The organism is Dyadobacter diqingensis (assembly GCF_024220585.1).
In the GTDB taxonomy this organism is placed as follows: Bacteria; Bacteroidota; Bacteroidia; order Cytophagales; family Spirosomataceae; genus Dyadobacter; species Dyadobacter diqingensis.
In genome coordinates this window covers 57,672-115,342 of sequence record NZ_JAMXKF010000003.1, presented here as the reverse complement: position 1 = coordinate 115,342, position 57,671 = coordinate 57,672, and the positions used below count along the sequence as shown (strand labels likewise).

The window sequence follows — 57,671 nt, the reverse complement described above, 5'->3', positions numbered from 1 at the left end:
TCAATAGAAGAAAATCCCTTCTGTTCTTCCAAAAGCCGACCGGATCGCAACAGCAAAAAATGCTGGCCCGGGTTTTGAAAAGATTCTTTTAGAGGCAAAATAATGGCGCGTACCATTACAAACGGCAATAACCTTCTGATCGTAATCAAATCAAAATCCGGTATTGCCTGCAATTCATAAAGTGAAAGAAATGGGCCCAGTTTCTTTCGGTAGTCGATAAAAGATTTTATCTGCGTGTCAGAAAGTATTAAGGTCGCAGTCAATTCATCAGCCGTAGCTACATTCAGGTCAAGCGGGTTGGTGTATAATTGAAATAACAGCTCATACAAACCCGAATTGCTGTTATCATCCGAAGCGATGGGTATAAAATCCTGGATAAACTGATTGAGGTCAATTTCCTGATGTGGCGGTTCCTGAGCAAACAGGTTTTGACAGCCAATAAATATGCCTAAAAGTGGTAAAAAAAAGTAACGAAAAATCGCACATGTTGCTTTGTTGTTAACAAACACGTCCGATTTCCCGTTACTATTCATCGTCAACGGATTATGTTAGGAAAGTCAAAAGGCTTTCAGGCTTAAATCCAGACTTTGTATCTGGTGTGTCAAAGCGCCGCTGGAAATCAAATCCACTCCGGTTTCTGCTACGGAGCGTAAGGTTTTCTCCGTAATATTTCCCGAAGCCTCCGTTTCGAAACGTCCGTTAATACGTTTCACTGCTTCACGCATATTGTCCAGTGAAAAATTATCCAGCATGATAATATCCACCTGCCCAACCCGCAACACTTCATCAACCTCTGCCAGACTGCGTGTTTCTATTTCTATTTTCAAATTCTTACCATTCTCTTTCAGGTAAGCGCGCGCATTGGTTATCGCCGCTTCAATCCCGCCGGCATAGTCCACATGATTATCTTTCAGCATAATCATGTCATAAAGCCCCATTCTATGATTAACTGCACCACCAATCTTCGTTGCCATTTTTTCAAACAGACGGAAATTGGGTGTCGTTTTACGAGTATCCAGCAATTTCACAGGCAGTTCTCCAATGATATCCACCATTTCACGCGCGTACGTAGCGATTCCACTCATACGCTGCATAATGTTCAGCAGCAGTCTTTCAGCCTTCAAAATTAGCTGTGCACTTGCCTCGATCGTCAGTACAATATCCCCTACTTTGATCCGGGAACCATCGTGAATGAGCACCTCGACTTTGGCTGCGGGATGATTGTACAACGCCGCCGTTTCTTCCAGAATAACAAGCGCCACTTCAACACCAGCCAGAATTCCCTCCTGCTTTACCAGCAACCGGGCTTTTTTCATCGCACTGGCCGGTACACTTGAAAGCGAAGAATGATCTCCGTCCCCAATATCTTCGAGCAAAGCCAAATGAATTAAATCGCGTAGTTCGTGTGGGTTGGTTTCCATAATTTTAGAATGATGGGCAATCAGAAACTGCTTGTTTTCCTGATTACTTTATGAATACGAAGTTTTTATAATGAAGTCACATCATCAGAAAGTCTGATTTCTGTAAGCCATGTTGTAACGGATAGCGAATGAGAAAACGTCGGTTTTTTGAGCCACTTTCACGTCAACAGATTTGGTATTACGGTGTAAATATCGCGCATCCAGAAACAAATTATGAGCCAGTGAATAGGTCAGGCGCAGGTCCGTAAATGAGGTTTTTGCGACGATCCCCTGCCCGATCTTATGTCCGTAATCGTTATCTTTTGGATCTACCCCTGTGCGGGTATCATAGTCCAGAAGAATGTTGCTTCCGTAATTCGTCCAGGCGCCGGTTGGATCAAGCCCTTGTTTCGCAAAGGTTTGTGTACCATAAATCGATAACCGCGGTGTGACCTTATATCTCAAAATTCCGATGTATTCTTTAAAATTGGCCCCTAGCGGATGCGCAAGTGCCTGATTGTAATGTACATAATTTCGTCCCCCATCCTTATGTGCGTAGGTATAAGGCCTCACGATATTGGTTTCCAGCTGCAAATCCAGGTTAGGAACTCCGAAAGCATCCACATATTTTCCACCAAGCTGGAAACTGTATTTGTTGGTCCAGGAGCCGTCACCGTTAAACATGTGTTTTGTCAAAAATTCATCCAGAACGAACTGGCTGTAAATTGATCCCTTTTTACCTACAAGCCATTTAAAATCAAATCCTAACAAGGCATTGTCCTGGCTTCCGATATACGACTCGACGTAACGGTAAAAAATAATAGGGTTAAGATAATTAAGATCATAACCGCCGCTGGTGGAATCCCGACTGAAAACTTCTGCTTCAAAAACACCGATGTTAATGCGGTCTGTAAGATTGATACTTAAATGGTGAATGGCTGAGAATTTTTTCGATCGCAAAAGATCTTTGCTCTGTTGCTCATTAACCATGCTCGTCCACAAGTTGGTATACTTAAAACGACCAAGCTGGGTGTCAATTCTCAGGAATAAATAGGGACTGCTGTTATCCGACAACAATAATGAACGGTATCCACTCCCAAACACATTGACATCGTGACCAAATTTTACGTTTATACTTTTCAACGGACGGAAAGTGATATATCCCCTCGCAGAAAGAAAATCCACCCCCTTGTCATTTTGTATCTTTTTGGCAAGCCCCTCGCCCGGAAAGTTATATCTACCTGCGTAGTCTGTCACATATTTTGGAAAAACACCCTGATTGTCAGACACAAAAGTATAAAACCCGAGTTTTTCATTAATCATACCCCGGATTTCAATACCACGGCCAGTCAGCCACAACGGAGAACTTATATTGTTATCTTTTCCGATGAAATCATTGGTGGTGAAGTTTAAGTGCAGGTCAAAATCCTTGTCATGGAAACTGTAAAAATCAGCGGCGTGCTGCCAGAACTTCCGTTGTCCGTTACGTTTTCTGCCTTTAAACAAGCCAAATTTATTACCCGGATCCAGTCTCGACAATCTTGCATATCTGGCGGAGTCGGTTGCTGCAAAACCTTTGGTCCATTCCCAGCTGTCTTCCCGCAAATAGTCAATTGTCTGCCAATCGCGGTCCGTTAGCGAAACATTTCCTTCTTTTAATATAGAATCCGTCAGTGCAACGATTGCCTTTCTCTCAAATGGTTTTACATTTGAATGAAATCCTTCGGAGAACTTTCCGCGTTTAATTTCTAACCGGTCGATCAGATGATAATAATCGTCGTTTATCGGAACAAAAGCGCTTTGGGCTTGTGCATATGATGAAGTAATTAGTATAAAACAAACATATATTAAGAACTTGTCGAAGCGTTGATTCATAGATAATAGATTCTATTATGCAGATTATAATGGTATTAATACCAGGCTATGTTATCGAAAGTTTCAAATTTCGTCAATCAAATTGTAATATCTTCTATCGAATAGGTTAAAATAAGATCAAAGTTATGTTTTTACTGTCCCAGAAACCTTCCATTGTTGATCATTTCATCGCTGAGTTACGTGATATCAACGGTCAGAAAGATCGTATGAGATTCCGCCGCAACATTGAGCGCGTGGGAGAAGTGCTTGCTTACGAAATTTCAAAATCGCTGACTTATCGAACAGAATCGGTAGAAACTCCCCTCGGAAAGGCTCCTTCAAGGTCGCTGTTACAGCCAGTCGTTCTGGCGACAATCCTGCGTGCGGGTCTTCCGCTGCATCAGGGGTTTCTGAACATATTTGATCAGGCCGATAACGCGTTTGTAGGTGCATATCGCGGCCACAATCTCAAAGACGATGAATTTGAAGTGGAAATGGATTACATAACCAGTCCTGACCTTAGCGGAAAAACCTTAATCCTGATCGATCCGATGCTGGCCACGGGACGCTCTCTTGAAAAAGTTTACCATGCCCTTTTGCGCTTCGGCATACCGGCACAAACGCATATTGCCTCCGTCATTGCCAGTCCGGAAGGCGTTGATTTTCTGCAAAAAAGAGTTCCGCAATGCAGGTTATGGGTTGGTGCTTTGGATGAACGTCTAAACGAACAATATTATATCGTCCCGGGTTTGGGCGATGCGGGAGATCTTGCCTACGGATCAAAATAAAAATTTACTTCGGCTATCGGCTTTCAGAATGCCGGATTTAAATAAATAGTCAGCTATCGACACCCTTCGCCGAGTGCCGATAGCTGACTGCCGACTGCAATCAATTCAACAGCTGATCGAAAGTTATCGATACATAATACATCGCTCCCACGGATGGATTTGCCCAGCCTGTTGTATAAAGTTTCCCGGTCAGGTTTGTTCCGCCAACCTTGATGATCGATTTAATTGAAGAAACTTTCCGACTGATTTGCGCATCCAGTGTTGAATAAGCAGGAATAACGGTTTTACGCTGAATATTTGCTGCAATACTCGCCACAGTGGCCTGCCACACCATGCTTGTCTGGTGACGGAATGTAACGCCAAATCCCCAGCCGCTTCTGTTGATATCCCGGTTTGCAAAACCAAAATTATAGCGGTATTTCGGAGAATTAAAGAATGTAACAAACGATGGATTTTCCCGCTCCATCTTAGCCGCATTAAGCAGAATATTCTGGGTAACGTTTCCGCTCAGCGTATAACCTCTTCCTATGACATAATCCAGGCCAACACCCCATCCCGAATTTTTTACCGTCTGTGTCGCATTGACAGGCATACTGTATGTATTTCGTTTTGAAGCGTCCAGCAAATCGGTGATCGGACCATTCGGATCTTTCTTTTGCAAAAGCACCGTGATACCATCAAAAGTGATAAACCTGTTGTAATAGTAAAATGCATCGATGTATAACTTGTTTGCCACAACGCCCTTATAACCCACTTCGTAAGTCTCAACACGTTCTGGCTGCCATTCACGGAATTTATAGGGTTTTAAGCTTCCATCCGTTAACGATTGCTGTGTGATCGCCGTTTGTTCATACACCGCGTTTGTTTCCATATTATATTTTTGACGGAACAAAGGCAGACCACCTATCAAACGAACACTGGGTGTCAACAGATTGATATACTGGTTTTGAGTAGTCGGGATCCTGAATCCTCGCTGAAAAGATGCCCGGAAATTATGCTCCTTAGCGACTGTATAAACACCCGAAATCCTCGGACTAAACTGTCCCTTAAAATTTTCATTCTTATCATAACGAACCGATGCTGTCAGTTTAAAAACATCCTTGAATGTTTTGGAAGCCTGCGCATAAGCACCGTATTCCCGTATATTAAATTCTTCTCCCGTCGGCGTGCCATCCTGCGTTTCAAATAAGGTACCTTCCGAATTCAGGTCATAAACACGGTAGTTTGCTCCTGCGATCAGCTCTACCAGTTTCGGATTGATCAGCTTGTTGAAATTATACATGAACTCGCCATGATATAAATTCGACTTATCCAAAAACTTGGCTCCGTTTGGAATAGGCTTGGTTTTGAGGTCTGCCATGGTGGATTCAAACTGCGTACCGCCCGGTAAAAATTTCCCGTTCGCGTCAGCAATACCCGGAGCCAGCGCATTTCCCAGCCATGTTTTGTTATTTGCGGTAGCATAGTTATTCGCCAAAGAATAGGCAGCCTGCATGGCCTCAGCCTGCGACAAACCTGACTGAAGCCCAGCGGTGTAAGCCTGTAAAAGCGCACCTGCATAAGTAGTAACAGCCGTTTGAACATATCCCGGCAGAGCACCCGGCAAAGTGCCTGCAACAGATTCAAGATAACCTTTCCCCATCAGACTCCCCAATACGCCTAATGCGTGCGCATCGCCCGAGTTTTCACGGGTAGTGTAAAGCCTCACAAAGAAATTACTTCCCCGAAGCTCTGCTTTATATTGTCCGATCGTAAAATTTTGAATATTGTACCGGTCAGCGGCAGTATAAACGGCCGAGCCTTTCCCCCAGTTTGCCTGAAGAATTGCCTCAACATTGTCGTTGATACGGTAATGCAGCGAAGCATTTAACTTTAAGCTTTTGGCAGGATAATTAGTCAGTTGATTTTCAGCATATCCGGGAGCACCCACATAATAGGATTTCGGGATAATCTGATTAAAAATCGACTGAGATATAGCTATTTGCTGTGCCGGCGTCTGTCCGCCCAATAGTTGCGGTAGTGTTGCGCCACCGGCCTGCGGAATCGGCGTCGAGAAAATAGATCCAATTACTGCGGAGGTTCCATTTGAGCCATTTCCCGGCATTCCATTTCCATACAATGTTGAATAAACGCCAGCTCCAAAATCTGCACCGACTTCGCCATCACCATACCAGTTGACACCATCATATTTTGGATTTTTAAGGACGTTACCGTTATTGTTTTCTAAGGTTGTGCCATTAATCAGACTCTGATCACGATAATCCGTTGCCTGCCAGTCTTTTGCAGTCAGATAAGAAGCGTTAACCTTGAAAGCCAGCCGATTGTTGAAAGCCTTGGCATAACGAATCCCGAAGTCATAAAATGGTGTATTTTCTTTTGTCCGGTTGGAAGCACTCATAATCCCCGTTTTTCCATAAGCACTCAACCCCTGGAAAGTAAAAGGAGATTTGCTGTTCATGAGAATAATCCCGTTGATCGCATTCGGTCCGTAGAGCGCGGTAGCCGCTCCGGGAAGCACCTCAACGCTTTCGACATCCAGCTCCGGTATCCCCGCCACATTACCCACGGCGAAATTAAGTCCGGGAGCCTGGTTGTCCATACCGTCAATCAGCTGAACAACACGGGTATTTCCGTTGGCACCAAATCCCCGCGTACTTACTGATTTAAAGGTCAGCGACTGTGTACTCATTTCAATGCCCTTCAAATTTTGCAGGGCATCATAAAACGATGACTGGGGAGTTTCCCGGATCGTCCGTATATCGATTTTTTCAATGGATACAGGCGATTTCATAACGCTCTCCTCAACACGTGAGGCCGATACGACGAGTTCTTTTCCGAGAACTGCCTGTTCTTTTAATTTTACATCAACATTGGATAAACCTCCGGTAATGTCTACTTCCTGTGTTTCAAAACCAACGGAAGAAATGACCAGCGTAAAGGGCGGAACCGACGTTGTGACCAGGCTAAAAGCGCCATTGGCATCGGTTATCGTGCCAATCACTTTTCCCTTAACCTGAATACTTACGCCTATCAATGGGTTGTTCGTCGATGCTTCCACTATTTTCCCGCCAATGGTGGTTTGGGAAAAAACCTGTGTATAGCAAAGCAGCCACATCATGACCATCCATGATGATTTTTTGGTAGATAATGAGTGCATAATTCTTTACAAAAGTTAATAGTTCGTTGTTATAGCAAGTTATACTAATAAAACGCAATACAATACTTTTATTCTATTTATTCTTTATATTTTATAAAAAATTTCTGATTTGTTTATTACAGGAACTTTGTCAGGTTATTTATGGAAGAAAACGTCATTTAAGACACGACGTAGCTATTACCGGCGATTCTATCCCCGAAAACAGCTGGCACAATAGTTTCCTACTGAAAGTAGGAAAGAGCATATTGAAAGTCTGACAGTTTTGCGGGGTGATATAATAACCTTACGGTTGGTAACATCAATTCTTTATTCTTAGCTTTACCGCTCATTGCATACTATATTAACTTTACACTTCTACAATGCAGAATACATATGTTATCATCATGGCAGGAGGAGTTGGAACACGTTTCTGGCCTTTTAGCCGTACTGATTTTCCAAAGCAATTTCATGATGTACTGGGCACCGGCAGAACTTTGCTTCAACAGACCGTTGATCGTTTTGATGGCGTTTGCCCTACCGAAAATATATATATCGTAAGCAGTCTGGAATACAAGGATATCATCAAGGAACAAGTCCCGGCTTTATCCGACGATCAGATCCTACTGGAACCGCACCGCCGAAATACCGCGCCCTGTATCGCTTACGCCTGCTACAAAATCGCGTCGCGGGATCCGGACGCAAATATTGTGGTTGCTCCTGCTGACCATATTATTTTAAAAGAGGAAGTTTTTAAGGACACGATCCGGATTGCACTCGGAGCAACAAGAAATGAAGATATCCTGGTAACGCTTGGTATTCAGCCGACACGGCCGGATACCGGATATGGTTATATCCAGTATATTCCTGACAAACTGACGGTAAAAAAAGTTAAGTCATTTACTGAGAAACCTCATCTCGAACTGGCAGAACAGTTTCTTGACAGCGGCGACTTTGTCTGGAATGCCGGGATTTTTGTCTGGAATATCCGTGCTTTCAAACGTGCACTCCGTGAATTCCAGCCCAATATCGCAGAGATTTTTGAAAGTGGAGAAACGCATTATTACGAAGAATCGGAAGACTCCTTTATTCAGGTCGCCTACTCGCAATGCCGCAGCATTTCGATCGATAACGGCATTATGGAAAAGGCTGATAATGTCCATGTGGTGTTGAGCAGCTTCGGCTGGTCAGACTTGGGCACGTGGAAATCGCTTTATGAAGTTTCGAAAAAAGACGAATTTCAAAATGTTACCGAGGGAAATCTTATTCTGCATAACACCACCGACTGTATCATTAAAACCCCTCAGGAGAAGCTCGTGGTAATAAACGGCCTCGAAGGATTTATCGTAGCAGAATACGACGGCGTATTATTAATCTGCAAAAAAGACGAAGAACAAAAAGTAAAGGAATTCGTAGCCCAGGCAAAAGAGCTGCACGCAAAATATGTTTAAACGCGGAGTTTCGCTGCTTATGTTTTAATTAAACACAGCGTAAAAGAGTTGAGCGCAGAGTTTCGCTGTTTATTTTGATAAACCGGAATTGGCGCTCAACTCTTTTATATTTTATTGCAAAAGCCAAAAAAACTCCCAAAACTCAGCGCAAAACACCCCTTACCTCTGCGTTTAAAAACTCATCGCTGAATTTCAAAAAAGCGCACATCTGCCTTTACATTTTCCAGAATTTTTTGTGAGCGTTCGGGGCGGGCATCGGTGATGAAAACTTGTCCAAGAAATCCATCGTCGATTAACTCGATCAGTTTGTTAATTCTCCGGTCATCTAGTTTATCGAAAATATCATCCAGCAAGAGAATGGGTGTTTTTTCCTTTTCAATTTTTAAAAGTTCAAACTGGGCAAGTTTTAGTGCGATGACGAACGATTTCTGTTGTCCCTGAGAGCCGAATTTTTTCAGTGTTATCCCGTCAATTTCGAAAACATATTCATCCTTATGCACACCCTTTCCGGTGCGTTGCGCATGCAGGTCGCGTGATCGGTTTTTTCTGAATTCCGCAGCAAAATCTTCCGAAGCCACTTCACTTTCATAAGATACATCCACCTGCTCTTTTCCGCTGCTCAAAAAAGCATAGTATTTCCTGAACAAGGGCAAAAAACGGTCCATAAAAGTACGTCGATGCTGATAAATCCGGATTGCCAGCACAATTAACGGTTCATTATAAGTATCCAGCAGGTCTTCATCCAGGTAATTCCGTTCGGCAAAAAGTTTTAACAATCCGTTCCGCTGGGTCAGGATTTTGTTGTATTGTAAAAAATCCGTCAGATATTCAGGGGTTGCCTGCGCCAGCACGCCATCGAAGAATCTTCTTCGCTCCTCGCTCCCGTCACGGATCAGATCCGTATCATTTGGCGCGATCAGTACCAACGGGAAAAGTCCGATATGATCACTTAATCTGTCGTAATTTTTTTTGTCAGCCATAAAAACCTTCCGCTGACCACGCTGAAAACTGCATGTGATCTGAATATTTTTATCAGAATCATGAAAAATCCCGTCCAGCAAAAAAAAATCCTGGGTATGACGGATACCCAGTGCATCCTGGTTATGAAAGGCACTTTTCGTAAGTGTCAGGAAGTAAATAGCGTCTAAAAGGTTTGTTTTACCACTTCCGTTTTCTCCGACAAGGCAATTTACACGCTCTCCAAACGTAAAACCTCTCTCTTCATAGCTCTTAAAGTACGTAAGATGGAGCTTTTCTAACCACATGAACTTCTTTGTTATATAGTTTATGCTTATTTTCGCAAATCATTTGCGTCGTTACCGGCAAAAACAGATCTTGTTCAAACCACTAACTTTAAGACAAAGTTCTGTCTTTATAAACGAGAACCAAATACATGGCCACCGTTACTGAAAAAAAGAAAGCATCAGCCCCCAAATTAAAGCATTCGAAAGAACGCTATATGTTCTGGTTCGAGAACATGTTATTACAACGCCGGTTTGAAGAGAAAGCTGGCCAACTTTACGGACAGCAGAAAATCCGTGGTTTTTGCCACCTTTATATTGGCCAGGAAGCATGCTCTTCGGGAGCTGCCACTGCGTTGACAAAAGGAGACAAATACATCACTGCTTATCGTGACCATGGTATCCCTTTGGCTCTGGGAACAGATCCAAAAGCGATTATGGCTGAACTTTACGGAAAGAAAACAGGAACAACCAAAGGAAAAGGTGGTTCTATGCACATTTTCGATAAGGAGAATGGCTTTGTTGGAGGACATGGTATTGTTGGTGCCCAAATTCCTTTGGGAGCGGGTATTGCGTTTGCTGAAAAGTATAACAAAACAGGCAAACTTTGCATCTGTTACTTTGGGGACGGAGCGATTCGCCAGGGTGCGTTCCACGAAGCGCTGAACATGGCGATGACCTGGAAATTACCTGTTATTTTCGTTGTTGAAAACAATGGTTATGCGATGGGAACTTCCGTAGCGCGTTCATCCAACGTTACAGAATTGTACACATTGGGAGAAGCTTACGATATTCCTTCGGAACCAGTTGACGGAATGAGCGTGGAAGCCATTCATGAAGCCGTTTCCCGCGCAGCAGAACGTGCACGTAAAGGCGACGGACCAACTTTCCTTGAATTCCGTACGTATCGTTACCGTGGACACTCAATGTCTGATCCTCAAAAATATCGTTCGAAAGAAGAAGTTGAGGAATACAAACACCGCGATCCGATCGAGCAAATCAGAGCTGTAATTTTGGATAACAATCTTGCAACGGCAGAAGATCTTGAAGCGATCGACAAAAAAGTAAAGGAGATCGTAGCTGAATCTGTACAGTTTGCAGAAGATTCGGATTTCCCGGATGCATCGGAAGCTTACACAGATGTTTACGCTGAAAATGACTATCCATTCATTATGGATTAATTTTTGATTATAACGTTATTAAAAGAAACCCGTCGAAATGATCCGACGGGTTTTTTGAGTAATTTCGAGTTTTCGCTAATAAAAAAGATCGCAATCTTACTTTTCCCCGTATATAGTGATCAATACCTAAATATAGTATGCCCTTAGATCAAGAATTTGAGCACGAAGAAGAAGATGGAGCCGGCCAGGAGATGTCATTTATCGGACACCTTGAAGAATTAAGATGGCATGTTATCCGTGCAATCGGATCTATTTTAGTTTTTGCTATTCTAGCTTTTATTTACATTAAGGAGATTTATCATTACGTAATTATTGCCCCTTCACAGCCAAACTTCTGGACTTACAGAATGTTGTGTTTGCTGTCGGAAAAGGTGGGATACGACGAACTCTGTGTTAAGGAACTCAATTTTAAACTGCAAACCATCGGAATGGGTGACCAGTTTACCATGAGTATGACGTCGTCGGTTATTGCGGGATTAATATTTGCATTCCCTTACGCATTTTGGGAAATATGGCGTTTTATAAAACCCGGACTTAAAGCTTCTGAACGTAAATCGGCTCAGGGAGCTGTTTTCTATGTAACATTCCTGTTCTTTTCCGGCGTTATTTTTGGGTATTTCATCGTATCGCCCCTGGCCATCAACTTCCTTGCAAACTACACGCTGGATGAGGCCATTATCAATGAATTCAGTCTTGCGTCTTATATCTCGCTGGTTTCCACACTGACATTAGCCTGCGGTATTGCATTTCAATTGCCTATCGTGGTATATGTTCTTTCGAAAGTAGGCGTTTTAACGCCAAGTTTCATGCGTGAATATCGCAAACATGCCATGATCGTTATTCTGATCGTTGCAGCGATTATTACTCCATCACCGGATATTTACAGCCAGATTCTGGTAGCGATTCCGCTATTGCTCCTGTACGAAGTGAGTATTCTGGTTTCGAGAAAAGTAGAAAGAGAAAAACTACGCGAAGAAAAAGCGATGCAGGGACCATTATAAATGGTTAATGACATCAGTTTAAAAGAAGAAATTTAAAATTTCATACAGACCTCGGCCAATCGGTCGAGGTCTTCTTTTTGATGTATCGCACCGATCACCAGCCTGGTAACGGGCAAATCTGTTGGCTGAGGATATGAAAAACATGATGTCAGAATACCATTTTCTTCCAGAAAACTAAACAAACTGCCATCCAAACTACAAAATACCGGGTAATCCTCTTTATGAACAAAGAGGTTTGTTTTGGACAAAGTTGTCGCTATCTCGCCAATATTATTCATTAACCGCTCGTGGGACATAGGATAAGCATTCGTTTCCAGCAGTTTTTTGAGCGCATAGATGTAGGCAGGTACTGTCGGTGACGCTCCTGCAAAAAACGGACTTTTACGTATCGTAGCAACGATATTTTCATCCGCTAAAATTACACCTCCCGGAATACCCAAAGCCTTGTTTAATGAAGAAACAACCACCAGTTTAACCTGTTGGATTGCCGATAGCGCCTGATAAACGCCGTTCCCATTTTTTCCCAGAACCCCAAAACCGTGAGAGTCATCCGCCACAAGAAATATCTGCCTGTAAAAAGGAAGTTTTTTGAAGATCGAAAAGTCAAAACTTTCTACAAAAGGCGAGCCTACCGAATCTGACAGTATCACGTGCACGTCGTCATGCCTGCTTTCCTGAATTTTGGAAATGGTTTTTTCCGCCCAGCTTTCCCAATTTGTTTGAGTTGATTTATAAGATGGTCCCCATAACGCCGGATGAACGCCGGGCGCATAGTGGTAGTGGATTTTAGGAAGACTAAAATCATCCGTTTGTAAAACCGAAGATATAATCTGAGGTAACTCTTTTACCAACAACTGCCCCGCCCACATGCCTGACGAAGTTGTGAGCGCCATGGGAGCACCGGCGTAATCCGCCAACGCAATTTCCGCTTCCTCATAAATTGTCAGCCTCAGGCTATTGTTTCGGGAACTCCCGTAATGTGTGCCATACTGCGCAATTCCTTCTTCAAGATAAGAGCGAAATTCTTTGTGGTGGCCCATGCCGAGATAATCCGTCCCGCTAAACCACAGATATTCCTTTCCGTTGTTTATAAAAACCTTGCGGTCGGGAAGATGGTTGCTCGGGTAGATGTTCATTTTAAGAGGGCTCCGGTGCCATTTTCTGAGGCATAGATAACTTTGCCATAGTCAAAAGTTACGCCCATTGCAGGATCATTTCTGATCAGCAAAGAACCGTCCATATCCACGTAATCAAGTAAAGGAAGTAAATGGGCAATGGCTGAAATACCCACACTGGATTCGGTCATGCAGCCCACCATGGTTTTCATTCCGAGGTTTCTCGCTTCGGCGATCATACGCCTGGCCGACGTCAATCCGCCGCATTTTGTAAGTTTTATGTTTACTCCGTGAAAAAGGCCGTAACATTTTACCACGTCACTTTCCAGGATACAGCTTTCATCGGCGATAACAGGCAATTCACTTTGTGCAAAAACCTTCTGCATACCTTCTACATCTTCAGCGGGCAAAGGCTGTTCGATAAATTCAACGCCCAGTGCTTTCAGTTCACCTGAGAATTTAACAGTCTGATCGGCCGTCCATGCACAATTTGCGTCCACACGGAACGCAGCATCGGTATGCGACCGCAATTCCCTCACAATCCGAAGATCGTCGTCTGTACCCAGTTTTATTTTATAAATCGGCCAGGGAAGTTCCTGCATTTTTGACACCATTTTTTCAACGGTATCAATGCCAATGGTGAAGTTCGTCAGCGGGTTCTCGTCAACGGACAAACCCCAGCTTTCATAAAGTTTCTGTCCCTTTTTCTTGGCGAAGAGGTCGTTCGCCGCTTCGTCCAGAGCACATTGTGCAAAGGAATTTGTGGCCAGATAAGGATTTACTTTCGCCCAAAGCGCTTCCGGAGATGTCAGCGGGTCCTCTTCAATGATTGAACGGATACTTTCCAGCGAGGCAATCATTTTTTCTATCGTCACCCCATAATACGGGTTGGAAGTAGCCTCGCCATATCCGCTGAATGCTCCATCCCTTAGTTCCACAATCAGTGTGGGCTGCACATCGCGGGAATCGTGAGCGATGGTAAACGTGTGTTTCAGTTCAAGGTCATAGGGATGGAATAGGATCTGCATGCTGTATGTGTAAGGTATAGGTTTATCTAATTTCTCATATCAAGCCCCCACGACAGTTTGCTGCGCAGCGTATCCAGGAAACTGTCATCTCTCATTTTGATCAATCGTGCGGTAAAATCAGCTTTGCTTACCGTGAGTTCCGTCACTTCATCCACCACCCTCGAACGGGAATCCATCGATACCAGAAAGTTATTACTGCGACTTTTCACTTCCAGCCTTATTACAGAAGAATCTTCAACGACAAGCGGACGGACATTCAGGTTATGCGGGCTAACCGGAGTGATAATGAAATTCTGCGAATGCGGCACAAGTACCGGTCCGCCACAGCTTAATGAATATCCTGTTGAGCCCGTCGGTGTGGAAATAATCAGTCCGTCTGCCCAGTACGAATTCAGAAATTCGTCATTGAGATAAGTATGAACTGTGATCATGGAAGCGGTATCCGTTTTGGTGATCGTGAAATCATTCAGCCCAAAATTTCTTCCTTCAAATAAATCTATATTGGACTCGACTTTTACAAGCGTCCGTTCGTCAATTTTATACTGATTATTTTCCAGCGCTTCAATCATGTCTGAAATACGCTCAGGAGAGACCGTTGCAAGAAAACCCAAACGGCCAACATTGATTCCGATCACGGGAATTCTTCTTTTGCCAACGTGCGAAATGGTCTCAAGAAGCGTACCATCTCCACCCATGCTCACCACCAGCCGTGCGTCACAAAGTTCGTCCGGGTTGCCGTAAACCAAATGTGAATAATGCCGGATACCCTGGGTATCCAAAAAGGACCGAAACGATTCAGAAAGCTGCACCTCAATATGGCGACGCGTCAACTCACTGAACATAGATTCTATATACGGGCGGGCAGACTCATTAAAGTTGCGTCCGTGAATGGCTATTTTCATGAAAGAAAAAGTATGTGATCCTTTTTGCCCGAAAGATACGGGACAAAACGCCGATTGGCAATGTACTATTCCGGGAAAATTATGTTGCTAAATAACGAAGTAGCATGTCCAGCCGCTCCTGATCCACACTTTCGATCGGATCATTGGCATGGGCTTCTTCAATATCATACCCAAAACGCTCCAATGTGGCGATTACCGGCGTGATATTCGTACGGTTTAGCTTCAAAGTCAGCAACGATTGATCGGCAGGATGTAATGTTTCGCTGGAAGAATAATAGCTGCTCAGCACTTTTGTGCCATTGGATTCGATCAAACGACTGATTTCCGATAAAGAATAATCCCGTTCCGCTATTTTCAAAACAATCACAGCTCCTTTTTCCTGAATTCCCAGCTCGCTTACAAACTTTTCGATCAGATCTCTGACAAGGATACAGCCTGTTATCGATTTATTTTCATGCACCACCGGAATTACATCCAAAGCAAATTCATTCACAAGCCGCAGCAATTCATAAGGATGGTTGTCTTCGGTCGCAAAAACATCTTCATGCTGGATAATAATCCGGGCAATCGGCTGGGTAGTGTCCGCGATATCAAAAAGAATATCCTCCGACACAATTCCTCTGTATATCCCGGAATCAGCTACAACGAGCTGCCTTGTCCGAAATTCATCCATCCAATCCAAGGCTGTACCTACCGTATCGGTAAGTTTCAGTATGGGTATCATGGGATTAATTAACGATGCAGCTAGCATAACTGAAAAAGAGTGTTTTTATCGAATCTATGAAAAAACTGAATACCTGTCAACTTTCACGTAAAAAGAATATTTTGTATAACAAAAAAGAGCCGTTAAAGGCTCTTTAAAAAATGACTATTCCACCGGAACCGAGGCATGTTTTTCTAAAAAGCGTTCTACTATGACATTAAACTTATCGGGATGCTCCATCATGGGTGCATGACAACACTTATCTATAAAGTGCAATTCCGAACCTGCGATGAGACGGTTAAATTCATAACCCACATGCGGTGGTGTAATCGTATCATTCAGTCCCCACACCAATAACGTTGGAACCTTGATTTTATATAGATCTTTTGCAAGATTATGACGTTGTGCCGACTTAGCGATGCCCACAATGCTCATGCATTTCGGAATGCTTGAAGTCGTTTCAAAAACTTCGTCAATAAGTTCTTTTGTCGCAACTTCAGGGTCATAGAAAGTGTAGGCCACACGTTCTCTGATGTATTCATAACTTCCTCTTTTCGGGAAAGACCCGCCCATGGAGTTCTCGAAAAGACCGGAACTTCCTGTCAATACAAGACGCTGGACATTTTCCTGATTCTTTAAAGTATAAAGCAGACCGATATGTCCGCCCAGGGAATTACCCAGAACCGTCACATTTGTCAGATTTTTAAACGCAACAAAATCTTCCAGAAAGGCCAATAGCGCATCCAGGCCAGCCTCGCGCGGAGGCAGCTCATAAATTGGTAATAAAGGAATGATCACCCGATATCGATCAGAGAAACATTCTATAATCCCGTCCCAGTTACTCAAAGCGCCGAAAAGCCCATGCAACAGCAATAATGTTTCGCCCTTTCCTTCGTCGATGAATTGAAACTTGCCTTCTGCATGTACCGTATATTTCATTCTGTTACCAGGGGTTATTTTTTATTCAGAATTTCTTTAAAAGCGAAAGAGTTCAATTATTTCCACTAAAAATATAGAAAAAAAACAAATGCACTTTTCCGATAGTATACAAAACTAGTTCTTTTTTTTAGATTGTCCGTAGGTAGCAGACAATTAATATCATTTTATTTTCTTGTAAATATTATATTAATATATCGTTATTAATAAGATTTACATAGAAAGGTGCAATTTGTGATATTAGTTCCCGTGAACCGTGCTGTAATTAAATTGATCTTAATTTCTGTGGGTAAATTTTACTGCAAATTGTCTTCGTTTACTTGTGACTGGCTGAGTAAAAGAAAACTATCATGCGTGAAGATGGTACAAGAGGCGATCCTGCCTCAATTTACCATTAACCTGTTGAAAGCCGAAATTTAATAATAAGTAATTTGTATCTGAATTAGAAAAAAATTAGAACAATCAAAAATATGGATCTGGAACTTAGGGACAAGGTTATTATTGTAACAGGCGGCGCGAAGGGTATCGGAAAAGGGATTGCCAACGTGTTGGCCCGGGAAGGTGCAATTCCCGTTATCATCGGCAGAAATGAAGCTGACAACCTGGAAGCTGTCGCAGAAATAGAACAGGAAGGTGGCAGAGCATTTCAGGTTGCCGCAGAATTATCGAAGCCGGAAGAATGTGAAAGAGCCGTCAAAGTAATCCTCGACACTTTTGGCCGGATAGAGGGCGTTGTCAATAATGCTGGCGTAAACGATGGCGTCGGGCTGGAAAACGGGAGTTATGAAAAGTTTATCCAAAGCCTGCACAGCAATCTGATCCACTATTATCTGATTGTTCATCATGCCCTGCCTGCATTGAAAAAATCAAAAGGCGCCATTTTAAATATCGGATCAAAAACGGCAGAAACCGGACAAGGCGGTACCTCTGCCTACGCAGCAGCCAATGGAGGCCGGAGTGCATTAACCCGCGAATGGGCGGTAGAGTTATTGCCTTATGGAATCCGTGTCAACGCCATCATCGTGGCCGAATGTTACACGCCTTTGTACGAAAAGTGGATCAGGACATTGCCAAATCCTGACGAAAAACTCGCTTCCATTATCAGTAAAATTCCATTGGAAAACCGGATGACAACCGCAGAAGAAATTGCCAATATGACTGCATTCCTGCTTTCCGCACGTTCAAGCCATACGACTGGTCAGCTTATTCATGTCGACGGCGGTTATGTTCATCTGGATCGCGCCATCAGCGAATAACTCAAATCTACCTGCCCTAAAAACCGCTTGTTATGAAATTTTACAGTTCTTCTCTGCTGCTGATCATATGGATGAGCGCTTCCATATCCTGTTTTGGCCAAAAGGAAATTCCTTTATACCCCGGCAAAATTCCCAACGCCAGATCAGCTGCCAATGACGAAACGACAGTGAAAGGTGTGGTAAGAAACGTTTCGCAGCCCACGCTCTCTGTTTTTCTGCCCAAAGAAGGTACGTCAAACGGGGCTTCTGTAATTATCTGTCCGGGTGGTGGCTACGGTGTTCTGGTGATCGAAAGGGAAGGATTTGAAGTAGCCCGGGCATTTAACAAGGTGGGCATCACTGCTTTTGTTTTAAAATACCGTCTTCCGAGTGACAAGACGCTTGAAGATAAATCCATCGGGCCATTACAGGATGCCCAGCAAGCCATGAAAACGGTTCGTGAAGGAGCAAAGGAATGGAACCTTGATACCGGTAAAATCGGCATTATGGGATTTTCTGCAGGCGGCCATCTTGCGTCAACCGCCGGAACACATTTTGACAATCCCCTCGTTGAAAATAAGTCAGGTACGAGCCTGAGACCCGATTTTATGATTCTTGTTTACCCGGTTATCAGTTTTCTGGAAGCTCAGGGACATAAGGGGTCGCGGGCAAATCTCATTGGGCAAGCCCCAACCGAAGAAAAGGTCAACTATTTTTCGAGCGAATTGCAGGTTAAGCAATCAACACCGCCAACGTTCCTGACACATGCCGGCGATGATACGGTCGTACCTGTTTCGAACAGTTTAATGTTTTATGAGGCGTTAAATAAAAACAAGGTCCCGGCCGATCTGCACCTCTATTCCAAAGGCGAGCACGGTTATCTTAAAACTCCGGCTTTTGATGTCTGGTTTGATCAATGCCTTAACTGGATGAAAACAAATCAGTTTATTCCCTGAGGACTAGACCCGAATATTCTCTTTTTTTATCAAATCAAGTTTTTCAAACCGGGAGTTATTGCTGATATATTCAGGAACAAGGTCTTTCAAAACCGAGACCATTTTGTCATCATCACCGGTTTCCATGGCTTGCTCCAAAAGCAGCAACATCCCGTTTATAGTATGACTGCAAACCGGTTTCAGGTATGCGATCGTTATTTTTGCGTGGTGTGTAGCACTGTTCTCTTCGTCGTTTTTTAAGCGTTCTTCCAAAAGTTTTTCTCCCGGACGAAGACCAATGTATATCAATTTTATATCCGTTCCGGTTTCCAGTCCCGCCAACCCGATGAGCTTTTCGGCCATGCTTTTAATCACAACCGGTTCGCCCATATCAAAAACAAAAACCTCCCCTGCCCGGCCAATGGTTCCGGCCTCCAATACCAGCAGACAAGCTTCCTGAACCGTAATAAAATAACGTGTCATTTCAGGATGTGTTAAGGTTAAGGCCGACCGGTCGTTGATCTGCTTAACAAAAAGCGGTAACACGGAGCCTTGGGTCCCCAGAACATTTCCAAAACGAATTGTAACGAACTTGGTCGTAACACCGGGCTTGTTGTTCAGACTTTGCAAATACATCTCACAAACACGTTTACTGGCCCCCATGACACCCGACGGATTAACCGCCTTGTCCGTAGAGATAAAAATAAATTTTTCAACCTTGTGCTGAGCCGATAGATCTGCGAGTAATACCGTCCCAAAAATGTTGTTTTTGATCGCCTCATACGGATGTTTTTCCATCATCGGTACGTGCTTGTTTGCGGCAGCATGGAAGACAATCTGCGGATGATATCGCTTAAAAAGATGCATCATCCGGTGGCTATCTGTGATATTGGCCGGTATGGTCTGAACATCTGTTTCACCCGGTGCTATTTCACCAAGCAATGTATCAAGTTCATATATCCCCGATTCATGTGAATCGATAAGCAGCAATTGCTTAGGTTTAAATGAAATAATCTGCTTCAGAAGCTCCTTCCCGATGGATCCGGCAGCTCCTGTGATCATGATTTTCCTGTCTTTTATAAATTCACTGATATTCTCCTTATTCAAATCAATAATTTCACGATCGAGAAGGTCTGCAATGTTGAATTTGAGAAGTTGATTTCCTTGGAAGGAATTTTCTGACGGGTGTGTGTTTCTGAGTAAAAAATCTGTCATAGCAACTATAATTAAAGGTTTAATTACGGACTATTGAAGATTTTTCTTAACGTTATGACGTGACTTAATACTTACGTCGATTTTACAAAAAGTAACAAAAAGAGAGCTACATCAAGGATGTAACTCTTTCTACGATATATTGTAATGTAAAATTTTTGATCTAAATAAGTCCTTCCAGTAAGCCCGGTGCCAAGCCAAACAGGATCGTAAGTACCGTCGCCAGGATCAAAACGATCTTGTAAAACGGTGCAACCCGGATTTCTGCAATATCCCCTTCTTTCAGGTAAGAAGCGATAATGACGCGGAAGTAATAATAAATACCGACAGTCGACATTAAAACCGCAACAGCCGGAACCCAGATAATACCTCTGTCTGCCGCACTGCTGAATACAAAGAATTTCCCCCAGAAACCTGCTGTTAATGGAATTCCTGCCAACGATAACATCGCAACAGTCATGACAAAAGCGAGGAAAGGATTTTGTTTTGCCAAGCCATTGAACGCGTCATAACGCTCGTCCGGCTGCCCTTCCAACGTTTTTTCTTTCGAAACAAGCATTAAAACTCCAAATGCCGCAATCGTCGACAAAGAGTAAGCCATGGAATAAAACACAATGGCGTTCTGCGTTGGCTTCGACAATGCCGTAAGTGCTATCAGCAAATAACCGGCATGAGAAATCCCGGAATAAGCCATCATACGCTTAAAGCTGTTCTGCGTTACAGCACCGATATTTCCAACCATAAGGGTCAGGATGGCGATGACTGCGATAACAATCCACCAGAAACCGTAAATGCCGGTAAATGAGTGGGACAACAATCTGTAAAGTGCAGCAAAACCGGCTGTTTTTACAATTGTTGACATATATGTCGTAAAAATCGTTGGGGCACCTTCATAAACGTCTGGAGTCCAGAAGTGAAAAGGAGCAGCAGAAACTTTAAACAGCATACCAATCATCAGCAGCAGTAAACCTGCATACAAAAGGTAAGAAGGAACCGCCTGTTGTGTGGTAGAAACAAATGCCTGAATCGTGGTAAGGTCGAAAGAACCGGTTGCACCATAAAGCAATGTTATCCCGAAAAGCATGATACCGGTTGCAAATGCCCCCATCAGGAAGTATTTCAACGCAGCTTCGTTCGAACGTAAATTACGCTTGTTGCTACCTGTAAGAACATACATAGCAACGGAAAGAATTTCAACACCGATGAAAAGCATAATCAGGTGCTCAAACCCGATCATCATGATGGCTCCCACAAGCGAGAACAACATCAGAGAATAATATTCGGCAGGTTCTGCTTCTGCATTATCCTGAAAACCTCCAGAGATCGCAACGATCATAAAAGCGGAAGCGAGTACGATTCCATTAAATGCCAGTGTAAGGTTATCAACCCGGAACATGTCATAGAAATACAACAATGGCCCCTGATTCCATTCTAAGAAATTACCTGCCAGAGCAACGGCAAGAAAAAGCAGCGTGGAAGGCAATAAGATATTCTTCGATTTCGAGAACCCTAGGAAGAGTGTTACGATTCCAAGAACTGACAACAAAACAATGGGATACATAATTATTTATTATCGTTTGTCATTAATAGAAGCTTTCGGCGGTTGGCTTTCGGCTATCAGACTATATTAATTAATTCTTTTCCAGACAATTATTTTCCAACCAGTTGCAACAGATTTTTTACGGCTGGTTCGGAAATACTCAAAAACGTACCCGGATAAATCCCTATCCATAAAACCATGATCACCAACGGCAATAACACGGCACGTTCGCTCAATGTCAGATCTTTGAAACCCTCTGCCCATTTGGATTTTGGACCAAACATAGACATCTGGAACAAGCGAAGCATATAAACCGATCCAAGGATAATCGTCACACCGGCGATTGCCCCCAACCAACTATTGAATGCAAAAACGCTTGATAGTAAAAGGAATTCGCCAACGAAACCATTGGTCAAAGGCAAGGCAACGCTTCCCAAAAGCAAGATCATAAAATAAACGCTCAGCTGAGGTGCCATTTGTGTGATACCTCCCAATTGGTCAAGATTACGCGTTTTTGTACGATCCAGAATAATATCGATCACAAAGAATAAACCTACCACGTTAATCCCGTGTGCAAGCATTTGAATGATTGCTCCCTGCAAACCCGTAATGGAGAATGCAAAAACACCTGCTGCCATCAACCCAACGTGGGCGAAAGACGAATAAGCTATAAGACGTTTCATATCACGCTGCTGAATCGCGATGATTGAGCCGTAAATAATTCCGATCACGGACAAGATCACGGCCAATAACCCCCATGTTTCCAAACCAAGCGGAACGATAGGAAGTAACAGGCGGATCAGACCATAAACCCCCATTTTAAGCATGATGCCGGATAGAAGCATCGTTGCCGGCGTTGGTGATTCGGTATATGTATCCGGCTGCCAGGTGTGGAAAGGAAACAAAGGCATTTTGATAGCAAAAGCAACAAAGAAAGCCCAGAATACAAATCCCTGCGATTTGGCAGATAACTGTAACTGATAGAATGCGGTAATATCGGAAGTATGCGTACCCGGTGTTTGGTAATAAAGGTAGATCAACGCAACCAGCATGAACAAACTACCGAACATCGTGTAAATAAAGAATTTGAAAGTGACTTTCAGACGATTTTCCCCACCCCAGACAGCTGCAAGGAAATAGACAGGAATAAGCGCCGCTTCGAAGAAAAGATAAAACAGGAAAGCATCCGTTGCCGAAAATACGCCAACCAGTGCAGCAGACATGAAAAGGATCAGCGAATAAAAAGCAGATCCATTCTTGTACGTGTGTCCAAATGTTGAAAGTATGATAAGCGGCGTTAGAAATGCGGTCAATAATACCAGCACCAAACTGATTCCGTCCAGTCCCGCACCAAAAGAAATACCTGCTGATGCAAGCCAGTTGTATTTGAAAGCAAACTGAACACCGGCAGCCGGGTCAAATTGAGACCATACAAAAAGGGCAAGTCCCAACTCTGCAAGAGCGCCAATGAGCGCTACCTGTTTTGCCGAATTAGCACCAACAGTAAGGGTAATAACGCCAGCCACAATGGGCAAAAGTATTAAAAGAAGAGTAAGCATATTTTCAAGTCAACGGTCAGCAATAAATGGTGAACGGTATAAATATTTAATATGTCAGTTTCAACAAATGCTTATAACAACAGCTTCCAGAATAGAATAACCACAATGCCCAGGACCATGGCAAACACATAATCTCCGGTCGAACCTGTCTGTGTTTTACGCAATAATCCACCAAGGAATCTGACAAGCCTTGCTGCGCCGTCAACAAACAGATCAATGAAGAATTCTCCGAAACTGTATAATGCCGTTGACAACAGCTTTATTGGCTTTACAAAAACAGCATTGTATAGTTCGTCTACATAATATTTATTGTAAACAAGATTCTGTATCGCTGATTTTTCCTCCGAATCAGGTGCCGGTACACTTTCCTTCTGAACATACATGACGTAAGCCACAATTAAAGAAAGCAAGGCCACACCCACCGAAACGGCCATTAAAATGTACTCTTCTGAATGTGTAAGTGTTGTTGGCAGGAATGCCTCGGGATTAACCTGACGGGAGCCTTCATACAAAGGGCTCATAAATTCGGCCAGGTGATGCGTGCCATGCAATGCTTCCGGAACACCGATAAACCCACCCAAAGCAGAAAGAACCGCAAGGATCATCAAAGGTACAGTCATTGATGCAGGTGATTCATGCAAATGGTGCTCCTGATCGTGTGTACCGCGGAATTTTCCAAAAAAAGTAAGGAAAAGCAGACGGAACATATAGAAAGAAGTCATCAGCGAGCCAAGTACACCAACTACCCAAAGCAATTTGTTGTGCTCAAATACATGCGCCAGAATTTCATCTTTTGAGAAGAAACCTGCAAACGGCGGAATACCGGAAATTGCAATCGTCGCAATAAGGAATGTCAGGAAAGTAACAGGAAGTTTTTTACGCAAACCACCCATCGAACGGATATCCTGTTCGTCGGACATGGCGTGAATAACGCTACCGGCACCAAGGAATAAAAGTGCTTTGAAGAATGCGTGGGTGATTACGTGGAACATCGAGGCCGAATAAGCCATCGCTCCCAAGCCCATGAACATATAACCCAGCTGACTAACCGTAGAATATGCCAGTACTTTTTTGATATCGTTTTGTAAAAGACCGATGGATGCAGCAAAAAGCGCAGTTGCACCACCAATAATGCCTACCAGTTCCAGTGTTGAAGGAGCCAGCGAATAGAGGACGTTTGAGCGGATCACCATGTAGATACCCGCCGTAACCATCGTTGCCGCGTGGATCAGGGCAGAAACAGGCGTCGGGCCCGCCATCGCATCCGGCAACCAGGTATACAATGGAATCTGTGCCGATTTTCCCATAGCGCCGATAAACAGGAACAATGTAATCGTGATAATTATCGGATCACCAACCTGAAAGCCAGTCGCCTTGCTGAAAACTTCAAGATATTCAACTGAACCGAAAGTGGCGATGATGGTGAAAATCCCTAAAAGGAATCCTAAATCACCCACACGGTTCATAATGAATGCCTTACGGGCAGCATTGTTGTAATTTGTATTTTTATTCCAAAATCCGATCAGCAGATATGAACAAAGTCCTACACCTTCCCAACCGATGAACATGATCACATAATTGGAACCAAGCACAAGCAGCAACATGAAGAAAAGGAAAAGATTCAGATAAGCGAAAAACTTACCGAAACCTTCATCGTGCTTCATGTAACCAATTGAGTAAATATGTATTAACGACCCAACTCCCGTAATGATCATCAGCATTAACAGCGAAAGCTGATCGATTTGGAAAGAAAACGGAATGTTAAGATCGCCTACTGTGATCCAGTTGAAAAGCGGTAAAACAAAAGGAGTGCTTCCAGCGGAAACGAATGCATTGAAAGCATTCAAAGAAAGAGCAAAACTACCGATAACAGCTAATGACCCGATTATTCCAACTGCACCTTTGGGTATTGAACGGAATCCGATACCATTGATCAGAAAACCCAGTAGCGGTAATAATGGAATCAGAACTAGTAATGAAGCAGACATATTCTATATTTTGTATATTAACCAATAAGGCTTACCATTTCAATTTATTGAGGAAACCGATGTCCGTATTACGCGTATTCCGGTAAATCATTACGATAATCGCCAAACCAACAGCTACTTCCGCTGCGGCCACGGCCATGATGAAAAACACAAAAACCTGACCGGAAGGGTCTGACCGGAAAGATGAAAACGCGATCAATAACAGGTTGGCTGCATTTAACATCAACTCCACAGACATAAAAATAATGATAGCGTTACGGCGTGTAAGAACACCGATGATACCAATTACAAAAAGTAATGTGCTGAGGATTAAATAATATTGAAGCGGGACATTCTGAATAACCTCTGGTATATTCGGGTTCGGGATCATAGCAGATTTACCTTAATGGGTATTCGATTAAAAATAGTCAATAATTTAAAATTTTCAGGACCAGGAGATTTTTCTCCCGCCACTGAACCAATTTTTATATACTGGCAAAAATAGACATAAATACCGCTTACTCAAGTGCAAAGCGAATCTATTATGTTATCTCTGCGTTAAAGCACGCAATTTTATTTCTGTCAGCTTGCGTTTTGTATCCAGCGGGAATTCCGCTTTCATGAGCCAATCGTAAAAAGAAGGTTCATTTTTCAAAACATCTGTCACACGCTTGCCGTTATGTTTTCCAAAGTTAAAAACTTCCTCGCCTTTCTCGTTGTAAACCATCCGGCCTGCAAAATCGATTAGTTTCGAAGCAGTAAGTTCATGCAGGGCAGCCACATCATTTTTAACTTCCCCAACTTCCTTTCCGTGCGAGTCGATTACCTTCATTCCCTCATAACGAGCAATTTGCCCCTGGAGAACTTCAAAGGTTGCAATCGTATCCGCTTCCGCACTGTGCGCGTCGTCAAGGGATTTGTTGCAATAAAATTTATAAGCTGCTGAAAGATTTCTCGGCTCCATCATATGATAAATCCGCTGAGCATCTACGGTACGGCGGTTTTTGATATCAAACTCAACACCAACCCGTAAAAACTCCTCAACCAGCATCGGAATGTCAAAACGATTGCTGTTAAATCCGGCCAGGTCACAACCTTCCAGAAACGTTGCAAGATTTTTTGCAAACATTTTAAAGGTCGGAGCATCTTTCACATCTTCATCATAGATGCCATGTATCAGACTGCTTTCCAACGGGATAGGCATCTCCGGATTAACCCTTCGCGTACGAATTTCGGTCTCCCCATTTGGCAAAGCCTTCACCACCGATATTTCTACGATCCGATCCCGGGCAATGTTGACACCGGTAGTTTCAAGATCAAAAAAAGCAAGCGGCTTTTTAAGATGGAGGGTATGCATAAGGCTACTTTAATTTGGTTTTCGCGCCGCGAAGTTACGCTTTAAAGGGACACAGGCCAAAAAAGAATTTAGTTTATACAGATTATAAAATAGTACATTTTAACGTTTCCTAAATAATTAATCCATCCAGGCGTACGATTTTGTAACCGCTTTTTTCCATCCTTTGTATAATGCCTCTCTTTTAGATACTTCCATATCCGGATTCCAGGTGTGCGCGATGGCCCAGTTGCTTTTTAATTCATCGGTGTTTTTCCAATAACCCACTGCCAACCCGGCTGCATAAGCCGCGCCCAGTGCTGTTGTTTCCGCAACAGCCGGCGAAACAACCTGCGTATCCAGCATATCAGCCTGAAATTTCATCAGCAGCTGATTGAGCACCATACCCCCATCCACCCGAAGCGATGACAATTTAATACCGGAATCCTGCTCCATGGCATTGACCACATCCAGTGTCTGATAGGCCGTTGCTTCCAAAACAGCGCGTGCAATATGGCCCTTGTTGACATACCGGGTTAAGCCAGCGATAACGCCACGGGCATCATTCCGCCAATATGGCGCATACAAACCTGAAAATGCGGGAACAAAGTAAGCGCCACCGTTGTCTTCCACCGTTTCCGCCAGACTTTCGATATCACTGCTTTTTTCAATCAATCCCATATTGTCACGAACCCATTGTACCAATGCACCCGTCACGGCAACACTACCTTCCAAAGCATATTGGACCGGCTCATTACCAAACTGATAAGCAATGGTGGTAAGCAATCCGTTGTCAGACATTTTGATTTCGTTCCCGGTATTCATCACAAGGAAACAGCCTGTGCCGTAAGTATTTTTGGCCATACCAGGCTCGAAACAGGTTTGTCCCACCAGCGCAGCGTGCTGATCGCCCAAATCACCGGCAACTGGAACTCCCGGCAAAACTTCGTTGGTTACATTCCCGTAAACTTCACTGCTGCTTTTGATTGCGGGTAACATCACCGCCGGAATGTTGTAGGCTTCGAGCATATCTTCATCCCACTGCAAAGTGTGCAGGTTCATAAGCTGCGTTCGGCTTGCGTTCGTAACATCCGTGACGTGAATACCGCCATGCCCGCCGCCCGTAAGATTCCAGATCAAAAAAGTATCAATATTTCCAAAAAGCGCGTCACCCTTTTCCGCATCAGCACGCAGGCCTTCAACGTTTTCCAAAAGCCATTTTAATTTCAATCCGCTGAAATAAGTCGAGACCGGCAATCCCGTTTTATCGCGAAACTGGTTTAAACCGCCTTCCTTCTCATATTTAGCAACCAGATCGGTGGTGCGGGTATCCTGCCAAACCAGCGCATTGTAATAAGGTTTTCCCGTCCGTCGGTTCCAGACCACCGTAGTTTCCCTCTGATTGGTTATACCAATGGCAGCGATATCAGCCGCCGTGGCAGAAGCTTTGATCCTCGCGATGGCAATTACTTCCAGCGTATTTTTCCATATCTCCTCCGGATTATGCTCCACCCAGCCAGGTTGCGGATAAATTTGTTCATGTTCCTTTTGTCCGACAGAAACAATATTCCCCTGATGATTAAAAAGTATGCAACGTGTACTCGTTGTCCCCTGGTCAATGGCGGCAATATATTTTGACATAATGGTATTATGATTGTCTTTATTTGTAATATGTCAGTAAATAAAGAAATTTTAACGGGATGGACAAATGTTAAAAGCGAGGTATCGGACATTTAGGTTCATTTTTCATATCGTGTCCCAGGTACATCCGGTAGATAGCAATATAAGTGTCCCGTCACCAAGCGTTCCGAAGGAACGCCAGCTAACCCGGCTCATTCCTTTCTACCCACGAAATATGCCTACGGTATAAATGAGCGGATGACACATATACCAAAGGACCATCATATCAATAGAAAACATAAAGTTTGATCGGGTGAAGCGCTACTCGGGACCTGCTACATGTACCATAGGTACATCTCATCGGTAGAAGCGCAGGAGGTATAGCGAAGGCAAACGTTCCATCGGAACGTGTCGTGCCTTATTTAACCCACTTCTCCTTCTTGCGAAAGATGGTATAAAAACCCTAATTTTGAAAAATTACGCAATCCCTTATCAATTCATTAAAAATCAAATTGTTGTTACCAAAAACCTTTAACAAATCCCTTCTAAAAAAGGCAACCCTCATACTCGGCTGCTTCCTAATATCCTTTTTGCTGGCAGACCTCCTTTTTCCCTTTCAACCAAAAGTCCGGTATTCAACCCAGATCACCGCTAAAGACGGCACCGTTTTACATGCATTTCTGAGCAAGGATGACAAATGGCGGATGTATACCAACATTTCCGAAATCACGCCGCTTTTACAAAAGACACTGATTCACAAAGAAGATCAATATTTCTATTACCATCCCGGTATCAATCCTTTCGCGATGCTTCGGGCAGCAGGAAGAAATATTTTTACAGGAAGAAGAACATCCGGTGCTTCAACCATTACCATGCAGGTCGTGCGTCTTTTAGAACCAAAAAAGAGGACATATCTGAATAAATTGGCCGAATCTTTCAGAGCCCTTCAATTGGAGTTCCATTATTCAAAAGAAGAAATTTTACAGCTCTATCTTAATCTGGTTCCGTACGGCGGTAATATCGAAGGTATCAAGGCCGCTTCGCTACTCTACTTCGGAAAACCACCCCAGTTGCTTAGTCTGGCTGAAATTACGGCCCTCACCATTGTACCAAACCGACCGTCGAGTCTCCGTCCCGGAACAAAAAACGAAGCTTTGATCCGTGCCCGGAATCTTTGGCTGAGCCGTTTTCAAGAAGATAACCTGTTCGATAAAAATACCATCCACGACGCTATGAATGAGCCGTTGGTTGTGAACAGGCTTATTGCACCAAAACAGGCTCCACATCTCGCCTTACGGCTTAAACAGGAATTCCCGGATCAGCCAGTGATCAGCTCCAATATAAACGTGCAGGTCCAGCATCAGATTGAAGAACAGGTCAAAAACTATGTAAACCGGCTGCAAACCATGAATATTCATAATGCGGCCGTCATGATTATTAATAATGAAACCATGGCCGTTGAGGCTTATGCCGGCTCTGCCGATTTTAACAATCCGTATGATGGCGGGCAGGTAGATGGCATCAGAGCTGTCCGTTCTCCCGGCAGTACTTTGAAACCGCTGCTTTATGCCACCGCTTTCGATAAAGGAATTATCACGCCAAAAACCGCCCTGAATGATGTCCCAAGCAATTTCAGCGGCTATGAACCGGAAAACTTTGACCAGCATTTTAACGGTCAGGTCACGGCGGAATTTGCTTTGGCAAACTCGCTCAACATACCCGCGGTTAAAATTTTAAAAGACGTAGGCACACCGGTTTTAATCGATAAACTAAAAAAAGCAAATTTTCAGACCATCCGAAAGCAAGCAAAGGATTTGGGCTTATCCATGATTCTGGGCGGTTGTGGTGTGACCCTGGAAGAACTGACAAGACTGTTTGCCGCATTCTCCAACGAAGGTGAGCTAAAACCGTTGCGCTATACCTCCGAAATGGCTTCCTCCAAAAAAGGTGAGGCACTCATTTCCACAGAAGCAACATTTTTACTGAATAATATTTTGACGCAAATTACCAGGCCGGATTTGCCAACAAATTTTGATAACACCTTTCATTTGCCAAGGATTGCCTGGAAAACGGGGACTTCGTATGGCAAACGGGACGCATGGAGTATTGGTTATAACCGACGATACACAGTCGGAGTTTGGGTGGGTAATTTCTCAGGAGAAGGTGTTCCAGAATTAAGCGGTGCTAATACGGCAACACCTCTGCTCTTTTCCATCTTCAATTCTCTGGATTACAACTCACCAAAAGGCTGGTTTCAAATGCCCTCCAATGTATCGTTAAGGAAGATTTGTGCGGTAAGCGGAGATATCCCCGGCGACTTCTGCGACCACCAGATTACGGATTATTATATCATAGGGGTTTCGCCTTACCACAAATGCCAGCATCTGAAATGGATTTTTACGGATCCGAAGGGTAAGATTTCCTACTGTACTTATTGTCTTCCTGAAAAAGGTTATGTGCGAAATACATACCCTAACCTGGCACCTGAACTGATCGCCTACTACGAATCAAAGAAAATTCCTTACCAAAAACTTCCGCCACATAATCCTTCCTGCGAACGGGTTTTTCACGAGGGGTCTCCCCTGATCGTCAGTCCGAATGATGGCAGTGAGTATTTTATTCAAACCAACGAACCACAACAGATCCAGTTAAGTTGCCAAACCGGGATCGATGTACAGGAGGTTTTCTGGTATCTGAACGACAAACTGGTCAAGCGTTCTTCACCACATGAAGCGGTATTTATTAGCCCACCTGTTGGACGCGTCAAAATTTCTTGCAGCGATGATAAGGGGAGAAACTCGGATATAGTGATCTCGGTGAAGAAAATTTAAAAGAATAATTTCACGCAAAGCTGCAAAGACAAAAAACGCAAAGATCGGTAAGATTAAATCTTAGCGATCTTTGCGTGAACCTCTTAGAATCTTAAATCGCGGGCTCGTTTTCCTGATATAAAACCTGTATCAACGTCTGCCCGACTGCCTTTAAAGTTTTGGGATCAATGTTTTCCAAAGTATCGTGTGCGGTATGCCACTGATCAAAAAAAGTATGTTCAGGGTCATTTTGCTTCATATGGATAATATCGATCATGGGGATTTTTGCCGTTTCGTTAACAGGCAAATGGTCGTCGGTAATCGAAGGACCTGCTTTGTCAAGGAAAAAATTACTGTATCCTAACTGACTGGCAACACCCCAAACCTTCCGCACAATGCCATCCGCCAAACTGACAGAATATCCCTCCTGAGGAAAAGTAGCACCCTTCGCCCCTACCATATCCAGTAAAATTCCGAAATAGGCCGTGTAATTAGGTATATGTTTATTGGCCGCCCAATACTGAGAACCCAGACAAAATCCGCTAAACTTATCGGTCGCTTTATCAGAATTACCCCAGTCTTCTGCGTCAAATAGAATAATATCAACGCCAAGATTCAACTTTTTGTCCGTGGAAGAAAGCACCCTGGCTATTTCCAGCAAAACACCCACACCACTCGCTCCATCATTGGCGGCCATTACAGGCTTGGTTTTGTCAACCGAATCCTGATCAGAAAAAGGCCGCGAATCCCAATGAGAGGTTAAGAGAATTCTCGTAGATGCTTTGGGATTAAAACTCGCAATAATATTTCTCGCATTCAGCTTCTTGCCATCATAGGTCGTCGGCGTAAAAGTCTGTTCCGTTACTTCCAGTCCATATTTTTTCAAAGTCGCAACCAGATAATCTCCGCAGGCCTTATGAGCAGACTTATTCGGGACCCGTGCTCCAAACTCAACTTGTTTCTTCACAAACTGAAAAGCAGAATCCGCGTTAAAATCGGGACTGGCTGCCAGTTTTTCCACTTGCTCAGCACCCTGCTCTGAACTCGTTTTTGATTTACAACTGTACAGAAACAACGAGCCCGTCAGAAAACAAGCAAAAAAACAGGAAATTAACGACTTCATTTTCAACATGCTGTTACTCTTCATAAGCCCAATCCACACGAAGCTTGCTATCCCTTATGGCTAGTCCCTGCAACTTGAAATAAGTCCTGATCTCATCCACTTTTTCATAGTTCTGTACTGCTTTGTATTCTCGATACAAATTCAGCATACCATCCAAAACCGCATGCCCCTCGCTTAACTCCTCTTTCAGACCTAAAACATTCTCGATGAAAACGATAAAATTTTCAAGCAGCGACGTAAAAGTGGATTCACCCAGAGCAGCAGATTTAACCTGGTTCATGTTCAGCATATTGACATATTTGAGCATGTTAAACAGGTTGGCCACAGCCACGGCGGTATTAAGATCATCATTCATGGCATCATAAAAGCCCTGAATCGATTTTTCAATATCTTCTATTTTTTTCTCATCCCGTGCCACTTCCTCATCCGTGTATTTCAACATTTTCGCAAGCCGCAGACCGTTGGCCAAGCGTTTGTATCCTTTCTGAGCTGCTTTTAACGCTTCGTTCGAGAAATCAAGCGTACTGCGGTATTGACTTTGCAGCATAAAAAAGCGGACTGTCATCGGACTATAAGCCTGATCCAGTAATTCGTGATCCCCCGAGAAAAGCTGACTTGGCAGGAAAGAGTTATTCAGCGATTTCGACATTTTCTGTCCGTTGACCGTCAGCATATTGGTATGCATCCAATAGCGTACAGGTTCCACATTAGTAAGCGCTTTTCCCTGGGCAATTTCACATTCGTGGTGCGGGAATTTCAAGTCCATTCCACCCCCATGAATATCAAACTGCTTACCTAAATATTTTGCACTCATACAAGTACATTCCAAATGCCAGCCTGGAAAACCCATTCCCCACGGCGAATCCCATTGCATGATATGCTCAGGACTTGCCTTCTTCCAAAGTGCAAAGTCAAGCGGATTACGTTTTTCAGATTGTCCGTCAAGCTCACGGGTTTCATTCAAAAGATCTTCCAGAATTCTTCCAGAAAGCTTGCCGTATTCATTTCCTGCGTCGTTGTATTTTGTGATATCAAAATAAACTGAGCCATTGGATTCATATGCCGCTCCCTTGTTAATCAAAGCCGTAACCGCCTCGATCTGTTCGATCAAATGGCCTGTTGCGGTTGGTTCGATGCTTGGTGGAAGCAAATTAAATATCGCTGACACATCATGAAAATCATTGGTATAACGTTGTACGATCTCCATAGGCTCCAACTGTTGCAGCTTCGCCATTTTCCCGATTTTATCTTCGCCCTCATCACCATCACCCACCAAATGCCCAACGTCGGTGATATTTCGCACATAACGCACTTTGTAGCCGACGTGTGTAAGGTAGCGGTAAAGGATATCGAAAGATAAAAAAGTACGGATATTTCCCAGGTGAACATTATTATAAACCGTCGGCCCGCAGACATACATGCCTACGTAGGGCGCAGCAAGAGGTTCAAACAAATCCTTTTTACGGGTAAGCGTATTGAATATTTTGAGAGGCTGGTAAGTTCTATCAGTCATGAATATTTTACTTGTAGTCTATTTTAATAATTTATCTTTCGGGTTTCAAAAGTCTGTTTTCAACCCAGCTAATTATTTTCTCTGCCTTTTCTACTCCGAATTTTGCCAAATCCGCACTTGGCGAACCCTCATAACCCATATCGAGGTGCAAAACCTGATAAGCCGTTGCAAAGTCCGAAGTCACCTTTTTGTCTAGTCCCGACAGCTCTTTCTGATACCATTCGACACTCTTTTTGGTTTTCCTCCTCTTTTCTCCCAACAACTCATCCAAAGCGAGCAAAATGCCTGTGTAGGCAGTATGCCCTGCAATCTTGACATATTTACGATCCCTGTATAACCCGTCCTCTTTGTTGGCATTTTTCCTGAGAAACCCTTTTGCATTGTCGATATGTCTTCTGGCTTCGGTAATTGCTTCCATGATTAGTGCGCTAATTTGATGACAAAATAATTGATTTAACTCAAACTGATTAAGAAGTCTTTCACACTAAATTTCACGTTGCCTGACAAAAATAGCAAATAACTCAGGATTGATCGCCAACTGATTACCAGAATGCAATCCTTTAAATATGCTATTCAGCTGTTTTTACTATCTTCGCAGCGTTTTTGCCTTTAAATCAAAAATTGAAACATACTTAAAATCAATACTATACTACCTTATGAGTTTATTAACAGTTGGCTCTGTGGCCTTTGATGCCCTTGAAACACCTTTCGGAAAAACCGATAAAATCATTGGCGGTGCGGCAACATATATCACTTTGGCTGCTTCATATTTCACCAAAAAAAATAATCTGGTTGCCGTTGTTGGTGGTGATTTCCCTAAGGAAATGGTTGACCTGCTTGTAGAACACGGAGTGAATACTGAAGGTTTAAAAACAATTCAGGATGGCAAAACTTTCTTCTGGTCGGGAAAATACCATGAAGATATGAACACCCGTGACACGCTGGAAACGCAGCTGAATGTAATGGCTGATTTTGACCCGGTTATCCCTGAATCCTATCAGTCCACGGAATATCTGATGCTTGGAAACACTGTTCCTGCTACGCAGAAAACGGTTATTGAGCGTCTGGCGAAACGTCCAAAACTGATCATGCTTGATACCATGAACCTTTGGATGAACATCGCTTTGGATGATTTGAAGGATGTTTTGAAGCTGGTTGACGTTTTGACGATCAACGACGAAGAAGCACGTCAGCTTTCAGGTGATTATTCTTTGCGCAAAGCGGCTGCGACAATTATGGCCATGGGACCTAAAACTTTGATCATCAAAAAAGGTGAGCATGGTGCGTTGTTATTCCAGGGTGAAAGAATTTTCTTCGCTCCGGCCTTGCCTCTAGAAGTGGTTTTTGACCCAACCGGAGCTGGTGACTGTTTCGCAGGCGGGTTCATCGGATACCTTGCTAAAACAGATGATATCTCCTTTGAAAACATGAAACGTGCGATTATTTACGGTTCAGCTATGGCCTCTTTCTGTGTTGAGAAATTCGGTACGGAGCGTATGGTTAATCTTACTCAGGAAGAAATCGATACACGCGTTCAGGAGTTTGTAAAATTATCGAGCTTCGAAATAGTGTAACGGCGGTCGGCAATCAGCTATCGGCTTTCAAATCGACGGCTGAATAAAATGGTGATCGACTATTAATACCAATAAAAGGTCTGTGAAAACGGGGATTTATTTCTCTTCATTTCACAGGCCTTTTTTCGTTACCTCTGCCAGTAGCCCTTATTAGTTAAACCAAAGTATTGCTCTGGGGTTAACAACTTTATTCAACCTATAACCAGCACTGAAATGTCCTTTTTTAAGTCTTTATTCTTTTTAATATCGGGAGTCTTTTTCTGTTTATCCATAAAAGCCGCAGGCCAGACCTCACCTGGCAGATTACCTGAAAGCAAGCATAAGCTGATCGTCATTGCCCATCGCGGAAACCACACGAATGTTCCGGAAAATACTTTGGCTTCCATTACCGAGGCAATAAAACATGGGGTCGATTATGTTGAAGTCGATTTGCGGACAACAAAAGATGGTCATCTTGTCATACATCATGATGCTACCGTCGACAGAGCTACCAACGGGAAGGGTAAAGTCAGTGAACACACATTGGCTGAAATCAAAACACTTCAGGTATACAATCACAACCATAAGACACACCGCATCCCTGAGTTTCGCGATGTTTTGAAATTGTGTAAGAACAAAATCAACATTTATCTCGATTTTAAGGACGCAGACGTGGCCCAAACCTGGCAACAAATTCAGGAAGCCGGAATGGAAAAACAGATTGTGGTGTATATCAACAAAAAAGAGCAATATCCAAAATGGAAGACGATTGCGCCACAAATGCCTTTGATGACGAGTATTCCCGACGAAGTAAAAAGTCAGGACCAGCTAACGGCTTTCTTAAATAAAGTAAAAATTGATGTGGTGGATAATATCGTCGATCCCGAAATTCAGAGATTTCTTCAAACCCGAAATATTTCTGTATGGCTCGATGTACAGGATCCAAAAGAAGGCCCGGATTCATGGAATATCGCGTTAAAAAAAGGGGTACAAGGTTTACAAACAGATCACCCGGAGGCGTTAATTGACTACCTGAAAAAGAACGGGTTGCGATAAGACAGGTAAATCAGTATTTTTTTCCTAAACGACTCCTTGTCAGTTTAAGCAAGATATTGTCTTTCAAAATCGCTCCCTTGGAGCCTCCTGTTTATAGAAAATATATCTCAGGCCAGATTCCCCTAACTCCATCGGAGTTTCCTCCTTATTTCCAGGAGGCTCCGAAAGAACCAGATTGCTTGGACGGCCGGATCAAAAGCTACAAATAGGAGACGGCTAAGCCGTCTTCCTCATTAAAGTTTTGAATTAGAATAACCCACACTAGCGGCAAGCAAACCTTTCCATCACCCATAAATCAGGCCGAATTCATTTTACGGAATGCTACTGATTTAATTTAGAACACGATATATTTACGCCACAAAATTTAAATTTTCCTTAACATGCCAAGACAAAATATTCTTACGGGCTCGCCGTGGGAGGACAAAATGGGTTACTGCCGCGCCGTACGTATCGGTAACATTGTAGAAGTTTCAGGAACTGTTGCTATTGTCGACGGAGAAGTAGTGAAAGCGGATGATGCTTATGCGCAAACCAATAATATCATTGAAAGAATTGCAAAGGTGTTAGAAGATGCAGGTGTTTCTCTGAAAGATGTAGTGCGTACGAGAATTTTCACCACCGACATCACGAAGTTCGATGATATCGCAAGAGCACACGGTGCCTTTTTTGGAGATATAAAACCGACAACGGGTATTTATGAAATCAGCAAACTGGTATCACCAGACTATCTTGTTGAGATCGAATTTACTGCCGTAGTTGAGTAAATGATAGTAAAGAAGAGGGGTTACGAAACATTTCGTAACCCCTCTTCTTTTTAGCTAAATAGTGCCATGATATCGTCCTGGCTCAGTTTCTTGATGAAACCAGCTTCCCCGCCTACCAAGTCTTCGGCCAGTTCCTGCTTACGTTCCTGAAGCAATAATATCTTTTCTTCAATCGTATCCTTACAGATCATTTTATAAGCAAACACCTTACGTGTCTGTCCAATCCGGTGTGTTCTGTCAATAGCCTGACGTTCCACTGCCGGATTCCACCATGGATCCATCAGATATACGTAATCCGCTTCGGTCAGGTTAAGGCCCACACCACCGGCTTTTAGACTCATTAAGAAAACCCGGCAGTTCTGGTCATTCTGGAAGCGGTTTACACGACCCGCACGATCGACAGTCTGACCGTCAAGGTATTCATATGGGATATTAACCTTTTCCAAATGCTGACGTATCAGATCAAGCATGCCCAGAAACTGGCTAAATATTAATATCTTGTGATTAGATGCATTTTCCTCGATCTCACGCACAATTTCCTCCAGCTTGGCTGAGTCGCTTCCATAATCTACGTCATCTGAAAGCAGCAAAGGTGAATCACAGATCTGGCGCAGTTTAAGCAACGCTTCAAAAATAAGGAAGTTGCTTTTGTTCAAACCGTCCGTCGCCAGTTTCTCCGCAATTTGCAGTCGGTACTTCTCACGAATTGTTTCGTAGACCTTCCGTTGCTTCTTGCCCATTTCACAATACAGAATGGTTTCCGTTTTGTCCGGCAGATCCGTCGCCACCTCTTCCTTCGTACGTTTCAGCATAAAAGGATACACCAGACGACGCAACTCTTCTGACTTCACTTTGTCCTGAAATTTATCAATCGGTGTGGCATATTCTGCACGGAAGAAATCGGCATGACCTAACAGACCCGGATTCAAAAACTCAAACTGGGAGTATAAATCAAAGGTGTTATTCTCCACCGGCGTACCCGTCATAGCCAGACGATTACTCGATTTCAGCAATCGGGAAGCCTTGGCCGTTAATGAATCCGGGTTTTTGATTGCCTGCGATTCATCAAGTACAATGTAGTTGAAATGGATTTTCTTTAACAATTCCACATCACTTCGCATCGTGCCATAAGTGGTCAGGATAATGTCATATTCGTCAAAAAATTCCAGGTCCTTACGACGGTCCATACCTCTGTGTACATACAGCTTCAGGTCTGGCGTAAACTTAGCCGACTCAGCCTGCCAGTTGAAAATCAGCGTGGTAGGAACTACGACTAAATTCGTAGACTCAGGATTTTTGTTTTTCTGATGTTGCAGGAATGTCAGCATCTGTAAGGTTTTACCTAAACCCATATCATCCGCCAAACACCCGCCCCAGCCAAATTCTTCAAGGAAATTCAGCCATTTATATCCTTCTTCCTGATAATGGCGCAGAGTCGCATTGATGTTTTCAGGAAGTGGTATACTCTCTATTTCTTTAAAATTCAGGAGCTTTTGTTTTTTCTCCCAAAGCTCCTGCAAAACTTCTTCGTTATCAATTTGCGAAGCAAGTTCTTCAATCAGCGAAAAATGGAATTTGGATAAATGTACTTCATCACCATCCACGCGGCCGAATTTCAGCAGAGGTTCAAGTTTCTGGATCCACTCTTCCGGCAAAATTCCCATGGAGCCATCTTTTAACTCAACGTAATTCTGTTTTTTAAGCAACGCTTTTTTAGCATCGGCCAGTGTTACCTGCTGATCTCCGAAACTGATCTCGATTTGCATATCAAACCAGTCAATTCCGGACGAAGCCCTGATCTGCACCTTTCCCCGGTTTGGGTTAATGCGCATTTTTTTCAGGTCTTTAAAACCTAAAAGCTGTACCTGCTTCTCCTCAACCGTATCGACAAAGTGGAATAACCATCCGTCTTTCATCACCTCATCAAAAGGAATAAAGAAAAATGGCTGGTCTGGCTGCTGTGCAAATTCCGGGTGAAGTGATTTTACCCATTCCCAATGTGCCTTTTCAGCAGTTGTATCGCGTTCAAGTAACTGGATCTTGTTATCATCAAACCCAGCTTTTGTTCTTTGATTGTCGTGGATCAGCTCTGTTTCCTCTTCTTCCACATCACCTTCGTAAACATAAGTAGGCACAATCAGCAGATTCGCTTCATCCTCTTTCAGGTAAATTCTGCCCTTCACATATTTCATCGAACTCGTTTCCAGTTCGTGACGTGTCTGGAAAATAACCTCGAAATGTTCCGTAACCGGCATCACCCAGTCCTTCATAAAACTCTCGGCATGATCCTTGCGCACCCTGATCTTGTATCCGTTCTGGCGCAGGTAATCAACCATTTCCGCGTCATTGATACTTTCCCAACGGAAAAGTATTTCGCTCTTATGGATTCCCAGCCAGAAGCTCTCAAACGAACCGGCTACCAATTGCAAATCAACCGGTTTCCCTTTTTCAATCTCAACGTATGGATTCAGGCTGATAAATTCCTGATCTTCTGTCAACACAAAAAACAATTTGGCTGGTGTCGGGTGAAGTTTTACTTCCTGAAGCTGGTTCTGGTTTGTTACATAATCATTTTCAGTAATGAACAAACGCTCTCCGCTCAGATCCTTGAAGATCCGAACGATCTGGCGCCCCACCCATTTATGTGCTTCACTCTGATAATCCGCAGATTCGTCACTTAAATGCCCGTTCGCCTGTCCGCGGCCTTTCATATATTTTTGAAGCCCTTCCGGACTGAACTGACGGGCAATGCGTACCAATCTGGAATCTCCTGCTGTTAATACCGGAATTTCCTCGGGCAGATAAGCCGTCCCGGATCCGCCGGCAATGCTGCGGATATGCGTATATTTTTGCGTTTTGGCGCTGCTTTTTGCAGAAAAAATACCAAAACCCACATCCAGTAAACTATCAAAACCACGAGGCCAGAAAACATACAGCGAAAGACGTTCGTCACCTGAATGCGAATCATTGTCAGTGACCTGGTAAGTCGGCAATAAGTCAGGAATGACCTTGTCGCGCAGCTGCTGCCAGTTTTGGTAAACACCTACTTTCTGAATACCCTTATCCTGCCGGATCAACTGTAACGCACCACCTGCATCAATCTTAAAATCAAATTTACCTTCAAGATTGTCTTCCAGGTTATAGCCATATTCGGCCAGCAGGTTTTGCTTATCCTCCGTCCAGTCACGCATCATTTCAAACGCGCGCTCGCCAAACTGATCGCGCAGTTTCAGCAACGCAATCAGCTTATGCTCGCATAACGGAACATAAAGTGTCTGATTACAGGTACAAGCCGTTTGTATCTGATTTGAATTGGGTATTTTGGTAAACTGTACCGAAAATTCCCTGTCTTTGATATTTACCTTACAGTCGGCAAACCCGTCACGCGTAGAAACGATATCTACTTTTGAAATCTGGTTGCGGTTATTCCAGTTCTCACGCTGCACAAGATCTTCGAGATATGCGTCCTTAAGAGACGGCAATATCACCATCGTGTCTGCCATTTCGTGGGCCGTGGGCTTCACGTAAGCAGGCATTTTGTCCAGAACATACAGCGTCATCGCAATCCTATGCTTGCAAAGACCGCCATAATCGTGCGTGCACGTACAGGAAGTACTTATATTCGGGGTAAGAAAATCCTGAATTGTAATCACATAATCACGGACCGAGTAATCACTTTTTACTTTGAATTCGGCATAACCTCCTCCATTGTAATCCAACTTCACAATACTATAGCCTCCGCTACTGAAAATTGATCGTCCTTGTGATAGTGTTTGGCCCTCAGAGTTTCTTCTTAAAAACTGTGATAATCGCTCCTTCCTCTCGTTGTCCATTTATCCTTGAAACTCGTTAAACCGCAAAAGTACGGTTTGTTTCTGTTTTTGTGAAGCCTGTTCTAAAAGTATAATGGAAATAGCATTAAAAAGCCTCTTATAATGCAACTAAACAGTATAATTTAATGAGGCTTTTCAGAATAAAGACGACGAAGGCTGTTTTTGGAATTTTATTGTGTACTCGCAATTACCGGTTCGATCTACCTATTTCGCATAAGGCTGATCGATAACACCGACGTAAGAAGATTTCAAACTGCCGTTCAGATATTTTTGAATATCCTTGCCCACATTGGGGTACATAAGCCGTTTTTCGAGTTCCGAAAAGGGAAGCCATACCACTTCCAGCGCAGTGGTTTCAACAGGATTTAATACCGGCAGGCCCTCTCCGATTTTCGCACTGAAAATCATGTGAAGCGTTTCTTTTTTCATTTCACTCCACAACACTTCACCACAAAGCGCCATTTCGCCAATTTCAATTTTCACGCCCAGCTCTTCCATCAGCTCCCTCCGCAGCGCTTCGGGCAAACATTCATCCGGATCGGGATTACCTCCCGGAAGTGCGTACACTTCTTTTTCTCCATACTTATAACGCATGGTTAAAACGGTTCCTTCCTGAATGATGATAACTGCCGGACGTACTTTCATGTGTGATTGGGATTGAGCTAGTGCGCTGGCAAAATAGTAACTTTCGTGATAAGTTATTCCCCAATCACCATTTTTTCGATCAGAAGCATAAAAATATGTATCACTTTGATATGTATTTCCTGAATCCGGTCGGCATAACCGAAGTGTGGAACACGGATTTCCACGTCCGCTAAACCGGCCAGTTTACCACCGTCTTTACCAGACAGGATCACCACCTTCATTCCTTTTGCTTTAGCGGCCTCTACGGCGCGAATAATATTGGCAGAATTACCGCTCGTGCTTAATCCTAAAAGCACGTCACCCGACTGGCCGAGCCCTTCCACGAATCTTGAAAATACAAATTCAAAACCAAAATCGTTGCTCACGCAGCTCAGATGACTGACATCAGAAATAGCGATTGCAGGCAATGAGCGACGATTGTCCCGGTAACGTCCGGTTAGTTCTTCCGCAAAATGCATGGCATCGCAGTGCGATCCCCCGTTTCCGCAGGAAATAATTTTATTATTGTTTAAAATCGCTTCCGCCATCAAAGACGCCGCGTTTTCTATTTTTTCTATCTGAATCGGATCACTTAAAAATGTATCGAGAACGCTTTGTGCCTCCCGAAGTTCCTGGCTAATGATATTCTGGTATCCCATACTGGTAATTTGAACAAAAATCTTTTCAACAATTAAACAAATGTATCTAATAACGGTACGCTGGCAAAAGTAAATGCAAAACCGGCCAGAATTATAACTAGATTTTTACCGCACGCAGCACGTGCCATTTTTTCCCTGGTCCTTTGTGCTTTTCTACCGAAAAACCGACGGCGGCCAGTGCTCTTTTTACAATTCCTTTGGATGAATATGTTACTAATACGCCGCCAGGCCTTGTTTGGGCCGCTATTTTGGAAAGTATTTCTTCCGTCCAAAGTTCAGGTTGGGCCTTGGGATCAAAGGCATCGTAATAAATTACATCGAAAAGTTCATCCGCAGCAAATTCCTGTAAAGTGAGATGTTCCTTTCTGAACCGGAAATATTCTGACAACTGGTGCGTCACGCCCCATTCCGACGTATGAAGTTTCATCAGTCCCGTTTCATCAGTCACGGTTTCATAATTCAGCTTGGAAGCCTCTTCCAGTGCAACGGGAAAAGCTTCAACTCCGGTATAATAAATCTGTTTGCTGTACTGTTTCGCCGCCTGCCAGGTAAGAAAGGCATTCAGCCCCGTTCCAAAACCCATTTCGAAGACGCGTATTGGCTCCTGCGAAGTTTCAAGAAAAGAAATTAACCCAAGGTTCATATAAATGTGTCTGGACTCTTTGAGAGCACCAGACACAGAATGATAATGCTGATTGTATTGAGAATTGAATAAGGAATGTGATCCGTCCTCGGTCAATTTTAGACGTTCCAAAATAAAGCCGTTGATTAAGTTGTGGCTTTAAAAATACTCAAATCATTCTTCGCAGCGTAATCCTGGTAAAGAAAATATTACCGTTCCGCTTCACGAGCAGGTCAACATTCCTGCCATCGCCACGCTGCATGAGTTTGTAAATCTCACTTACATTCAGCTCAGCAGCAGCATGATCGTCAATGTATAACAGCTGGTCGCCTTCCACCAGTCCAGCCAGTGATGCAGGTGATTTTTCCTGCACATGATTCACAAAATAGGAATGCAGATCACTGCCCTCAGCGCGGATTTCCATTCCACTCATATCATGCTCAAACTTTTCTCTCATCCGGCTTCTGACGGGTTTCAAAACCATATAACCCTCATGATAATTCATCGTCACCTTAAACCGCCTCAAAAGTTCACAGCCGATATTCCCCTGCCGTTCCACATTCGCGCCCATTTTGGCACTGAAACCCGTACTATCAGGAAATGACGCTACAATGTTATCAAGCTCAAAACGGCCCAGTTTCATCCGGTCCACACGAGCCAGATTACCGTTGATAACGCCGTTCAACCCTCTGCCAAGTTGCGCACGGATCACTTTTTCCGGTAAACGATAGGTTTCTTTCGGCGTGTTGTTAAGCAGCAACGCGTGACCGGCACCGGTATCGATCAGCACGCGGATCGGTTTTTCACGTCCGTCTGCAAACAGCGTTACGGCATCGGTAAACGGTTTCGTATCCTCAATCACGATCGGATGTTTGTCGCCTTTACTCGGTTTGTATTTATAGTTTCCGTTTTGAGTCAGCAGAAGTTCCCTTCTCGAAAAGTCGATGGTCACGACGAAATTGTTAAATATATCATAGCCAAAAATCCCATGGACGGGCACACCCACGTATTCCGACAAACGCAAAAAATCCTGTTCGATCACGACGATATTCTGATGATTCGCCCGAAGACGTCCCATGGCAAACCGGTTATCAATCGCAACATGCGCTGCCACCGATTTTCCTTCACCAGCGCCCGACAGATTAACCTTGCGTGTCAGCCTAAGCTTATCCGGTTTTAATATATGCGGATCTGTAATGATAATGGAGCTCACGCCGGTATCAAGAATAAAACGTAACGAATCTACGTCATTGATACGCGCGTAAACTAAAATGAGATTGGAGTGAAGTTCAAAAGGGATACGTGCTGTCTTATGATTTTTGTCCAAAAAATAGCCATATTTTTCTTCCGCATTGTCAGTGCCATCCACTGATGCAGCTATTGCGGCTTCAGAAATAAAGAGTGTGCTGATTAACAATAACCAGATAAAAGTTTTCATCGTGGCCTCCTTTCTTTTTTAACCTTTGTATATATTTTATTTTCATGCACTAAACGGTCTCATTTATAATGATTTATGCCATTATTACAGGGTACAAGTATTCATTTTAGCGAAATCGGTTTCTTATGTAAAAATAACTTATTATTCTATAATAAACACAAAAAAATCTTCGTATTTCATCATTATTCTGAATATATTTTTAAGAGAGAATAGAATACCGGAAATGAGGAAATAATGGTAAGTTTGTAGCGCAAAATGAAGATTTAACACAATAAAATTAATTATGCGAAAAAAAATAGTTGCCGGTAATTGGAAGATGAATAAGCTTGCAGATGAAGCAGTTGCTTTGGCGTCTGAGCTTGTTAATATAGCAAATGATGAGGTAAAAGGAGACGTAAAAGTAATTCTTTGTCCTCCTGCCATCTATCTGACGACTCTTAAAAAATATATCGAGACCTCTCCGAACTTTGCCATCGCTGCTCAGAACTGTTCTGACAAAGCATCAGGAGCATTCACTGGTGAGATTTCAGCGGCTATGCTTCAGTCCATCGGAGTTCAGTATGTATTGATCGGACACAGCGAGCGTCGTCAGTATTTTGCGGAATCGAATGAATTACTTGCCGCAAAGGTTAACATAGCGCTTGAAAACGGTGTTTCTCCGATTTTCTGCTGCGGAGAATCTCTGGATCAAAGACAAAATGAGGATTATATCGGGTTTGTAAAAAATCAGATTACCGAAAGTCTTTTCCACCTTTCTGCTGACCAATTGCTTTCTGTCGTTATCGCTTACGAACCAATCTGGGCGATCGGAACAGGCCTAACTGCCAGCGCAGAACAAGCACAGGATATGCACGCAGCATTACGCGCACATATCGCATCTAAATACGGAAGCGAAGTGGCTGAGGAAATCTCGATCCTTTACGGAGGAAGTGTAACAGCTGCCAGCGCCGACGAACTTTTTGCTTCTCCTGATATCGACGGAGGACTTGTTGGAGGTGCTTCTTTGAAGTCCCGCGAGTTTATCAACATTATCAAAGCGAGATAATCAAAACAAAAAGCGGGTTATCAGTCATTGATAACCCGCTTTCTTATCGTTTACCCGCAGTTTATATCTGGGTAATCACAAATTCCACTCTACGGTTTTTCTTTCTCTCTTCTTCCGATCCGTTTTTTGCAAGCGGTTTTGTAGCGCCAAATCCCTTCGCTTCAATACGCTGCTCGTCCACACCTTTGCTGGTTAGATACGTTTTAACCGACTTGGCCCTGTTTTCAGACAGTTCCAGATTTTTGTCAAAATCACCTACGTTATCCGTATGTCCTTCCACTCTGATCCTGATATTCGGGTTTTCCTTCATCATTTCCGCCAGTCTGTTAAGCTCGGCAAAAGATTCGGTCAGCAGGGTAAATTTTGATGTTTCAAAGTAGATATTCGGCAAAGAAATCGTTTCTCCGATAGCCAGGGGAGTCAGGTAAATATCTTTCGTGAAAGAGCCCTTTGACGACGAATCGGCAGGAGCCAGACTAAAATTTGTCCCATAATACCCCTTCGCCAAAATACGGAACTCATAACTTGCCTTGGGATCAATACCAATCCGGTAATTTCCGGAAGAAGATTTAAATTGCAGAGAATCCCCCTTTTCAACATAAGTGATCTGGGCAGGAATCTGATTTTTTGTCTTAGCATCATATACCGTCCCTCTGATCATCGAAAATTCCTCGTCCACTACCGTCGGTGCTGGTTTTTCCTCAATTTTCTCAGCTGGTTTAATTTCTTTCAAGGGCTGCTCTTTTGGTTTTTCTTTTTTGGGAGCAGTCTTCGCTATTGCTTTTGAATTTTTCTTCAAAGGATTTTTAATGTGGATTCCATAGAAATTCCAGGTTTGTCCTCCCCTTCCTGCACGCCCTTCATAAAAATCAAAAATTTCGATTCCGGGTGAAAGCCGCTCAAAATAGGCTACAAAGTCTACCACATCTCCCGGATTAACTTCTTTTTTTATGTCTGTCGGGATATCCTTTGCTTTGATCAGCTTAAATTTCACATTTACTTCTCCCGGTTTATAGAGCCTTGTCTCAGGATCGAGCCAGATCTGGTTTGGCTCAGGAACTCTCATCTGAGGTAATTGCTGGCGAAATGGACTGGGAAGCTGCTGGCTTCTAATTGATTCTTTTTCAACAAACTGCATGTAAATGATCGTATACTGATCTGTCAGTTCTACACGCTTGATTTTCACATAATCCGCCGATTGTTCCTCTACTCTCGGGTTTTCAGTTATTTGCCCGAAACTAGCAGTAAGTGAAAGCACAATAGCACAAATAAAGGTCAAAAGCGATTTACAGGTCATGGTTATTCATTGTTAATTTTTGCGAATTAACTTCAAAAACACCGTAGCGCCGGGGATAGTTTGTTAAAAATTGTTAAACCACTTTCAAAGCGGTTTAAAAGGGATAAAAGAAGCCCAAAAATCAGGGTCATAACGCTCCCATGCGTGACAGGCAAAAGGAAGTTTCCGGCCCGTGATCTCAAACGTAGCAGCCGGACTTTTCTCAAAAGAGAATTGTAAAGCTTCCTGCCAGGTTGGAAGTTTCAAAAACAGTTTCATCGGAATCAGTCTCGTTGCTTCCTGAGAAAATAACATATCTTCGTTTCCAAGCCAGGCCGGATAAAACATATTGTAAATTTTCAGATAACGCAGAAAAGCAGGGATCCGGCGAAGTGACAAGCCTCCGTTCAGCACAAAACGGCTGCCGGAAAGCGCACTGGCAAAAATATCCTTTGACGCGTCTGACAACTTATCAAATTCATCCCGATGCAGCGATGGCGCTCCGATGTAGTCATAACCTTTGCGGCACCATTCCGCGAGTTCATCACGGAAAACATAGGCGTCGAGCTGGTAGATCAGGATATATTCGTAATCTGAAAACGACTTATAAAATCCTTCCCAGATCATCAGGCGATTGTACGCATCAATTCCTTTGAAATAATCATCGTCAAAAGAAATGAACTCGATGGAAGGAAATTCCTTTCTCAATTCAGGGAAATCCAGGCTCGCCGGTTTTGCTACTTTTACCGGATAGTCGGACAAAACCGTCATACATTGCCGTAAAGACAATTTTTCAGGCTCGGTTAACGCCAACTTATAAACGGGAATGACGATTGCAACTGACGGATCCTGGCGCACTGATTTCACTGGATAATAGAATTAATTACTCAAACAGATCTCCAAAAACGGGTAACCACCAGTCTTTACTGCTAAAACTGTACTTTCCATTGACAACATCCGTAAATACGGGGATAAAACGTCTCACGCGATTTTTTGGAAGATTTGCCCTCTTGCTGAAATGGTTTTTCGCAGCGCGTAACTTCCGCAACTTATCTTTTGGATAAAGCGGAACCTGTAACAAAAGCAAATAGAGCTTTTCAAGCTTATCGGCCTTCTCCTGCAACGGGATCAGTTTTTCATCGCGATCCCGCGAAAACCGGTCTCTGAACCTCACATATTCAACTTTTGCACCGAAACCAACCTGCTGACTCGCATGAATGCGGTACGACACAAGCGGCTCGTTGATAAATTCGATTTTTTCCTGAAGACTTAAAATCATGGCGATATAAGCATCATGGATAAAATCAGGGACATGGGTTGGGAAAGGCATCAGGGCCGGCAAGGCCGATTTCCTGATGGAAAGCGTCGCTCCCGTCACGACAAATCCTTTAAACAAGATTTCATGCGATCCTCCGTGCATCCATTTATTCTGGGCTGCTTCATTAAACTCAATCTCCTCCCAGATCGTATGACCGGTTGGTTTTGAGTCGTCATCCATAATCATGGCGTCGGAGAAAACGGCATCTATTTCCGGATGCGCGTCAAAATAGGCTATTTGTTTTTTGACTTTATCGTCACGCCAGGCATCATCCTGATCAGAAAAAAAGATTATATCTCCACGGCAAAGTGAAAGGCACTTTTCAAAATTCTTGGTAGATCCCAGATTTTTTTCATTCTGATGAATGAAAACCGGGAAAGGTAATTTTTCGGAAAAAGATCTTAAAACCTGAATGGTGTCATCGGTTGACCCATCATCACACACAACCAGTTCATCAACAGGGACTATCTGATTGGCAATGCTCTCCAACTGCTCCGGCAAAAATTTTGCCCCGTTGTAAGTGCACATGGCCACTGAAATCATATTGTGTATAGAAAATTTGAATTACAAAAACGACGCAAGTTACGAGCCTATTACATTTTTTCCATACTTTTAAACTTGTAACTTATTAAATTGATCTCTTTTCTTCCTGTGTATCAGCGAGAACGAATTTTAGTTTATTTTCTGAAATTCAACGTACTATCTTTAAAGCCTGATGAAAACTGCCATCACATATAAACTAGTTTGATTATACTTGTCAAAAACCGACTACGTACTCCTCTTTAAAAATTTGAGCCATTAACAGTAACCCCAAATGCCAATAGAAGATCAACTGAAAAAGGCAATCATTCAAATGCCGCAAAAAGAAAAGGATAAGTTATTGATTCGCCTTATCACCAAGGACACCACACTCACCGACAAACTGTATTTTGAACTGATTGAAGAATCATCAACCATTACAGAACGGCGGGAATCCATTATGGCTCGCATCGTCAGACTATCCAAACATACGCAGGATACCCCCGGTTGGATTATGATGGACCTCAGAAGTTTGAGCGGAGATATTTCTTATCACGTCAAAGTAACCAAAGACAAAATGGGCGGGCTGGAATTAAATATTTTTCTGCTTAATACTTTTTTAAACCAATACGCAGATAAGCTTCGTGTGTATTCTTCACGATCAGATAAATGTGCTCTGTATATCGCTAAAAAGGCCCTGACGATCATGAATGCGTTGAATAAGCTGGACGATGACTACCGTGTAGACTACAAAAAAGACACAAATCAGATGCTTACACTGGTGCATCAGCTGTGTTCCAAAATGTACGCCAGGCAGTTCAACGTTCCCGAAGAGTGGGAATAAACCCGTTTTTAAATGTTAATCCTGGCATAACAGACTAGTCCATTTTTTTATATTTCTTGTCACCCGAAAAGCAATTTGTCCAATGAACGGCAAAACAACAGCACTACTAATCATTGATACTCAGTTTGATTTCTGCAATCCAAAAGGAACGTTGTATGTCCCTGGTGCAGAAAATGATGTTGAAAGAATAGCGCAGCTTATTGCCAATTTTGGAGAGCATATCAATCAGATTTTTGTAACGCTTGACACACACCGGGTGCTGGATATTGCGCACCCGTTATTCTGGGAAGATCCCAACGGAAATACTGTCGCTCCCTTTACCTTAATTACGTCGTCGGCAGTAAAAGCCGGAAAATGGACTCCTCGTTATGACAAAGAATATGTTTTGTCATATCTGGAAAAACTGGAACACGAGGGAGAATTCAAACATTTTATCTGGCCGGAACATTGCCTGATCGGCTCACGCGGTGCTGCACTGGACGACACGATTCTGGATGCTATACTTGCCTGGACCCATCGTACCGGCACCGATTATAAGGCGATTATAAAAGGCACCAATCCATTAACCGAGCATTTCGGGATATTCCGCGCGCAGGTTCCTATCCCTGCGGATGAAGAAACGGCACTGGATCAAAGTCTGATTTCCGAACTGGAAGCATTTGACGAGATCATCATTGTCGGCGAGGCACGGTCACACTGCGTGGCTACGAGTATCAAACAGATCCTGATTTATGCTCCGGCTCTTGTACAAAAAGTCAAGGTGCTGACCGACTGCATGTCGGACGTGACCGGCTGGGGGCATCTGGCTGATCCTATTTTCAGTGAAGCGGAGGAAAAAGGCATCGTATTCAAAACTTCTAAAGATATATTCACTACATCATGAAATTCTTTTGTCTGCGCCACAGGTCGTACTTCCTGCCTTTTTTTGTTATCTGGGCAATACTTGGAGTCCTTCAGTTTATGTTTTCCCAGAATTTTCTGATCCTCTTCGTCAACAAACACTGGACACCTTTCGCAGACATTTTTTTCAAAAATTTCACCTACGTTGGCGACGGCGCCTTCATTTTAGTTTCCGGATTAACAGCAGCCCTTTTTTCTTATCGTTTGGGTGTAAAGATATTCCTTAGTTATGCCGTTTCGGGCATTTTTGTTCAGTTTTTGAAGCAGATGGTTTTTACCGAAATCTATCGTCCACCGAAAATTCTCGCAGAGATATTGCCACTATTGCATCACGTCGATGGCGTAAAACTTTATCATTTCAATAGCTTTCCCTCAGGGCATACCACTTCCGCATTCGCACTTTTTACCGTTCTCGCACTGGAATGCAAATCGTCTGCGCTGAAACCTCTGCTGCTGATCCCGCCTTTGTTGGTCGCCTATTCACGCATGTACCTTTTGGCCCATTTCCTTGGTGATGTGTATGTGGCCGCTTTTGTAGGGATTCCAATATCGGTGCTCGTTTATTTTTACATGAACCAATATTGGGAAACACAGTCCAATCCCCGACTTAATGGCGGACTCACCAAGTTGTTCTAGTTTACCTTTTCATACCAACATCACGGCATCAACACACTGATTAATGCTTTTAACTGAAACAGGCCGAAAAATTTTTCTTGGTGTATTCGTGTTCTTCGGCTTTTTGTGGGGAATTGGCAATGCGCCGTTATTTGACGAAGACGAAGGTTTTTTTGCAGAAGGCACGAGGGAAATGGCAGTCGGCGGAGATTTCATTTCCACATTTGTAAACCAGGAACAACGCTTTGACAAACCTCCGCTGACCAACTGGCTGCAATATGGCAGCGCACAGTTATTCGGCTGGAACGAGTTTGCCATGCGTCTCCCCTCGTGCCTTGCTTCCGTTGCCTGGATGCTGCTGATTTATCTTTTCACCAAAAAGAAACTCGGTGAAAAGACAGCTTTTTTTGCAACACTGATCGCAGCCTCTTCCTTGCAGATCACCATTGTTGGCAAAGCAGCACTCGCCGACGGGCTTCTGAATATGGCATTAACCGGCGCTATGTTTTCACTGTTTGAAATCATCCATCACTACAACCGAAAATATATCTGGGCCTTTTATGTTTTTACCGGAATCGGTTTTCTGGCCAAAGGACCTATTGCTGTGTTAATTCCGGGCGCTGTTTTTATGATTTATCTCGTGAAATGGAAGTCATGGAACTCCATTCTCCGTTTGTTCAGCCCCATCGGCATTTTGCTTTTTATATTGATTGCAGCGCCTTGGTATATTCTGGAATACCAGCAAAGCGGAGAAGCCTTTATCAGCGGTTTTTTTCTCAATCACAACGTCAATCGCTTTCAAACGGCTTTTGAAGGACATTATGGCGGAATACTGTATTTTGTACCGGTACTTTTGCTGGGGCTGCTTCCTTTTACGGCTATTATTCTCAAATCTCTGAGCAAAATCGGCTACATCTGGTCGAAAAAATGGCTTTCGTTTCTGCTGATCTGGTTTCTGTTTGTCTTTATTCTTTTTTCACTTTCCGGCACCAAGCTGCATCACTACATTATTTACGGTTATTCGCCTTTGTGCGTTCTGGGAGGTTGGTACGCGGCAGGCAATAACCGTTTGCCTGTTGTCTGGCCCGCCTTTGTTCTCCTGATTTTACTGACCGTTATCCCTTTTGCGATCCCACAAGTCATTCCGAAAATAGACGACGCCTATACGCTGGATGTCCTGCAAGGTGTCTCTGCCGAATTTGACAATTACTACACCGCTTACATGGCGGCCCTGCTTGTTATCCTTGTTATAGTCTGGGTAAAAAAAGATTGGGACAATCAATGGCGCATGGGGATCACGGGGTTTGTCATTTTATTTACGATCAATATTTTATGGATGCCCCGGTTGGGTGCCTTGCTTCAGGAGCCGGTAAAAGAAGCCGCGCTGACCGCTAAAAAACGTGGGCATAAAAATGTCGTGATATTCAATCATTATAATCCCAGCTTTCATTTTTATTCCGGGCTATACGCCGAAGAACGCGAACCCCTTGCCGGTGAAATCGTTTTTGCCAGAAAACACCGTTTGAAAGATTTTACGGTACAGGAAGTGTTTTACGACAAGTACGGAATAACCCTGGCGAAAATTGCGGAACAAGCAAAATGATACTTACAGTATCAAAATAGCATAATTAATTGTCACAATTTTTTTGATGTCCACCCATCTGTGTTAGGAAAGGCAAACTAATTCAACGATTTTTGGGTTAATCTTAAGATCGGGGTATTCAAAAACCCTCGCTAATCGACCTGATTTTCTATGATGCAATTACCTGTGACCCGGATTGATGCTTCTCAATTTGACGAATTAGATCCGAGAAAATATATTCTGATTAAAGGTGCACGTGTCAATAACCTGAAAAGCGTTGACGTGGCCATTCCAAGAAATAAGCTGGTAGTCATTACCGGGCTTTCAGGTTCCGGGAAGTCTTCGCTTGCCTTTGACACATTGTTCGCTGAGGGCCAGCGGATGTACGTGGAAAGTCTGAGCAGTTATGCGCGCCAGTTTTTGGGTCGTATGGAAAAACCTGAGGTTGAATACATCAAGGGAATTTCTCCTGCCATTGCCATTGAGCAAAAAGTAAATACGCGAAATCCCCGTTCTACCGTGGGCACTTCGACCGAGATTTATGATTATCTCAAACTTCTTTTCGCTCGGATAGGCCATACCTATTCCCCGGTTTCGGGAGAACTCGTAAGAAAAGATTCCGTTACGGATGTTGTAAATTACATGCTCGATCAGGACGAAGGTACCCGTGTTTTGATCATGACACCTTTGCTCGTTCGCGATGGCCGATCAATAGCTGATGAACTGACGATACTGCTTTCAAAAGGTTATAACCGGATCATGATTAACGATGAGACGGCTTACATCGAGGAAGTATTGGAAAAACCGGAGGCATTTCCGCTTGAAGGAAAAGATATTTTTATCCTGATCGACCGTGCTTCGGTCCGCAAGGATGATGAAGACACCCAATACCGCCTTTCCGATTCTGTCCAAACAGCCTTTTTTGAAGGAGAAGGCGCCTGTTATGTTCAGGTTGTCGGTGGGGAGCAAAGAATATTTTCGGATAAGTTTGAACTCGACGGTATCGTTTTTGAAGAACCGACTGTCAATCTTTTCAGCTTCAACAATCCTTTTGGGGCTTGTAAGCGTTGCGAAGGTTTTGGTAAAGTGCTGGGGATAGACCCCGAATTGGTTATTCCTGATAAAAATCTTTCGGTTTACGACGGTGCTATTGCTCCGTGGCGCACAGAAAAGATGAGCGAATGGCTGGTACCACTGGTACGCAATGGGATCAAATTTGACTTCCCTATTCACAGACCTTATAAAGATTTAACGGCTCAGCAAAAAGAATTACTCTGGACTGGTAATGAGTATTTCCAGGGGATCAATGATTTTGTTGCCGAGCTTGAATCACAAACACATAAAATTCAGTACCGTGTTATGCTCTCGCGTTTCCGCGGACGCACGACCTGCCCGGATTGCCGTGGTTCCAGACTGAGAAAAGATGCTTCTTATGTTAAAGTAGGCGGTGCTTCCATTACAGATCTCGTGCTGATGCCGATTAAGGATGTAATTACTTTCTTTAATTCGGTGGATATTAGTGAGCATGACAGAAGTATTGCCAGAAGGATTCTGACGGAAATTGAAACCCGTCTGGATTATATGAACCGTGTCGGTTTGGGTTATCTTACGTTAAATCGTCTGACAAATTCACTTTCGGGCGGAGAATTCCAGCGGATCAAGCTCGCCACTTCACTCGGCAGCGCTTTGGTGGGTTCTATGTACATTCTGGATGAACCAAGTATTGGTTTGCATCCGAGAGATACGCAAAGACTGGTCGGTGTGCTCGAATCACTTCGTGATTTGGGTAATACGGTGATCGTGGTGGAACATGAAGAAGAGGTCATGCATGCCGCAGATCAGATCATCGATATTGGCCCCGAGGCTGGTACCGGGGGAGGAAATCTCGTTTTTCAGGGAAATTGGGAGGAAATCAGGGAACTGAAAGCCAACGGAGAGGTGAGCGGAATGCAGTCGCACACGCTTGATTTTCTGTTGGGTGAAGATTCTATTCCGGTTCCTCCGGTCCGGAGAAAAACTTTACATTTCCTTGAAATCAAGGGGGCACGCGAGAATAATCTCAAAGATCTGGACGTAAAAATTCCACTGAATAACCTTACCGTCGTTACCGGTGTAAGCGGTTCCGGAAAATCGACTTTGATCCGAAAAATTTTATACCCGGCTCTCATGCGCCTCAAAGGCGAGTTCAGTGAAGAAGTTGGGAAATTCAACGAATTATCAGGAAGTGTCGACCGGATTGAGTCGATTGAAATGATTGACCAAAATCCGATTGGAAAGTCATCCCGCTCCAACCCTGTAACCTATATCAAAGCTTACGACCATATCCGTCAGATGATGTCGGATTTGCCGCTGTCGAAAGCACGGGGTTATAAACCTTCTCATTTCTCATTCAATGTCGATGGCGGACGCTGTGAAATCTGTCAGGGAGAAGGACAGGTGAAGGTTGAAATGCAGTTTATGGCTGATATTTACCTGACTTGTGAAGGTTGTAACGGAAAACGTTTCAAACAGGAAATTCAGGAAGTACAGTATGAAGGAAAAAATGTTTCGGACATTCTGGATCTGACGGTTGATGAAGCCATTGCTTTTTTCAAAAAATCAGAACCAAAACTGGCCGATAAATTGATGCCTTTGCAAGAAGTTGGGCTGGGTTATGTGGGTCTGGGGCAATCATCCAATACACTGTCCGGCGGAGAGGCGCAGCGTGTGAAGTTAGCGTCGTTTCTCGGCAAAGGCTCTTCGCATAAGGGTAAAACCCTGTTCATTTTTGATGAGCCTACAACGGGTCTGCATTTTCATGATATCAAGAAATTACTGAAAGCAATTAACGCGCTGGTTGATCAGGGCGACAGCGTGATCATCATCGAGCACAACATGGAGGTCATTAAATGCGCCGACTGGATTCTGGATCTGGGACCGGAGGGGGGCGAAGGCGGTGGTTATCTCACTTTTGCCGGAACACCCGAGGACATGGCCAAAATCGAGGGAAACTATACCGCTGATTTTCTGAAAGATAAGATCTGAATTCAGCGCATTTAAGAATTTTAGTTGAAGTTGGAATAAAAATTGGAATTGCGAAATAAGTCACATAGATTTATGACACAATTCCATTTTTTATTGTCAGGATACGATGGAAACTAAGATGTTTAACGATAGAGCGGCACCTTATGGAGCAGTGCCCGCTTCTGATTTTGCAGTCATTAAAGCTTCCCGCGAAGGTGTTGACCGTTCTTTGGTTGACACGGTGTCCAATATGGTAAAACTCACCGATAACGAAATGGCTTACCTTCTGGGTATGACGCCACGAAACCTTCACCGGATTCCGGATGACAAACGTTTAGGAACAGATGCTTCCGAAAGGCTGCTCTTACTGAAAAATGTTTTGATCCATGCCCTGGATACTTTTGAAGGTAAAGAAACGATTGTGCGCAACTGGCTGAGAACGCCTCTCAGTGAACTGAACGATCAGAGTCCGTTGCAAATGATGGATACCATCACCGGGTTTTCATTGGTTGATGACGTTTTAGGTCGCTTAGATTACGGCTTGCCCGCCTGACAATTTCATGCCGACTGTCTACCGTATTATCCGGGAAAAATTTCGTGACCAATCCTTATCTGCTGAAGGGAGTCGTTTATTCGGTGCACGCTGGAACCCGAAAGGAACCGGGATTCTGTATACCACCTCAACACCGGAATTGGGACTGGTGGAAACACTGGCACATGCTCCCGGCGTTCGGTATGAGGATCTGCCCGTTTATTGGCTTTCAACAATAGAAATTCCGGATAACATCAGATTTTATGCAAGAGAAGATATGCCTCCGTTTTGGCAGGATAAAAATTATGAAAGAACACAGCACTGGCTGGATAGTTGGCTAAAAAAACCTAATGTTCTGGCCATTGCGCTGCCTTCGGTTATTGTTCCTTTTTCTCATAACATTCTTTTACATCCTCAACATCAGCTGTATAAACTAATTCGTTTGGTTCAACAGGAAAAAATTCCGATTGACCGGCGTCTCTGGCGTGTAAACGATTAAAAATAATTTTTCGCATTGATTTAAAATTTTGATGGCGAGATAGCCCAAAGCCTTTAAAAATAGTACTTATCTTAAAGTAAAGGCATCACTTTTCTGGCTTATTGAAGCAATAACAAACATTGAAATCATGAAATTATATAAAACCGAACACGGTATAATTCTTGAAAAGGAAGATCTCTTTTATCGTTTGCCGGAAACGGACTGGGATATCGTCGTAAACCGCGATGACCTGCACGAATGGCTGACCCTGCAAACGGAAACCTTGATTTCCTTAACTTTTACGGACGAATTCCCGATGCCGGAAGTACTCGCGCCTATCGGTACCCAGGAAGTATGGGCCTCAGGCGTGACTTACACACGCAGCAAGGAAGCGCGAATGGAGGAATCAGAAAAAGCAGGTGGCGGTAGTTTTTACGACCGCGTTTACGATGCCGAACGGCCCGAGCTTTTCTTCAAGTCTACGGCCTGGCGTGTGATTGGCAACCATGGAACCGTACGCATCAGAAGAGACTCTACCTGGGACGTCCCTGAACCGGAATTGACTTTGTTCGCCTCAGCATCCGGAACGTTGGTTGGCTATACCATTGGTAACGACATGAGCTCAAGAAGTATCGAAGGTGAAAACCCGCTGTATCTTCCGCAGGCAAAATCTTACACAGGAAGTGCTGCGCTGGGCCCTTGTCTGTATATCCCGACAGAACCTTTGTCGCCGGATACCGTCATTGACCTGTCGATTGTCCGGGGAAGTGAAGAAGTTTTTAACGGAGAAATCACGCTGTCGCAGATGAAACGCAAGGCAGATGAACTGCTTCGCTTTCTGTTCCGTGAATTGTCTTTCCCTGTTGGCTGCTATCTGATGACCGGTACCGGCATTATTCCTCCATCCGATTTTACACTTAAGGTGGGTGATGTGGTACATATCACCATTGAACCGATCGGTACGCTGACCAATACCGTTGGTTGATATTGTTATAAAAAAGCAGGTATGATCCGAAAATCATACCTGCTGACCTTAATACACAATTTTATATAACGATCTGAAAACAACTTTTATGATTTAGCCAGGGATGGAGATCCGATGAAGGCATAAATCACTTCTTTAATCAAACCTGCGAGTTTAGTCGCGATAGAGTTATTTCTTTCACAGTTTTCTTCACGCTCGAAAATAGATGCCGGTGCTTCTTCAAGAATTCTTTCATTAAGCGTCACCATTCTGCCCATTTTCGTAGCCAGATCCTTCGTATAGGAAATAGCCGATTCTCCTGTCAATTGTATCACAGCTGATTTGTTGATCACCGTTTTGGCAGGAGCGTGTTTACTTACGTGTTCCTTTACCGAACGAAATTCCTTTCCGGCCTGAAGCTTTTTGTGTGCAACAAACATATTATGAGAATATCCGGTTGCACTTG

48 protein-coding genes (2 of these 48 cut by a window edge) are annotated in these 57,671 nt (G+C 43.4%); 19 read left to right on the top strand and 29 right to left on the bottom strand.

The annotated features are described in order from the left end of the window. From M1L62_RS09610 to M1L62_RS09600, 3 genes are all read right to left on the bottom strand, one after another. A protein-coding gene (locus M1L62_RS09610; RefSeq protein ID WP_254412825.1) for a ComEA family DNA-binding protein crosses the window boundary here: on the bottom strand, window positions 1-533 show its start. Its footprint begins 1,597 nt before the window's first position; the window shows 533 of its 2,130 coding nt (coding positions 1-533); its start codon is at window positions 531-533; its stop codon lies off the left edge, out of view. 24 nt (window positions 534-557) lie between these two features. Beyond that, a complete protein-coding gene (gene nadC, locus M1L62_RS09605) occupies window positions 558-1,421 on the bottom strand; it encodes a carboxylating nicotinate-nucleotide diphosphorylase (RefSeq protein ID WP_254412824.1) in 864 nt (287 codons plus the stop codon). A gap of 84 nt (window positions 1,422-1,505) precedes the next feature. After that, window positions 1,506-3,275, bottom strand: a complete 1,770-nt coding sequence (locus M1L62_RS09600; RefSeq protein ID WP_254412823.1) for a capsule assembly Wzi family protein — start codon at window positions 3,273-3,275, stop codon at window positions 1,506-1,508. A gap of 125 nt (window positions 3,276-3,400) precedes the next feature. On the opposite strand from M1L62_RS09600, the gene upp reads away from it, so the two are divergent. Further along, window positions 3,401-4,042, top strand: a complete 642-nt coding sequence (gene upp / locus M1L62_RS09595; RefSeq protein ID WP_254412822.1) for a uracil phosphoribosyltransferase — start codon at window positions 3,401-3,403, stop codon at window positions 4,040-4,042. Window positions 4,043-4,142: 100 nt separating this feature from the next. Here the strand turns inward: upp and M1L62_RS09590 are convergent, their stop codons facing one another. Further along, a complete protein-coding gene (locus tag M1L62_RS09590; protein ID WP_254412821.1) occupies window positions 4,143-7,199 on the bottom strand; it encodes a TonB-dependent receptor in 3,057 nt (1,018 codons plus the stop codon). Between the two features lie 359 nt (window positions 7,200-7,558). Here M1L62_RS09590 and M1L62_RS09585 point away from each other — a divergent pair, with 359 nt between their 5' ends. After that, entirely contained in the window at window positions 7,559-8,626 is a 1,068-nt protein-coding gene (locus tag M1L62_RS09585) for a mannose-1-phosphate guanylyltransferase (protein ID WP_254412820.1), read from the top strand. Between the two features lie 179 nt (window positions 8,627-8,805). Here the strand turns inward: M1L62_RS09585 and recF are convergent, their stop codons facing one another. Beyond that, entirely contained in the window at window positions 8,806-9,891 is a 1,086-nt protein-coding gene (gene recF, locus M1L62_RS09580) for a DNA replication/repair protein RecF (RefSeq protein WP_254412819.1), read from the bottom strand. 128 nt (window positions 9,892-10,019) lie between these two features. Here recF and pdhA point away from each other — a divergent pair, with 128 nt between their 5' ends. After that, window positions 10,020-11,048: a pyruvate dehydrogenase (acetyl-transferring) E1 component subunit alpha gene (gene pdhA / locus M1L62_RS09575; protein ID WP_254412818.1), complete on the top strand. Its 1,029-nt coding sequence runs from the start codon at window positions 10,020-10,022 to the stop codon at window positions 11,046-11,048. Between the two features lie 137 nt (window positions 11,049-11,185). Then, window positions 11,186-12,049 carry a twin-arginine translocase subunit TatC gene (gene tatC, locus M1L62_RS09570; protein ID WP_254412817.1) on the top strand — a complete coding sequence of 288 codons (864 nt, stop codon included), beginning with the start codon at window positions 11,186-11,188 and terminating at the stop codon, window positions 12,047-12,049. 32 nt (window positions 12,050-12,081) lie between these two features. On the opposite strand, the gene M1L62_RS09565 is transcribed toward tatC, so the two are convergent. The 5 genes from M1L62_RS09565 to M1L62_RS09545 all read right to left on the bottom strand — a co-directional run bounded on the left by M1L62_RS09565 (window position 12,082) and on the right by M1L62_RS09545 (window position 16,736). Beyond that, window positions 12,082-13,185, bottom strand: a complete 1,104-nt coding sequence (locus tag M1L62_RS09565) for an aminotransferase class I/II-fold pyridoxal phosphate-dependent enzyme (RefSeq protein WP_254412816.1) — start codon at window positions 13,183-13,185, stop codon at window positions 12,082-12,084. Further along, window positions 13,182-14,192 (bottom strand): dipeptide epimerase, encoded by a 1,011-nt coding sequence (locus M1L62_RS09560; protein ID WP_254412815.1) that lies wholly within the window; start codon window positions 14,190-14,192, stop codon window positions 13,182-13,184. The genes M1L62_RS09565 and M1L62_RS09560 overlap by 4 nt, the downstream gene beginning before the upstream one ends. A gap of 26 nt (window positions 14,193-14,218) precedes the next feature. Continuing rightward, entirely contained in the window at window positions 14,219-15,094 is an 876-nt protein-coding gene (locus M1L62_RS09555) for an NAD kinase (protein ID WP_254412814.1), read from the bottom strand. A gap of 79 nt (window positions 15,095-15,173) precedes the next feature. Beyond that, window positions 15,174-15,845 (bottom strand): CBS domain-containing protein, encoded by a 672-nt coding sequence (locus M1L62_RS09550; RefSeq protein ID WP_254412813.1) that lies wholly within the window; start codon window positions 15,843-15,845, stop codon window positions 15,174-15,176. A gap of 117 nt (window positions 15,846-15,962) precedes the next feature. Beyond that, complete coding sequence (locus tag M1L62_RS09545; RefSeq protein ID WP_254412812.1) at window positions 15,963-16,736, bottom strand: alpha/beta fold hydrolase; 774 nt, start codon at window positions 16,734-16,736, stop codon at window positions 15,963-15,965. A 467-nt stretch (window positions 16,737-17,203) separates the two neighbouring features. On the opposite strand from M1L62_RS09545, the gene M1L62_RS09540 reads away from it, so the two are divergent. Together M1L62_RS09540 and M1L62_RS09535 are read left to right on the top strand one after the other, a co-directional pair. Further along, on the top strand, window positions 17,204-17,989 hold the full coding sequence (locus M1L62_RS09540; protein ID WP_254412811.1) for an SDR family oxidoreductase: 786 nt from the start codon (window positions 17,204-17,206) through the stop codon (window positions 17,987-17,989). A 32-nt stretch (window positions 17,990-18,021) separates the two neighbouring features. Beyond that, complete coding sequence (locus M1L62_RS09535; protein WP_254412810.1) at window positions 18,022-18,924, top strand: alpha/beta hydrolase; 903 nt, start codon at window positions 18,022-18,024, stop codon at window positions 18,922-18,924. A gap of 3 nt (window positions 18,925-18,927) precedes the next feature. Here M1L62_RS09535 and M1L62_RS09530 read toward each other — a convergent pair whose 3' ends face one another. The 7 genes from M1L62_RS09530 to glpK form a co-directional block, all read right to left on the bottom strand. Then, the gene (locus M1L62_RS09530; RefSeq protein WP_254412809.1) at window positions 18,928-20,118 is read right to left on the bottom strand and encodes a polysaccharide biosynthesis protein; all 1,191 of its coding nucleotides are present in this window, start codon (window positions 20,116-20,118) and stop codon (window positions 18,928-18,930) included. A 160-nt stretch (window positions 20,119-20,278) separates the two neighbouring features. Continuing rightward, window positions 20,279-21,676, bottom strand: a complete 1,398-nt coding sequence (locus tag M1L62_RS09525; RefSeq protein ID WP_254412808.1) for an NADH-quinone oxidoreductase subunit N — start codon at window positions 21,674-21,676, stop codon at window positions 20,279-20,281. A gap of 89 nt (window positions 21,677-21,765) precedes the next feature. Then, window positions 21,766-23,214, bottom strand: a complete 1,449-nt coding sequence (locus M1L62_RS09520; protein WP_254412807.1) for a complex I subunit 4 family protein — start codon at window positions 23,212-23,214, stop codon at window positions 21,766-21,768. A gap of 71 nt (window positions 23,215-23,285) precedes the next feature. Beyond that, window positions 23,286-25,202, bottom strand: a complete 1,917-nt coding sequence (gene nuoL, locus M1L62_RS09515; RefSeq protein ID WP_254412806.1) for an NADH-quinone oxidoreductase subunit L — start codon at window positions 25,200-25,202, stop codon at window positions 23,286-23,288. Between the two features lie 31 nt (window positions 25,203-25,233). Further along, a complete protein-coding gene (gene nuoK / locus M1L62_RS09510; RefSeq protein WP_090336813.1) occupies window positions 25,234-25,572 on the bottom strand; it encodes an NADH-quinone oxidoreductase subunit NuoK in 339 nt (112 codons plus the stop codon). A gap of 156 nt (window positions 25,573-25,728) precedes the next feature. Next, complete coding sequence (locus tag M1L62_RS09505; RefSeq protein WP_254412805.1) at window positions 25,729-26,538, bottom strand: 3'-5' exonuclease; 810 nt, start codon at window positions 26,536-26,538, stop codon at window positions 25,729-25,731. A gap of 117 nt (window positions 26,539-26,655) precedes the next feature. After that, the gene (gene glpK / locus M1L62_RS09500; RefSeq protein WP_254412804.1) at window positions 26,656-28,155 is read right to left on the bottom strand and encodes a glycerol kinase GlpK; all 1,500 of its coding nucleotides are present in this window, start codon (window positions 28,153-28,155) and stop codon (window positions 26,656-26,658) included. A 560-nt stretch (window positions 28,156-28,715) separates the two neighbouring features. Here glpK and pbpC point away from each other — a divergent pair. Beyond that, window positions 28,716-30,965 (top strand): penicillin-binding protein 1C, encoded by a 2,250-nt coding sequence (gene pbpC / locus M1L62_RS09495; RefSeq protein WP_374760300.1) that lies wholly within the window; start codon window positions 28,716-28,718, stop codon window positions 30,963-30,965. Between the two features lie 91 nt (window positions 30,966-31,056). On the opposite strand, the gene M1L62_RS09490 is transcribed toward pbpC, so the two are convergent. From M1L62_RS09490 to M1L62_RS09480, 3 genes are read right to left on the bottom strand one after another with little or no spacing between them, the layout of a single operon-like run. Then, window positions 31,057-32,067 (bottom strand): M28 family peptidase, encoded by a 1,011-nt coding sequence (locus M1L62_RS09490; RefSeq protein ID WP_254412802.1) that lies wholly within the window; start codon window positions 32,065-32,067, stop codon window positions 31,057-31,059. Window positions 32,068-32,080: 13 nt separating this feature from the next. Beyond that, window positions 32,081-33,580, bottom strand: a complete 1,500-nt coding sequence (gene cysS, locus M1L62_RS09485; RefSeq protein WP_254412801.1) for a cysteine--tRNA ligase — start codon at window positions 33,578-33,580, stop codon at window positions 32,081-32,083. A 31-nt stretch (window positions 33,581-33,611) separates the two neighbouring features. Further along, a complete protein-coding gene (locus tag M1L62_RS09480) occupies window positions 33,612-33,998 on the bottom strand; it encodes a DUF5618 family protein (RefSeq protein WP_254412800.1) in 387 nt (128 codons plus the stop codon). 238 nt (window positions 33,999-34,236) lie between these two features. On the opposite strand from M1L62_RS09480, the gene M1L62_RS09475 reads away from it, so the two are divergent. The 3 genes from M1L62_RS09475 to M1L62_RS09465 all read left to right on the top strand — a co-directional run bounded on the left by M1L62_RS09475 (window position 34,237) and on the right by M1L62_RS09465 (window position 36,953). Continuing rightward, a complete protein-coding gene (locus M1L62_RS09475; protein WP_254412799.1) occupies window positions 34,237-35,154 on the top strand; it encodes a PfkB family carbohydrate kinase in 918 nt (305 codons plus the stop codon). 213 nt (window positions 35,155-35,367) lie between these two features. Then, a complete protein-coding gene (locus tag M1L62_RS09470) occupies window positions 35,368-36,189 on the top strand; it encodes a glycerophosphodiester phosphodiesterase family protein (protein WP_254412798.1) in 822 nt (273 codons plus the stop codon). A gap of 380 nt (window positions 36,190-36,569) precedes the next feature. Beyond that, entirely contained in the window at window positions 36,570-36,953 is a 384-nt protein-coding gene (locus tag M1L62_RS09465; protein WP_254412797.1) for a RidA family protein, read from the top strand. A 50-nt stretch (window positions 36,954-37,003) separates the two neighbouring features. Here the strand turns inward: M1L62_RS09465 and M1L62_RS09460 are convergent, their stop codons facing one another. The 5 genes from M1L62_RS09460 to M1L62_RS09440 form a co-directional block, all read right to left on the bottom strand. Continuing rightward, the gene (locus M1L62_RS09460) at window positions 37,004-40,678 is read right to left on the bottom strand and encodes a DEAD/DEAH box helicase (protein WP_254412796.1); all 3,675 of its coding nucleotides are present in this window, start codon (window positions 40,676-40,678) and stop codon (window positions 37,004-37,006) included. 312 nt (window positions 40,679-40,990) lie between these two features. Continuing rightward, entirely contained in the window at window positions 40,991-41,431 is a 441-nt protein-coding gene (locus tag M1L62_RS09455; protein WP_254412795.1) for an NUDIX domain-containing protein, read from the bottom strand. Between the two features lie 53 nt (window positions 41,432-41,484). Beyond that, window positions 41,485-42,069, bottom strand: a complete 585-nt coding sequence (gene lpcA / locus M1L62_RS09450) for a D-sedoheptulose 7-phosphate isomerase (RefSeq protein WP_254412794.1) — start codon at window positions 42,067-42,069, stop codon at window positions 41,485-41,487. Between the two features lie 97 nt (window positions 42,070-42,166). Continuing rightward, window positions 42,167-42,808 (bottom strand): tRNA (5-methylaminomethyl-2-thiouridine)(34)-methyltransferase MnmC2, encoded by a 642-nt coding sequence (mnmC2, locus tag M1L62_RS09445; protein ID WP_254413385.1) that lies wholly within the window; start codon window positions 42,806-42,808, stop codon window positions 42,167-42,169. A 52-nt stretch (window positions 42,809-42,860) separates the two neighbouring features. Then, the gene (locus tag M1L62_RS09440) at window positions 42,861-44,129 is read right to left on the bottom strand and encodes an aspartyl protease family protein (RefSeq protein ID WP_254412793.1); all 1,269 of its coding nucleotides are present in this window, start codon (window positions 44,127-44,129) and stop codon (window positions 42,861-42,863) included. A gap of 283 nt (window positions 44,130-44,412) precedes the next feature. On the opposite strand from M1L62_RS09440, the gene tpiA reads away from it, so the two are divergent. Then, entirely contained in the window at window positions 44,413-45,174 is a 762-nt protein-coding gene (gene tpiA, locus M1L62_RS09435; RefSeq protein WP_254412792.1) for a triose-phosphate isomerase, read from the top strand. Between the two features lie 61 nt (window positions 45,175-45,235). On the opposite strand, the gene M1L62_RS09430 is transcribed toward tpiA, so the two are convergent. The 3 genes from M1L62_RS09430 to M1L62_RS09420 all read right to left on the bottom strand — a co-directional run bounded on the left by M1L62_RS09430 (window position 45,236) and on the right by M1L62_RS09420 (window position 48,311). Then, window positions 45,236-46,471 carry an OmpA family protein gene (locus M1L62_RS09430; RefSeq protein ID WP_254412791.1) on the bottom strand — a complete coding sequence of 412 codons (1,236 nt, stop codon included), beginning with the start codon at window positions 46,469-46,471 and terminating at the stop codon, window positions 45,236-45,238. Window positions 46,472-46,555: 84 nt separating this feature from the next. Then, a complete protein-coding gene (locus tag M1L62_RS09425) occupies window positions 46,556-47,317 on the bottom strand; it encodes a DUF5672 family protein (protein ID WP_254412790.1) in 762 nt (253 codons plus the stop codon). 16 nt (window positions 47,318-47,333) lie between these two features. Further along, on the bottom strand, window positions 47,334-48,311 hold the full coding sequence (locus M1L62_RS09420; protein WP_254412789.1) for a glycosyltransferase family 2 protein: 978 nt from the start codon (window positions 48,309-48,311) through the stop codon (window positions 47,334-47,336). A gap of 271 nt (window positions 48,312-48,582) precedes the next feature. Here M1L62_RS09420 and M1L62_RS09415 point away from each other — a divergent pair, with 271 nt between their 5' ends. The 8 genes from M1L62_RS09415 (at window position 48,583) to M1L62_RS09380 (ending at window position 57,226) form a co-directional block, all read left to right on the top strand. Continuing rightward, window positions 48,583-49,131 carry a hypothetical protein gene (locus M1L62_RS09415; RefSeq protein ID WP_254412788.1) on the top strand — a complete coding sequence of 183 codons (549 nt, stop codon included), beginning with the start codon at window positions 48,583-48,585 and terminating at the stop codon, window positions 49,129-49,131. Between the two features lie 82 nt (window positions 49,132-49,213). After that, a complete protein-coding gene (locus tag M1L62_RS09410) occupies window positions 49,214-50,014 on the top strand; it encodes a cysteine hydrolase family protein (protein WP_254412787.1) in 801 nt (266 codons plus the stop codon). Continuing rightward, window positions 50,011-50,667 carry a phosphatase PAP2 family protein gene (locus M1L62_RS09405; protein WP_254412786.1) on the top strand — a complete coding sequence of 219 codons (657 nt, stop codon included), beginning with the start codon at window positions 50,011-50,013 and terminating at the stop codon, window positions 50,665-50,667. The genes M1L62_RS09410 and M1L62_RS09405 overlap by 4 nt, the downstream gene beginning before the upstream one ends. 43 nt (window positions 50,668-50,710) lie before the next feature. Next, window positions 50,711-52,249 carry an ArnT family glycosyltransferase gene (locus tag M1L62_RS09400; RefSeq protein ID WP_254412785.1) on the top strand — a complete coding sequence of 513 codons (1,539 nt, stop codon included), beginning with the start codon at window positions 50,711-50,713 and terminating at the stop codon, window positions 52,247-52,249. Between the two features lie 150 nt (window positions 52,250-52,399). Continuing rightward, on the top strand, window positions 52,400-55,252 hold the full coding sequence (uvrA, locus tag M1L62_RS09395) for an excinuclease ABC subunit UvrA (protein WP_254412784.1): 2,853 nt from the start codon (window positions 52,400-52,402) through the stop codon (window positions 55,250-55,252). Window positions 55,253-55,358: 106 nt separating this feature from the next. Then, on the top strand, window positions 55,359-55,784 hold the full coding sequence (locus tag M1L62_RS09390; protein ID WP_254412783.1) for an Xre family toxin-antitoxin system antitoxin: 426 nt from the start codon (window positions 55,359-55,361) through the stop codon (window positions 55,782-55,784). A gap of 7 nt (window positions 55,785-55,791) precedes the next feature. After that, window positions 55,792-56,262, top strand: coding sequence for an RES family NAD+ phosphorylase (locus M1L62_RS09385; protein WP_254412782.1), 471 nt, complete (start codon window positions 55,792-55,794; stop codon window positions 56,260-56,262). Between the two features lie 127 nt (window positions 56,263-56,389). Continuing rightward, on the top strand, window positions 56,390-57,226 hold the full coding sequence (locus tag M1L62_RS09380) for a fumarylacetoacetate hydrolase family protein (RefSeq protein ID WP_254412781.1): 837 nt from the start codon (window positions 56,390-56,392) through the stop codon (window positions 57,224-57,226). Between the two features lie 86 nt (window positions 57,227-57,312). Here M1L62_RS09380 and M1L62_RS09375 read toward each other — a convergent pair whose 3' ends face one another. After that, window positions 57,313-57,671: the 3' portion of a hypothetical protein gene (locus tag M1L62_RS09375; RefSeq protein WP_254412780.1), read on the bottom strand. It continues 49 nt past the right edge of the window; only the last 359 of its 408 coding nucleotides appear in the window; its start codon lies beyond the right edge, outside the window; it ends in the stop codon at window positions 57,313-57,315.

Coding starts and splice junctions, on each gene's coding strand:
- recF (WP_254412819.1), bottom strand. CDS start 9,891: ATGTGGTTAGAAAAGCTCCATCTTACGTACTTTAAGAGCTATGAAGAG.
- M1L62_RS09530 (WP_254412809.1), bottom strand. CDS start 20,118: ATGACAGATTTTTTACTCAGAAACACACACCCGTCAGAAAATTCCTTC.
- M1L62_RS09585 (WP_254412820.1), top strand. CDS start 7,559: ATGCAGAATACATATGTTATCATCATGGCAGGAGGAGTTGGAACACGT.
- glpK (WP_254412804.1), bottom strand. CDS start 28,155: ATGTCAAAATATATTGCCGCCATTGACCAGGGGACAACGAGTACACGT.
- M1L62_RS09480 (WP_254412800.1), bottom strand. CDS start 33,998: ATGGAAGCAATTACCGAAGCCAGAAGACATATCGACAATGCAAAAGGG.
- tpiA (WP_254412792.1), top strand. CDS start 44,413: ATGCGAAAAAAAATAGTTGCCGGTAATTGGAAGATGAATAAGCTTGCA.
- M1L62_RS09440 (WP_254412793.1), bottom strand. CDS start 44,129: ATGAAAACTTTTATCTGGTTATTGTTAATCAGCACACTCTTTATTTCT.
- M1L62_RS09540 (WP_254412811.1), top strand. CDS start 17,204: ATGGATCTGGAACTTAGGGACAAGGTTATTATTGTAACAGGCGGCGCG.
- M1L62_RS09535 (WP_254412810.1), top strand. CDS start 18,022: ATGAAATTTTACAGTTCTTCTCTGCTGCTGATCATATGGATGAGCGCT.
- M1L62_RS09390 (WP_254412783.1), top strand. CDS start 55,359: ATGGAAACTAAGATGTTTAACGATAGAGCGGCACCTTATGGAGCAGTG.
- M1L62_RS09525 (WP_254412808.1), bottom strand. CDS start 21,676: ATGTATCCCATTGTTTTGTTGTCAGTTCTTGGAATCGTAACACTCTTC.
- M1L62_RS09520 (WP_254412807.1), bottom strand. CDS start 23,214: ATGCTTACTCTTCTTTTAATACTTTTGCCCATTGTGGCTGGCGTTATT.
- M1L62_RS09505 (WP_254412805.1), bottom strand. CDS start 26,538: ATGCATACCCTCCATCTTAAAAAGCCGCTTGCTTTTTTTGATCTTGAA.
- nuoL (WP_254412806.1), bottom strand. CDS start 25,202: ATGTCTGCTTCATTACTAGTTCTGATTCCATTATTACCGCTACTGGGT.
- M1L62_RS09405 (WP_254412786.1), top strand. CDS start 50,011: ATGAAATTCTTTTGTCTGCGCCACAGGTCGTACTTCCTGCCTTTTTTT.
- tatC (WP_254412817.1), top strand. CDS start 11,186: ATGCCCTTAGATCAAGAATTTGAGCACGAAGAAGAAGATGGAGCCGGC.
- M1L62_RS09545 (WP_254412812.1), bottom strand. CDS start 16,736: ATGAAATATACGGTACATGCAGAAGGCAAGTTTCAATTCATCGACGAA.
- nadC (WP_254412824.1), bottom strand. CDS start 1,421: ATGGAAACCAACCCACACGAACTACGCGATTTAATTCATTTGGCTTTG.
- M1L62_RS09550 (WP_254412813.1), bottom strand. CDS start 15,845: ATGCTAGCTGCATCGTTAATTAATCCCATGATACCCATACTGAAACTT.
- M1L62_RS09475 (WP_254412799.1), top strand. CDS start 34,237: ATGAGTTTATTAACAGTTGGCTCTGTGGCCTTTGATGCCCTTGAAACA.
- M1L62_RS09380 (WP_254412781.1), top strand. CDS start 56,390: ATGAAATTATATAAAACCGAACACGGTATAATTCTTGAAAAGGAAGAT.
- M1L62_RS09565 (WP_254412816.1), bottom strand. CDS start 13,185: ATGAACATCTACCCGAGCAACCATCTTCCCGACCGCAAGGTTTTTATA.
- uvrA (WP_254412784.1), top strand. CDS start 52,400: ATGATGCAATTACCTGTGACCCGGATTGATGCTTCTCAATTTGACGAA.
- lpcA (WP_254412794.1), bottom strand. CDS start 42,069: ATGGGATACCAGAATATCATTAGCCAGGAACTTCGGGAGGCACAAAGC.
- pdhA (WP_254412818.1), top strand. CDS start 10,020: ATGGCCACCGTTACTGAAAAAAAGAAAGCATCAGCCCCCAAATTAAAG.
- M1L62_RS09430 (WP_254412791.1), bottom strand. CDS start 46,471: ATGACCTGTAAATCGCTTTTGACCTTTATTTGTGCTATTGTGCTTTCA.
- M1L62_RS09490 (WP_254412802.1), bottom strand. CDS start 32,067: ATGAAGTCGTTAATTTCCTGTTTTTTTGCTTGTTTTCTGACGGGCTCG.
- M1L62_RS09555 (WP_254412814.1), bottom strand. CDS start 15,094: ATGAAAATAGCCATTCACGGACGCAACTTTAATGAGTCTGCCCGCCCG.
- M1L62_RS09470 (WP_254412798.1), top strand. CDS start 35,368: ATGTCCTTTTTTAAGTCTTTATTCTTTTTAATATCGGGAGTCTTTTTC.
- M1L62_RS09560 (WP_254412815.1), bottom strand. CDS start 14,192: ATGCAGATCCTATTCCATCCCTATGACCTTGAACTGAAACACACGTTT.
- upp (WP_254412822.1), top strand. CDS start 3,401: ATGTTTTTACTGTCCCAGAAACCTTCCATTGTTGATCATTTCATCGCT.
- M1L62_RS09455 (WP_254412795.1), bottom strand. CDS start 41,431: ATGAAAGTACGTCCGGCAGTTATCATCATTCAGGAAGGAACCGTTTTA.
- M1L62_RS09590 (WP_254412821.1), bottom strand. CDS start 7,199: ATGCACTCATTATCTACCAAAAAATCATCATGGATGGTCATGATGTGG.
- M1L62_RS09400 (WP_254412785.1), top strand. CDS start 50,711: ATGCTTTTAACTGAAACAGGCCGAAAAATTTTTCTTGGTGTATTCGTG.
- M1L62_RS09410 (WP_254412787.1), top strand. CDS start 49,214: ATGAACGGCAAAACAACAGCACTACTAATCATTGATACTCAGTTTGAT.
- M1L62_RS09600 (WP_254412823.1), bottom strand. CDS start 3,275: ATGAATCAACGCTTCGACAAGTTCTTAATATATGTTTGTTTTATACTA.
- M1L62_RS09465 (WP_254412797.1), top strand. CDS start 36,570: ATGCCAAGACAAAATATTCTTACGGGCTCGCCGTGGGAGGACAAAATG.
- M1L62_RS09420 (WP_254412789.1), bottom strand. CDS start 48,311: ATGATTTCAGTGGCCATGTGCACTTACAACGGGGCAAAATTTTTGCCG.
- M1L62_RS09415 (WP_254412788.1), top strand. CDS start 48,583: ATGCCAATAGAAGATCAACTGAAAAAGGCAATCATTCAAATGCCGCAA.
- M1L62_RS09385 (WP_254412782.1), top strand. CDS start 55,792: ATGCCGACTGTCTACCGTATTATCCGGGAAAAATTTCGTGACCAATCC.
- cysS (WP_254412801.1), bottom strand. CDS start 33,580: ATGACTGATAGAACTTACCAGCCTCTCAAAATATTCAATACGCTTACC.
- nuoK (WP_090336813.1), bottom strand. CDS start 25,572: ATGATCCCGAACCCGAATATACCAGAGGTTATTCAGAATGTCCCGCTT.